This window comes from Vagococcus sp. WN89Y (assembly GCF_052220145.1).
Classification (GTDB): domain Bacteria; phylum Pseudomonadota; class Gammaproteobacteria; order Enterobacterales; family Enterobacteriaceae; genus Kosakonia.
In genome coordinates this window covers 288,358-346,028 of record NZ_JBQPOM010000028.1, presented here as the reverse complement: position 1 = coordinate 346,028, position 57,671 = coordinate 288,358, and the positions used below count along the sequence as shown (strand labels likewise).

Genomic DNA, 57,671 nt, shown 5'->3' with positions numbered 1-57,671 from the left:
TTTCAACAATGAAAAACGTAAGCCTGGCCGATTTGAAGGCGTTTTTATGCGTAGCACAGCACCGCAGTTTTCAGCGCGCGGCCACTGAGCTTGGCCTTTCGCGCTCCTCGCTTAGCCACGCTATGCGATCGCTGGAAGCACGGCTCGGCGTGCGTCTGCTGCATCGCACCACACGCAGCGTGTCGTTAACCACCGAAGGTACGCAATTGCAGCAACGGCTGCTCCCGCTGTTGCACGATCTGGATGAGGTACTGGATACGACGCGCCTGGGGGCGCATCAACTGCGCGGCAGCCTGCGTATCAACAGTAATGAAGGCGGCGCCCGCTGGCTGCTCAGGCATGTTGTTCCGCAATTTCTGCACGATAATCCGCATGTACAACTGGACTTGCTCACTGAAGGCCGTCTGGTCGATATTATCGCCCAGGGTTTTGATGCCGGAGTGAGGCTGGCGGAAGCTGTGCCGCGCGATATGATTGCAGTACCGTTTGGCGGCACCATTCGCTTTATCGCGATAGCCTCGTCGGATTATCTCCGGTGCGAAGGCGAGCCATCGGTACCGGCTGATTTACTTGCGCATCGCTGTATCTGCCAGCGATTGCCCGGTGGCTCGCGTTATCGCTGGGAGTTTATGGCGAACGGGAAATCACTGAATGTGGATGTGCCGGGGAATCTTTGTCTTGATAATAGCGCGTTAATGGTTGAGGCTGCGGTGATGGGGTTAGGTATTGCTTTTGTGCCTGAACCCTTTGCCCGTGGCGCGATTGATGCCGGGCAGGTTGAAATCATACTGGAGCGCTGGACGCGGCCAATTGACGGGCTGTGTCTTTATTATTCAGGGCATCGCCAGGTACCGGCAACGTTAAAAGCGTTTATTGCTGTTATTCAGGAGGCTAAGCGGCGAATTGAACCGACATATGCTTCGCCCTCCCCGTAATCATCACCTTGATAAGGACTGAGATATGAATACTCGCCCGCCTTTGCCACCGTTCAGCCGTGCTACCGCTATTGAGAAAGTGCGCCTGGCAGAAGATGGCTGGAACAGCCGCGACGCTGAAAAAGTGGCGCTGGCCTATACCCTTGATACTCGCTGGCGTAATCGTACAGAGTTCGCAAATAACCGTGATGAAGCGAAAGCTTTTTTACAGCGAAAATGGAAAAAAGAGCTCGATTACCGGCTTATCAAAGAGCTGTGGGCGTTTGAGGGTAACTGTATTGCGGTGCGCTATGCGTATGAATGGCACGATGACTCCGGGAACTGGTTTCGCTCGTATGGCAACGAAAACTGGGAGTTTGCGGAGGACGGCCTGATGCAACGTCGCTTCGCCTGCATCAATGATATGCCTATTAAGGAGTCCGAGCGCCTTTTCCACTGGCCGCTGGGACGACGCCCGGATGATCACCCAGGCCTGAGCGAACTGGGTCTGTAACAGACTGTCGCAAAACGTCGGAAAGGAAGCGCCCTTTCCGACGTTAACGGGCTTATGAATTCATTACCCTTTGTCCATTCACCCAGACTTCAGAAATATTACTTCTCCTGGTGTTATAAATGATTTTTTGCAGGACATCGTGGCTTGTATCTTCGCCCTCGTTAATAAAAATATCGGAATCCGCACAGTTGGTTTTAATCACCAGCGCATCAAACAGAAATCCCTCTTTCAGTTGCCCCACGGGCAAAGAGAGTACTTCCCCACCACCGCCGGTTGCCAGCCAGAACGCTTCTTTAAAGGTAATGGCTGAGCCAGGGCGGCCGCGTTGCGCTGCCAGAAGTTCCGGGTCCACGCCATCATTGAGCGCCTTACTTGCGGTAATAGCATGGCGGCAGGCATCAAAAACTGAAGGGCTGTGTCCGGCAGAGATATCCGTTCCGAGGCCCACATGAAGCTGTTTATCCAGAGCCATACGTAGCGGAAATACACAATTCGCGAAATAGAAATTTGAGAGTGGGCAATGGGCGATACCCGCACCGGCCTGTTTGATGGAGCCCATATCCTCTTCATTGATAAGATTGCTGTGCGCAAGAATTGTTTTTGGGGTTAACAGGCCAAAATATTTCAGGGCCTGGGTATCGGTCATACCGTAGCGATCAAGCACATAATGATGCTCCCAGTCCCCTTCGGAGCAGTGAGTCTGAACGTGGCAGCCAATTTCGCGGGCAAGTTTGCCTAACTCTACCAGCAGTTCAGTCGTGCAGGCCGGGATAAACCGCGGAGTGATAACTGGCAATACCCTGCCTTTTTCATTGCCGGGCAGCTTTTGTAACGCATCGATAAATTTTCTGCATGCATCAACGGCCTCTTTTACCGAGGTTTCACAATAATAATCAGGGCACTGATCCTGGTTATCCATCGACACTTTGCCAACAAGCGCCCGCTGCCCTTGTTGCAGGCAAATTTTCGCCAGTTCCAGGCTGGCATCATGATGAATGGATGAGTAATAAACCGCTGTGGTTGTGCCGTGCGCCAGCAGCGTTTTGACCAGGTGGGAATAGACCTTGCGGGCATAGCTGGCCGATGCGTATTTTGCTTCAAGCGGAAAGGTATAGTCCTGCAACCATTTATCCAGCGGACGATCCAGTGCTTTGCCAAGATTTGGCCATTGCGGGGCGTGAATATGCAGATCGATAAACCCCGGTAATAAATATTCGCTCCGCGGATGTTCGAGCAAAACACCTGCAGCTTTTAAATATGCAACGATTTCAGAATAGTCACGCTGCGTATGCTCGATAATTTTGACGATATAACCTGCGTCATCTAAAAAAATAATCGCTTGTTCTTTGAAAACAATATCGCGTGCCGAGCTGGCAGTAAAAAAACTGGCCCTGATGGCTTGTTTAAAGGGTTTCAGACTTGTCAGTTTGTTCATTAAATATCCCTATATTTCAATGAAATGAAAGCATAGCGTTGCCAGCGCTGTTGGCCCGCCAGCCTTGCTGTCGATAACCACAACGTGTGATCATAACATGCGATTTTCGCACCAATATTAAATGAAACAGAAACGAATAATGCCTCATTGCAGGTGTTCACTTTATTTTATACGCAGTAATGCGCTGCTTTCATTCTTAATACTTATCATAAAGTGAACACCTTGATTAAATATGAAGTTTACTGGCTTGCAGAAAATATTGCTTTCCCGATACGGGCAATTGCTTCATTACTTTGCGGCATGCTTGCGGATGTTTGCGTGATATAAACCGATACGATTAGCGGCTTACGCTTTTCCGGCCAGACGATGCTGACAATGGACCGCGAGCCATACGCCCCCGCTCCGGTTTTATCGGCAATTGACCAGCCCGCAGGCAGCACGGAACGCAGCAGTGCGTCCGCCACTTTGTCATCACGCATCCACTGAATTAATTGTTCACGCGATGCAGGTTTGAGGACATTGCCCAGCGCCAGTTTTTGCACTGTGTGGCTGATGGCAACCGGTGTAGTGGTATCCCGTTTATCGCCCGGTATAGCGCTGTTCAGTTCAGGTTCAAGGCGATCGAGGTGTGTGACACTGTCACCTGTTTCTGCAAGAAAGTTATTGATTGCTTGCGGACCACCGAGCTGCGTAATCAGCAGATTGGCGGCGGTGTTGTCGCTGTAACCGAGTGCTGCCGCACAGACTTGTTGCCAGTTTATGGTCGCGGGGGCGACAAATTTCTCAGTGATCGGGGAATAATCCACAAGCTGATTTTGGGTAAACTGGGTGGTGTCAGAGAGCGCAACGTGACCTTCATCCACTTGCCTGAGCAGCGCACCGCAAAGCAGCGCCTTGTGCGTACTGTTATGCGGGAAACGTTCATCACCGCGATAACTGACGGTTTGCCCATCAGCGGTATCAATCACGGCAATACCGATCCGCGCATTCAGTAATTGTTCTTCCTGTTTTGCCACGCCAGCCAGTCGGGCAGCGTCGATAGTCGCTGACTGGGCGTTTAATGTGCATAAAACCAGCGCTGCACCGAGTGTCTTGCTGAATGAAAACATGAAGATGTTCCTGTAAATGATAAGATTGAGCTAAGCACATCACGCAGAATGAATAATGTATAACACGGCGTTAATTTATAAAAATTTTGGAGAACCGCTATCGGTATTGCAGCGGGTAACCACGCAGCCCGGCGCGCTGACAGAGGGTTACCTCCGGGTTGAAATGTTGCTTGCTCCGGTCAATGCATCCGATCTTATCCCGATTACCGGCGCATACCGCCACCGCATCGCGCTGCCTGCTGTTGCGGGTTATGAAGGTATGGGACGCGTGATTGAGGCAACACCCTCTTTTTCTCATCTTATTGGCCAGCGTGTACTACCACTGCGAAGTAGCGGAACCTGGCAACGCATCGTTGATTGCCTCGCCTCGCTTGCCATTCCCGTGCCGGATGATATTGATGACGCACTGGCCGCCAGAGCCTGGATCAACCCACATGCCGCACAGCTGATGCTTAAACATTATCCCTGCGCCGGGAAAGAGGTGATTGTTACCGCAGCCGGAACGGCTTGCGCAATGCATCTCGGACAGTGGGCATGGCTACAGGGAGCAAAAAACGTTACCGGAGTTTACCGATCGGCTATTCACGCACAGCGGTTGGTTGCGCTGGGTATCACACCCGTCAGCGAAAAGGATACCGATACCTTGCGAGCATGCGCGAACCGTGGCTGCATTGTTTATGATGCGGTCGGCGGTGTGCTGGCGGATACCCTGCTGGATGCTATGCCGGACAACGCACAGTTTGTCAGCTATGGGTTGCTGAGCGGGCAACCTTTTGCTATTTCCAGGAAAACACCGACAATCCACTGGTTTCATATCCGCAACTACCTGGCCGGGTTATCTGATACAGACTGGCAACAAACCTTCTCTGAGCTCTGTCCAACGCTACGGAAAAGTTACGTCAGTGATACAACGTACTTTCCCCTGCACGCGTGGCGAAAAGCGCTGGACTTCTATTACAGCGCAGGAAGAACGTCGAAACCGATGCTGACGTTCAGTCAGTGCTGGCGAGTCTGACAACGCCGGGCGAAGCGCCGCTTGCCCGGCTCGTGAGTATTACAACGCAATGCGGATGACATCATCCGGTTGTGTGGCTTCTTTTTCCCGGCTGGAAGCCTGTTTCACGCTGATATACAGGGTGTTGCCATCCGGTGAGAGCGCAAGGCTATTCGGATGAACAGGTGTTTCGAAGGTTTTCACCACTTTATAGTTTTTGCCATCAATCACACTGACTTTCCCGGCCTGACGATGCGTAACATAGGCTTCATTGCGTGCGGGGTTGAATAACACCGCCAGCGATTCCGGAGCCGGGATATTCTGCAGCACCTTGCCGCTGCGAATATCCACGACCAATACTTCCGGCTGTTTGCTATCGGTAATGAATGCCCGGTTACCTGCGGCGTCCAGACTGATATTCAGGTAAAAATGCTCTTTGCCATCATCCTGTAGTTTCTTACGCGTGATAATGGCATGATTGCGGGTATCAATTGTCAGCAGTTCGCCCTCAGCATTGGTTACATACAGACGCTTAGCTGCAGCATCCACCGTCAGACCGGTGCTAAATTTACCGGTGTTAACAATGGTGGTTTTCAGTTGCAATGTGGAGCCATCAACAACCCAAATTACGCTCTCTTTACCGACCCCGGTGATATACACGGTATTGGTGCTTTCATCGACTACCAGTTCGCGCGGCTGCAGCGGATGCACTGTTTCAGAACGTTTTCTCGCATCCAGCACCACGCGCCCTTTAATATTGCCGGTTGCCGCATCGACTGCCGTCACGGCACCATCGGTAGTATTGCCAAACCACAGCGTTTGCGTGCGGGCGTTAATGGTCGCGCCAAACGGTTTAAGATCGCTATGTATGGCCTGAGTGATTTCAAGCGTAACGGGATCCAGGCGATATACCACGCCGCCTTTGTCCATTTTGCGGCTCTGTGAAGTGGCCAGCCAAAGCGCATTTTCCTGCTGGCTGAAGGCCATTTCATAGGCACCTTTACCCACCGCTTTGCGCAGCATCTCTTCGGCGGCATGTGTGCTGAATGAGCCTGCCAGCAGCAATGACCCGAGTAATAAAGAACCACGCAGGCGCGGTGTGAAAATATGACGTAAAGACATGACGACTCCCTTTGATGAACAATAATGTTACGTTGTCACAAGCATCCAGTGCGCGAAAAATACGCTTCGCTTATTGTTGTAGGTGAGAATAGTAATCATTAAACACTGGAAAGTAGAGAAAAAAATGCACCTGATAACCTGGAACTGGAATCCGGCTCGCAAGGGAGCCATTTTTAGGGGGATCAGGAGGTGTATATGAGCGTTTTTTATTCATTTTTTCGCGGGTTATCTGCTAAATCAGAGGCAGGCATTTCATGCAGGAGAGATAAAATATGCTATCAGTCAATCAAAGCACATCGTCATGTTCAGGGAGCTCCAGGATAAGCGCTTGCCCTGCACCCAGTGCACCGCCAGATCCAGACGCGTACTATGCCATCTGGTCAACATGGGAAAAACAAGCACCGCAGGGCCGTGCTGAGCAGCGCGAGATGGCGGTTGCGGCGCTGTGCGACTGTCTTGCGCGAAAATCCCTTACCTTAGATTTATCCCGGCTGAATCTTAGCTCGCTTCCCGAAGTGTTGCCTGACCATATTGAAGTGTTGAATGCCTACGAGAACGAACTTGCGGTTTTGCCTGCAAACCTGCCTGCCACTCTCTCATCGCTGAGTATTTCTGATAATAATCTGATCGAGTTACCCGGGACGCTGCCGGAAAACCTCACCTGGCTGAGCGTCAGCTGCAATTTGCTGGCTTCCCTGCCGGAAAGAATGCCTGAAGGTTTAATGAACATGAATCTTTATAATAACTTTTTACAGGCATTACCTGATAACCTGCCCTCAACCCTGACCCGGCTGGATCTCAACGATAATCAGCTTATTTGTCTGCCTGATAACTTGCCGGCATCACTGCGCGATCTGCGTGTGGCCGACAATATGCTTATGTACCTGCCGGAGCAGCTACCGTGTGCATTACAGTATCTGGATGTGCGGGATAATTTACTCGCCACCTTCCCTCCGTCCATTATGGATTTGCCGCCGCAAGCCCATGTGAATGCTGAAGGAAACCCCCTTTCTGAACGCACGTTACGCGAGCTATTTAGCATCGCCAACGATCGTCATTATCGTGGGCCGCAAATCCTTTTCTCCTTAGCCGTCGATCGCCAGCGGCCAGCAGCGCGTTCACTTTGTGAGGCGGTTGCTGACTGGCTCCCGCCTGAGCAGTGGTCTGCATTTGAAAATGAAACCAACGCGCAGGCGTTTTGCCTGTTTTTAGATAGACTTGCACAAACCAAAAACACGCAGGAAAACCCAGCGTTTCGCGAGTACGTGGCAACCTGGCTGCGTAAACTGGTAACAGACGAGATCTTGCGGGAAGAGACGTTTGCTCTGGCTCAGGAATCGACATCAAGCTGCGAAGATCGCGTCACGCTGGCGTTCAACGCAATGCAGCAAGTTGCGCTGGTACGTGAGGTAGAAAACGGCGCATGGGACAGCAAACTGACGGCGCTGATCACCACCGGGCGGGAAATGTTCCGTCTGGAACAAATTGAGCATATTGCGCGCGAAAAGGTAAAAAGCCTGCGCTTCGTTGATGAAATCGAAGTCTACCTTGCCTATCAAACTGCGCTACGCAGGGAGTTACAGCTTAGTTCAGTCGCTGAGCTGATGCGCTTTTGTGACCACTCAGGCGTCACGCAGCAGGATATCAATTACGCCCTGGCTGAAGTCAGAAATAAAGAGAACGGGGAATTTGCTGGCTGGTTACCCGGTTGGGCGCCCTGGAAAAGCGCGCTGCAACGCCTCTACCCAGAGCTGATTGCACGGCTACAAAACCGGCACGAGGCCGCATTTTGTCAGCTTTTTCCACGCCGTCTGGAAGAAGAACTCACCGCCGCTGGCGTTAGCACAATTCCGGATGCTGAAGCGTTTGTGGGCAAAACTATCTGGGATCAGATGATTCACGACCAGAATATTGCCATCACCCGTGAAGTCATGCTCCACCGCTATCTTTCTGAAGAATGGACGCCGGTAAGCGCGCTGGATGCCGTACGGGAGCTGGCGGCAATCGCGGTTATCAGCCCGCCGCTGGCGGCCAGCATCATGCAGGCGGAAACCGCAAAAGGTGAAAGTATAAGCAGTCAACTTGCCGTGCTTACCGAAACGGGTGGGATGGTGCCACTTGTTGATGCCTGGGTTGCGTTGCTTTATCTGTTGTACGAGCACCATCAGCTCAGCGGCGAACAGGTCACTTCCCAGCTATTGCCGCAAGGAAAAGGTTCTGGCGACAAGTCACTTGTTTATGCCATCGCTGGCGCAGCCTGGTCCTCAGGTGCGGCAACGCGGCTTTGCGCCCTGCTGGCAGAGATAGCGCTTAACGAAAAAAAACTGCGCGCGCGTATTGTTAAGGGGCTGTCTGCTGAGCAGGCCGGCGGATTTCGCTGGCTGCAACTGGCGCGCCCGGCGGATTTCTACAAACTGGCAAAGCGCGCCGAAAAGTTCTGGCCGAACGAGCCTGCAAAAGCTTTGCTCAGGCAGAGCGGGCTAATCCCGCCGCACCGCGAGCTTTATCGTTTGGCATCACCCAAACTTGAGGTCTGTATTGAGCATGAGGACGGTTTTGCTTCGTTACAGCGAAAAATTAACAGTGAAGTCACCATCGCTACAATGGCAGCCTGGGAGGCAAAGGAGAAAGAAAAGGCCGCGATAAATCGGGCAAAAAGAGCTGCTTTTGCCAGTGTGAAAGAACGCTAATTCTTATAAAAATACCTGTCCCGGCAGAAAGAGACCCTCTTTACGTAATATAGTCGGTACAGCAGTAGATAACAGAACGTGCAACGTGCTTTTAATGTTTTCATATGTTTTACATTGACCTAACATTAAAGGCTGTGTCTATTAAATTCGGTCTTAACATGAATATTTTTTGTGCAACGCGGCAAAGTTTACCGTTGTTGCTGCTTCCTGCTGTTTTTTCGCCCACGGCTTTCGCGGCGGCTAATGAAACCCTGATTGTCAGCGCTGCACCACAAACTGTATCTGAACTTGATACACCTGCAGCAATCAGCGTGGTTCAGGGAGAGGATATCCGCCATGCGGCACCACGGGTAAATTTATCAGAATCCCTTGGCAGCGTGCCGGGGTTACAGGTGCAAAACAGGCAGAATTACGCGCAGGATTTGCAACTCTCCATTCGTGGGTTTGGCGCGCGTTCAACCTATGGCGTGCGCGGACTTCGCCTGTACGTGGATGGTATTCCGGCCACTATGCCGGATGGCCAGGGGCAGACGTCAAATATCGATCTCAACAGTGTAGAAAGTATCGACGTACTGCGTGGCCCCTTCTCCGCCCTGTATGGCAATGCTTCCGGCGGCGTGGTGAATGTCACAACACAAACCGGGCGCGAGCCGACGACGATAGAAGCCAGCAGCTATTATGGCAGCGATGCCAGCTGGCGTTATGGTCTGAACGCCAGCGGTGCCATTGGTGATGGAACCCAGGCTGGCGATGTGGATTACACCGTCTCGAGTACGCGTTTTGTTACTCACGGCTATCGTGACCGTAGCGGCGCGCGTAAAAACCTGGCAAATGCCAGACTCGGTGTGCGTATCGATGATGTGAGCAAGTTAAGTTTGCTGTTTAACAGCGTCGATATTAAGGCCGACGATCCCGGTGGCCTGACCTATGGCGAATGGAAGGAAAACCCGCGCCAGTCCCCGAGAGCGCAGGCATTTCATACCCGCAAGACCATCAAACAAACCCAGGCGGGTATGCGCTATGAACGCCAGCTCAGCGAACAGGATGATGTTAGCATGATGATGTATGCCGGTGAGCGCGAAACTACCCAGTTTCAGTCCATTCCTCGTGCACCTCAGCTCAATGCAACACATGCCGGTGGCGTGATTGAACTGACGCGTCACTATCAGGGTATCGTTACCCGCTGGACGCATCGCGGCGAGCTGGGCGTGCCGGTCACCTTTACCGGTGGCCTGAACTACGAAAATATGAGTGAGCAGCGCAAAGGCTTTGAAAACTTTGTGATGAGCGGCACGACGCCGGAGTATGGTCAGAAAGGTGACCTGCGTCGTAACGAGCGTAACCTGATGTGGAACGTCGATCCCTACCTGCAAACGCGCTGGCAGCTGACAGACAAGCTGTCGCTGGATGCAGGTGTGCGCTACAGCTCAGTATGGTTCGATTCAAACGATCGCTATATCACGGCGCAAAATGGTGATGACAGCGGTGATGCCAGTTATCACAAGTGGCTCCCGGCAGGTGCGCTGAGATACGCCGCAACGGATGCGTGGAATCTTTATATTGCAGCAGGCCGCGGTTTTGAAACACCGACCATCAACGAGCTGTCTTATCGCCCGGGCGAGCAAAATGGGTTGAACTTTGCCCTGAAGCCCTCCACCAATGATACGGTTGAGATTGGCAGCAAAACGCGTTTGGGTAATGGTTTGTTGTCCGCGGCGCTGTTTCGCACCGATACGGATAACGAAATTGTGACCGATACCAGTAGCGGCGGGCGCACCTCGTATAAAAACGCCGGGAAGACCCGTCGCCAGGGGGCGGAGCTCTCTTTTGATCAGCAGTTTGCCGGTAACTGGCGGGCAAAAATGGCCTGGACCTGGCTGGACGCCACCTATCGCAGCGAAGTCTGTAATAGCGGCAAATGTAACGGTAACCGTATGCCGGGCATTGCGCGCAATATGGGGTTCGCTTCCCTCGGTTGGGTGCCGGACGAGGGCTGGTATGCCGGGGCGGATGTGCATTACATGAGCGATATTATGGCTAACGACACCAACAGTGCCAAAGCACCCTCTTATACGGTAGCCGGTATTAATACGGGTTATAAATTCACCCACGGACGCTGGATGATGGATATTTTTGGCCGGGTCGATAATTTATTTGACCGCGAATATGTCGGTTCGGTGATTGTGAACGAATCCAATGGCCGCTATTACGAACCGGCTCCTGGTCGTAACTATGGCGTAGGGTTATCTGTCGCCTGGCAGTTCGAGTAACAAAAAGCCCGGTCATCGCTGACCGGGCTTTTACTCAGAACGTTGTCCAGCCTTCATCGGCCGTTTCACTTCGTGTTTCCTGTGGCGCTTTCGGTGGGGATTTCATCCCTGGCTTGAGCGTTTTCACGCGCGGTGCTTCACCGTTTTGATCCAGACGGAATGTTGCCACCAGCTCTTCGAGCAGGCGCGCCTGTTCTTCCAGCGATCCTGCCGCTGCCGAGGACTCGCTCACCAGCGACGCATTCTGTTGCGTGGTGCTGTCCAGCTCACCCACCGCACGGGCGATTTGCTCAATTCCCCGGCTCTGCTCTTCAGACGCCGAAGAAATTTCACCCATGATATCGTTAACACGCGTGACGGATTGCACCACTTGCCCCATGGTTTCACCCGCTTTTGCCACCAGTTCGCTACCGATATTGATGCGTGAAACAGATTCGCTTATCAGTTGCTCGATATCTTTCGCCGCCTGAGAACTCCGCTGGGAGAGGCTACGAACCTCACTGGCCACCACGGCAAAACCACGTCCCTGTTCCCCTGCGCGGGCCGCTTCCACGGCGGCGTTAAGCGCCAGGATATTCGTCTGGAAAGCGATGCTGTTAATTACGGCGGTGATATCAGCAATTTTATTCGAGCTACTGTGAATATCACCCATGGTATTGACCACTTCGCGCATTACGCTGCCCCCCTCACTGGCGGTCTGCGAGGCCTGGGCCGCGAGACTGCTGGCATTACGGGCGTTGTCGGCGTTGTTTTTCACCGTTGCGGTCAGTTGTTCCATGCTGGCGGCAGTTTCCACGACGGCTGCAGCCTGCTGTTCGGTGCGCGAGGAGAGATCCGTATTGCCTTCGGCGATTTCTGTTGCCGCATGGGAGACCTGGGTCACGCTGTTACGCACCTCATAAATCATATCGCGCAGGGTATCATTCATGCGTCCCATCGCACCGGTCAACTGACCCAACTCATCGGTACTTTCAGCACGGATCTGCGAACTGAGATCGCCGCTGGCAATGCGCTCGGCCAGCGCCAGGTTACGATCGATTGGCCGGGTTATCTGACGAATGACCCACCAGGAGACAATCACGCCAAGCAGGATGGCAATTGCGCCAATAATCGCTGCAATGGTACTGGAGCTGTAAGCCAGTTCATCGTTGTGCGCTTTAACAATCTGGATTATCTCTTTAAGTGAAGCACTGCTTTTATCACCGCCCACTTTAACGCTATCTTCGGCACGCTTAAGCCCTTCCCAGGCAGTTGAGTAGTTCTGACTCAGTTTCTGATATTTCACCGTATCGTCCCATAAGGATTGTAGCGGTGAGCTCAACTCGCCCGGTAACTGCCCGGCCAGTGCCTGAACGCTTTTCTGTGTTTCATTGAAGCGGGCGTTTAACTTATCCAGCGCGTCCTGTGTGGGGCTAAAACGCACAACCAGCGCAGCATCACGCACGCCGCTGATGGCAAAAAGTTGTTCATAAACCTGGCTCATTACGCCTGGGTCAGCCACAGGTGTGCGGACCAGTGCTGAATAGTGTGCCGACTGATCGACGGCAGAGAGCGTATCGAGCTCCTCGCGCACGCTACGAAGCGCGGCAGTGGCTTTTTGCATCTCGCCAATACTGCTTTGAAATTCATTAAGGTGGGTGGCAACGTCGCTGATTATCTGTTTTTCTTTCGTTGACCAGGACATATTATCGGCGCTGGCCGTTAACTCAGAAGCATGTCGCACATAATTAGACATCACCTGGCCTGACTTATCATCACCATAGAAATATTTCAGGCGATTTATCTTTGCCTGAAATACTTCAATATTGATGTTGTACATCAGATTTGTTTTTTCATAGACGTCGCGGATTTCTTTAAATCGCAACATACTAAGGATGGTGGCAATAGCAACCAGAAATAATACCAACCCGAACCCTACCGACAGCTTTTTACTAATTTTTATATTACTTAACCGCTGACTAAATGACATTCCGGACTCCTTGCTAAACACCAATGTTAGCGCCTAACTGCGCACTAAAAAGGTTATCGGCACAACGAGCAGGGATTTCAGCGTTCCGGTGATTTTGCAGTGAAAAACGTGATGCAGATGCTCCCCATTCGCAAATTTTTGCCGGAGAGCATCAGTAAGAAGCGTTAATTGATTCGTGGTGTGAATTAAAATTTAACGTTGGAATTGTTTGTGAATGATGTTTGCGCCCTCATCAATCGCTCGCCACAAAGCTCTTTCGCTGGCGAAGCCATCTCCCTCTTCCAGAGCGGCTAATAAATCTGAATAATTATGCCCGCGCATTAAATCGTCGGACATTGGGTACAGATAGTTAAAGCATGGCCCAATCTGTATCCACAGTTGCTCAATTAGCGCGCTGAGCGTTGGCATATCGGCTTGCTGATAAACGCTGAAACGAAACGCCCGATTAGCCTGTAGTGTCAATTCGGTATTACCTGTTTTCAAAGCTTCGGTGAAAGCATCAGCGAGGCTTCGCAGCTCGCGCATTTTATCTTTGGTCATGTTCTGGCTGGCTGCGCGGGCTGCCATGCCTTCCAGATTCTTGCGGATTTGATTGACTTCGTTATAGCGCGCCAGCGTTACCTCAGGTACCAGAAACGCCTGTGCAGGTGTGGCATGCAGCGCGCCTGCGGAAACCAGTCGCAACAGCGCTTCGCGCACGGGCGTAATACTTGTACCAAGCTGATCGGCAATCTCTTTCGTTATTAAGCGTGCGCCGGGCTTTAGCGCACCAATGATAAGCGCACTTTTCAGACTGGCCTCGACCTGCATGGTAAGACTGGTTCGCTGCGCTTTTTCCAAATCAAGCATGTCTATTTCCTGTAAGTATTTTTCTTTATATTCAGCCTGGTAGTGTGCTTTTTTACCATTATTAGAAGAAGATATATGATGCAACATGCCTGGTATTGGTTTACTGCGTAAAAAAAGGAAAAAAACAGGTTATTTATTATGCACGGCTACCAGGAACTGCCTTCATAAGGTATGTCAGTTCCTTATCCATGTATAATTAAAGACGTTTTTTTAAAAATTGCACGATATATGATGGCGGTTTTTCACCGCCATCTATTAATTAATCGTTTGAACCGAGTTGAACGACAACTTTGCCGAAATTTTTACCTTCCAGCAGGCCAATAAACGCCCGGGGTGCATTTTCTAGTCCCTCAACTAATTGCTCACGGTAATGGATTTTTCCCTCTTTTACCCACATCCCCATTTCCTGGTGGAATTCATGAATGCGGTGACCATAATCCTGGTTAATAATAAATCCCTGTAACCGAATTCTTTTTTTCAGTACCGTTGCCATTAACAAAGGAACCCGATCCGGGCCATCAGGTAAATTAGTGGCGTTATAGCCACTGACCAGGCCGCATACCGGCACGCGCGCCGATGTATTCAGTAGCGGCAGGACGGCATCAAAGACCTTGCCACCCACGTTTTCATAATAAATATCAATGCCTTGTGGGCAGGCTGCGGCAAGCTGGTCAGCAAAATCATCCGCATGATGATCCAGGCAGACGTCAAAACCAAGCACATCCTCCGCGTGGCGACATTTTTCACTGCCGCCCGCGACGCCAACAACGCGGCATCCTTTAATTTTACCAATCTGACCCACGGTAGAGCCGACCGGGCCGGTGGCTGCGGCAACGACCAGCGTCTCTCCTTCTTTCGGCTGACCAATATCCAAAAGCCCCATATAAGCCGTAAAGCCTGGCATACCGAGGACACCGAGGAACCATGAAGGGTGTTGCGGGTTATCGCCCAGTTTCACCAGCTTATCGCCAGCGGCGATATCGTAATCCTGCCAGCCGCTGTCGCTCAGCACCCAGTCACCTTCGCTAAAATCAGGATGCGAAGAGGTCACGACACGGCCCACTGTGCCGCCGCACATCACTTCATCAATTTTTACCGGAGGTGCATAAGAGGGTTCATCGCTCATCCGCCCGCGCATATACGGGTCCAGAGATAAGAAAACGTTACGCACCAACACCTGGCCTTCGCCTGGCGTTGCGATATCATCCTCTTCGAGGCGGAAATTTTCCGCCACCGGAACCCCGTGCGGGCGGGAAGCCAGTACCCAGCGACGATTACGATGTGAATCTTGGTTCATCATGCTCTCCTGTGCTTTAGTAAACTTACTTTTTATATTAGTCGTTTATGGGAGAGCCGTGTTTCATTATGAACTGGAATGGTTAAGGCGCACAACCAGATAGCGACAGGGCGCAGTGGATTCATTAATAAAGCGGCAATCGTTCGGCGGCCCCAGTTCCAGGCAGTCACCGGCTTTCATCTCATGGCGGGTTTCACCTTCGATAAACGTCAGCTCCCCTTCCTGAAGCCAGATAAGCTGGCGCGCCAGCGCGTAAGAGGCGGCAGGCATCGGGATATCGCTACCGGCGGGAAGTTCGACTTGCACCAGATCAATGGGCAGGTCGCTGCGCGGTGAGATGTGGCGACGCAGGTAATGGCTTTGCGGATCGCGCCACACCGGCTGATCACCAGCGCGCAGCAGTCGGCCTTGGGGCATTTCGGCGCGGGCAATAAGCGTCGACATACTGATGCCCAGCGCGCCGGAAAGCCGCGCCAGCAACGTCGCTGTCGGGCTGCTTTCGCCACGCTCAATTTTATGGATCATCGCCCGCGAGACACCGGCGCGTTCGGCAAGTTCGCTAAGCGACCAGCCGCGCGATTCCCGTTCAATACGAATACGCGCACTGATCCGTTGATTTATATTGTCTGAGATAGTATTCATAACGTAATACTATAGTGAACAACCTCTGAGGTTCAACCATGCACATTCGTTATGCCGGGAAAGAAGATTGCGCGGCAATTGCCGTTATTTATAACCACGCTGTGGTGAACACGGCGGCAATCTGGAACGATCAAACCGTGGATGTTGATAACCGTATCGCGTGGTTTGAAGCACGCGCGCTGCTGGGTTATCCGGTGCTGGTCAGCGAGGAGAACGGCGTGGTGACAGGTTACGCTTCGTTTGGTGACTGGCGTGCATTTGATGGTTTTCGCCACACGGTTGAACATTCTGTCTATGTACACCCGGAACATCAGGGCAAAGGGCTGGGTCAGGCATTATTGGTGCGCCTGATAGAAGAAGCCAGGCGTATCGGTAAGCATGTGATGGTTGCGGGGATCGAGTCGCAAAATCATGCGTCGATTCATCTGCACGGCAAACTCGGGTTTGTTATCACCGCGCAGATGCCGCAGGTCGGCACCAAATTTGGCCGCTGGCTGGATCTCACCTTTATGCAGCTTCAGCTGGATAACCGCAGCGAGCCGGACGCAATCTCATGAATCAGTCGCTCACCCTCGCCTTCCTTATTGCCGCCGGGATTGGCCTGGTGGTGCAAAACACATTGATGGTGCGTATCACGCAGTCAGCCTCAACGATTTTGATCGCCATGCTGTTGAATTCACTGGTTGGTATTGTGTTGTTCGTGTCGATTTTGCTTATCAAATACGGTGTGGCAGGTTTTCAGGAACTCTATAGTAGCGTGAAATGGTGGACGCTGATCCCCGGTCTGCTGGGATCGTTTTTTGTTTTCGCCAGTATCAGCGGTTATCAGTATGTCGGTGCGGCGACAACCATTGCGGTGCTGGTCGCCAGCCAGTTGATAGGCGGGCTGGTGATGGATGTGGTGAGAAGCCAGGGTATTGCGCTAAAAGCACTAGTCGGCCCGGTATGTGGTGCCGTGTTGCTGGTGATTGGCGCCTGGCTGGTGGCCAGACGCCAGTTCTGACTACAAAATGGTACCGCCTTTGGTGAGCTCGTCGCGCCGGGCTTCCATCTCTTCTTTATGCTGCTTGTCATGATGAGCAATAGCATAACGCAGGCGCTGCTGCTGGGTATAACGCTCCTCCCGGCTCAGCGCGGTGTCATCGCTTAACTCAATCAGCAACTCATTCATTCCGGCAATCACATTCTCTGCAATAGCCGCATCCACGCGAGCAATAACAGCTTCCAGGTGGGACATAACCTCTCCTTAGTTAAGTTTTGCTTTCGAAAAATCGCTCCCCATCAGGCTGACGCTATAACCGCTGACATTGCTGCGGGTCGCGTAAAAGGTTTTACCGTTTGCCAGCGCAATCCAGGGAGCCTGCTGATAAAAAATCTCTTGTGCCTGCCCGTAAAGTTTGGCGCGCGCCGCAGGATCGGCGACCAGTTTGGCTTGCTGCACCAGCGCATCATACTCTTTATCGCACCAGCGTGCGGCATTGGAACCGGTTTTTATGCTGTTGCAGCCAAGCAGCACATCGGCAAAGTTGTCCGGATCGCCGTTATCTGACATCCAGCCAAACAGCGCCGCGTCGTGCTCGCCTTTGCGCATCCCGGAGAGGTATTCACCCCACTCATACGATACGATTTTGGCATTGACTCCAACTTTAGCCCAGTCGCTCTGGATCATCTCGGCAATGCGGCGAGAGTTCGGGTTATAAGGCCGCTGCACTGGCATTGACCACAGCGTAACATTGACCGCTTTTTCCAGCCCGGCCTGTTTAAGCAGCGCTTTCGCTTTTTCAGGATCGTAGCTGTAATCTTGCAGATCTTTATTAAAGCCGAGCATATTCGGCGGCAGCGGAGATTTCGCCACCTCCGCTGAACCCAGGAACACGGCATTCACGATAGCTTTTTTGTCGGTCGCGTAGTTCAGCGCCTGGCGCACCAGCACATTATCAAACGGCTTTTTCTCAGTATTAAACGCCAGATAACCGACGTTCAGCGCATCAACTGTGTGCAGGGTTAGATCTTTATTCTTTTTAATTTGCTCAAATTGCACCGGTGCGGGCGCAGGAATAATCTGGCACTCGTTGGTTTGCAATTTCGCCAGGCGAGTCTGCACATCCGGGGTAATTGAGAAAATCAGATGCTTAGTCGGTACCGACCCTTCCCAGTAATTTGGGTTGGCAAGATAACGGATCTGGGCATCGGTTTTATATTGCTGCAACGCATAAGGCCCGGTGCCAATTGGCCAGGTATCAACATATTCCGGCGTGCCTTTTTTAAGCATTGCATCAGCATATTCAGCAGAAAGGATAGAAGCAAAGTCCATACCCCAGTCGGCGAGAAACGCCGCGTTAGGTTCGCTCAGTACAAACTGAACGTGATAATCGTCAAGTTTCTTCACTTCTTTGATTAATTTATCAAGACCGACGTCATTAAAATATTCGTAGGTGCCTTGCGAGACATTATGATACGGATGGTTCGCGTCTTTTTGCCGTAATACGGAAAAAATAACGTCGTCAGCATTAAAATCGCGCGTCGGTTTAAAATATTTATTACTGTTAAACTTTACGCCCTGGCGTAATGTGAACGTCCAGGTTTTGCCATCATCGGAGACTTTCCATTCGGTGGCGAGAGACGGAACCGGCGTATTTTTTACCGGGTCGAACGTCACCAGGCGGTTATATAAAACTTGCGAGCTGGCGACAAAAGTCGGGCCGGAGCTGGCAATTTGCGGGTTAAAGGACTCAGGCGACGCTTCGGAGCAGTAAATCAGGGTGTCACTGGATGCCGACCATGCGGCGCCTGCCGGTAAGAGTGTGCTCAACACGAGGGCGAGCAGCTTTTTCCCTGTCGTCATTATTTAAACCTTCTCTTTTTATATGGAATGATAATCTCAGCACAGCTTCAGAAAAGTGGCAAATAACCAATTTGACAGAGGTTATATTAAAGCAGTTGTTTTTGCTGAAATATCCACCATTCTTAATAAAGTAATTTCTGTTAAGTCTTTTTTACGGCGTCAAGTTGAATCGACGCTGCCAATGCTTCGAGAATTCAAAGGTTTTGCGCTTTCTTCTGCCTTTTACTGGTGGCAAGTTTGCGTATAGTAGACGCGTGAAGAAGTCTATGGGATGAAAACGTGGCAAAAACTCTCTTGCGCAGCGGCGATCTGGATGATTTCCAGGCCGTTGGCGGCGGCGGTCAGGCCGTCTTCGATTCGGCGTTGCAAATTCGTGAAGCACTGCGTCTGCGTAAGCAGCAGGCGCTGGTGGACTGCCTGGCAATACCCCAGGTTAATGACGAGGGCGATCGCGTCGACTGGTACTCACCGGTAGACGGGCGTGCCGTGTCGTGGAAAGCCGCCGATGATGAGGCGCGTTTTCGTGCCCTGCGCTACCTTGAAAGCACGATGGACAGTGCCTTTGCGCTAAGCCGTAAGTGCATACAATCTCCCAAAACGGCGCAGCAGCTGTTCGGTTCGCTGCTGGAAAAAGCCCTGCAATTCCCCGGTGAAAACCACGTATTTCTGGTGGATGGCAAGCCGGTTATCACCTTCTGGGGTTTTGTTAACCTTAATGAGAGCGCTCGAGAAAACGTGCTCGACTGCCTGCGTTATGAAGAGGTGGCCGAGCCTGTTGTTGAGCTGTTGCCGGAACCTGAACCCGAACCGGAACCTGAGCCAGAAAACGAGCCGGTTGCGCCTGCGGCCTTTACCCATGCGGATGAACCGCTGCTTGCCCCGCGCCCGGAGGTAAAACCGGCAGCTTCGGCACCGGCTGTAGTAGCGGCCTACACGGCGGAAGCGGAGCCTGCTGTTGCAGCGCCTGTGGCGAAAAAGCGCCATCGCGTGGGCCTGTGGGCAATTCCTGTAGCGGTGGCGGTGGCTGCGGCTATTGGCGTCCCGCTGATGCTTCATCAGTCGTCAACCGATCCTGAATCTGCACAGCCCGCTCCTGTTGCCGTTGCGCCCGCACCTGCCCCTGCTTCTCAGCCTGTTGCCGTTGCCCCGCCGCCAGCCAACGCAGCGCCAGCACAGGCTACAACGCTGCCGCTGCATCCGGCTGAAGTCGCCGCCACCGGCACGGCAAAAGCGGCGGATGAAGAGTCGGAACCGGTCGTGATCGCAGCAATAGCAAAAGATGCCCTGGTGATGGATGCCACCCAGGTGAAACTGGGATCGACGCGTTTTCTCAATGGCGAGTGGCGCCTGGCGATGGATATCAAAGACCCGGTAAGCGGTAAAGCGCCCACTGTGCGTTATCAAATTAATAACAACAAAGGGACGGCGCGTATTGTGCATGGCAAAAATGTCACCTGCCGCGCGGATCTCTTTTCCGGGTTACATCAGACCGGGGAGTTGCTTATCAAGAGTCGTGGCAACGCCCGCTGTAGTGACGGAACCCGCTATCCGATGCCGGAAATCACATGTAAAGCAGGCAGTAATAATGTCGCAGACTGTAGCGCGCGTTTTGATGCCAAAACCACCGTTGCAGTAACGTTCAGAAAAACAGGTGACTGATCCTATGCTGGTTAATCTTTGCGACTACAAACAGAGCGTGACGCTGATTGCCAACAGCGGCGTGCAGTTTCTCGATTTTGGCCTGACGCCGCTTGATACAGCAAACAGCGGCCGTTTTGTGCGTAAAACCGCCAACGGCCCGCTGTTGCGTCTTGATTTTGACCTGGTAAACGGGCGCTATACCCTGCCAAACCGCGAAGGCGGGCAGCCGGAAGTGGTGAAACCGGAAAGCACACATACGTTGCAGACATCGCTGGCCATTCTTGATGGCGTCTGGCTGCCGGTACCTTTTTTACGCTTTAACCCGCCGCGCACCTTTGTTGAAGGCCCGGATAACTGGGCGCGTGTCCAGATCCGCAAACTGAACGAGCCGGACAGCGGCGGGAATACCCACCGCGTCACGCTGGCACTCGACAGCCAGATCAACGATCTCTCCCCCGCCACGCTTGCGCCGCAGCAAAACGATATCCTTAACGGCACGCGTTTTGCCCTGGCCTGGCGTGATGCGGAAGTGGCGGATTTCCTCGATCAAACCTGGGTGGATGGCTGGCTGCGCGAAGCGTTTATGCAGTTTATTACGCAAAACGAAGTCCGCAGCGAGCGGGATATCACCCTGGCACTGCGCGCGTTTGAGTATCAGGCGCACTGGCTGAACCTGATGACACTGCTGGGTAGTCAGCTACAGATACCGGAAGTGAAGATTGTCACGCATACGCTCAGCACACCGGCGATCCCGGTGGATTTGATCCTGGATGTGGGGAACACCCACACCTGCGGCGTAATTATTGAAGATCATGGCGATGCGAACGATGGCCTGCGCCAGACCGCTGAGCTACAGGTGCGCTCGCTGAGCGAGCCACAGTTTCTCAATGAGCCGCTGTTTACCAGTCGTCTTGAGTTTTCCGAAGCGCGTTTTGGCAAGCAGCATTTCTCCGTGGAAAGTGGCCGCGAAGATGCTTTCGTCTGGCCATCAATTGTCCGTGTGGGCGATGAAGCCCGCAAACTGGCGATGCAGCGCCTGGGTACCGAGGGTAACAGCGGCATCTCCAGCCCGCGCCGCTACCTGTGGGATGAGACCCCGGTGTTGCAGGACTGGCGTTTTAGCCAGATGAACAGTAAAACGCAGCGCGAACCGCTGGCGACGGCGTTTCCGTTGATGAATCTGATGAATGACGAAGGTCAGCCGCTTTACAGCCTGCCGCTGGATGAGCGCCTGCCCGTCTTCTCGCCGCAATACAGCCGCAGTACGCTGATGACGCATATGCTGTGTGAATTACTGGCGCAAGCGCTGGGCCAGATCAACAGCGTCGCGACACGCCTGCGTCTGGGCTTTCCTGCCTCTCCCCGACAGCTGCGAACGATCATTCTGACGCTGCCGTCGGCGATGCCGAAGCAGGAGCGTGAGATTTTTCGCCGCCGCATGTTCGAAGCCATTGCGCTGGTGTGGAAAGCAATGGGCTGGCATCCGCAGGATGAAGATTTTGCCAACCGCAAGCAGCAGGACAAGAGCGTGGTGCCGGTTCCGTACATTCAGATGGAGTGGGACGAAGCCAGTTGCGGCCAGCTGGTGTGGCTGTATAACGAAGCCATCTCCCGCTTCGCCGGGCAGACGGAAACCTTTTTTGCCTCCCTCGCCCGCCCGGATCGCCCGGATGCCCCCGGCACGGTACATGGTCGCTCGTTACGCGTTGCGTCAGTTGATATCGGCGGCGGCACAACCGATATGGCTATCACCCATTATCAGCTTGATGACGGCACCGGCAGTAATGTGAAAATTACCCCGCAACTGCTGTTTCGTGAAGGCTTCAAAGTCGCGGGCGACGACATTTTGCTGGATGTGATCCAGCGCTGCGTGCTGCCTGCGCTGCAAACGCATATGCAAAAAGCCGGGATCACCGATGCGGCCTCTATTATGGCGACGCTGTTCGGAGACTCCGGGCGCATCGATACCCAGGCCGTGCTGCGCCAGCAAACGACCCTGCAGCTCTTTATGCCTGTCGGGCATGCTATTCTCGCGGCCTGGGAGGAGAGCGATATCAACGATCCGCTGGCCGGGCTGTATGCGACTTTTGGCGAGTTGCTCAGGCAGCCACCGACCCGCAATGTTATCAATTATCTTAAGCAGGCCATCGATCACGCCCTGCCTTCGGGAGCGGCGGAGTTTGATGTGCTGTCGGTTCCCTTACAGATAAACTTCCGTGAATTGCAGGAAGCCATGCTGGCCGGGCAGTTTACCCTCACCGCCCCGCTCCATGCGCTGTGCGAAGCCATCAGCCATTACTGCTGTGATGTACTGTTGATTACCGGTCGCCCTGGCTGCCTGCCCGGTGTGCAGGCTTTAATTCGCCACTTACAGCCAGTGCCGGTGAACCGCATGGTGTGGCTGGATAAATATCGCGTGCATGAATGGTATCCCTTCAGTCAGCAGGGCAAAATCGGCAACCCGAAATCCACCGCTGCCGTCGGCGCGATGCTGTGCAGCCTGGCACTGGATTTGCGCCTGCCACGTTTTAACTTTAAAGCGGCAGATATTGGCGCGTACTCGACGGTGCGTTATCTGGGCGTGCTGGATAATGTGGTCAATACGCTGCGGGATGAAAACATCTGGTATGCGGATATCGACCTGGACAAACCCGGCGCAAAACTGGATGCGCGGCTGCATTTCCCGCTGCGTGGAAACATCACGCTCGGTTTTCGGCAACTGGCGAACGCCCGCTGGCCGGCAACGCCGCTCTATACGCTCAGTATTAACTCCCAGGAGCTGGCGAAAACCATCGCCGGAGATGGGGTGCTGAATGTTCGCCTGCAATTAAGCGGCGGCAGCAAACAGCAAGGGCCGGAATCTTTTATCCTGAGCGAAGCCTGGTTGCAGGATGGCACACCGGTGCCTGCTGATGCGTTAACTTTTAAACTGAATACGCTGGCCGATCGCCGTCATAGCGGCAGCCATTACTGGATCGACAGCGGGAGTGTGTATCTGAAATGAGTGCGAGCCTAAAGACCTCTCAGGCGCTGGCAGCGTGGATCAACGAAAACCGCAAGCTCTCGCCGTTGCTGGATGATGATGCTGATGCGCTGCTGGCGCGCCTGTCCACCTATGGCGCTCAGGAATCTGCGCTGGATGAGGCGCAGGCCTCGCCCTGCACCGTCGGCTTATACGGCCATGCGCAGGCGGCGAAAGCGCATTTGCTGGCGGCGCTGTGCGGCAGCGGCAACGGGCGGCTGAATGTGCGCCCTGGCGAAAAGACGCTGGATTATTTTACTCATATCAACCCAGGTCATGCGCTCACCAGCATGGCGCTGCGTTTTAGCCAGCAAGAACAGGCGTTGGATGACAGTTTTCCGTTGCGTCTGCACATTATCAGTGAAGCAGAGCTGGTGCAGATCTTTATCGCCCATGCCTGGCATCAGCCGGGGCTGCGCGCGGTCGATAAAACCGTTATCGAAAGCCGTGTTGCGCGCTGGCGCGAGTTGCGCCAACCGAACGTGGTGCCTGGTATTTCCGCAGAAGATATTGGTGCCATTGCCCGCTTCTGGCGTTCAGTGGTGCCCTCATCGCATCAGCAAATGGACGATGCGCTGTGGTATCAGTTTGCCGGTCTTTTGCCGCAGCTGGATTTGAGCGCGCGCGCCAGCGCCTGGTCGCTGCTATGGGGTGAGAATCAGGAGCTGACGCAGCAGTGGCTTTCGCTTGCCCATACCCTGCATCAGACCGGAAATGCGACACAACTTGCCGCACCGCTGAGTGTCCTGGTGGACAATTTTGCGCTGCCGACAGAGGGTTTTTTAACCCCTGCCGAGCAGGAAAGCACGGATATTCACGGGGAAGTAGTGGTTCATCCCTGGGCGGGCGGGTTGCTGCATAATGCGGTCAGCCTGCCGCTGGCAACGCTTGCGTTGATCACCCGCGAGCTGGTGTTGCCTGTTGAGCATTGCGAGTTGGCATCGGTGGATATCCTGGATATCCCTGCTCCAGCGCCGCGTGCAGGTCAACCGCTATGGCTCAGTAAGTGCCGCTGGCTGCTGGAGAGTTATCGCCAGCGGATGCAGCCGGACGTACTGATGATCTGTAATGCGACGCCGGATCGTTCAACCACCGGCGTGACGGCACGCGCGCTGCTCAACTGGGTGAAAGAGACGCAGTCCGGCCAGGAAACGGCGCTGCCCGGCCTGGTGTGGGCCATTACGCCGCAGGACGAGCGTTTTACCCACGGGCAAAACCTCGACGAAGCTATTCAGCAACTGATCAGTAAACCCGGGCAGCACTGGGGCACATTACAGGCGCTGGATGCCAGTAGCCTGCAGCGCCTGCTGGAGTGGCTGGCGCAGGCAACCGCGCCAGCGCTGCGCCAGGCCCGTTTTGCTGCGTTGCGCGAACGTCAGCACCACGCGCTGCGCGACCTGCTGCAAGCGTGGATAGCCGCGCCGTCAGGTGAAACCGCCGCGCCGCGTGCCGCAGCAGAATCGCTTGTGCGCGTGTTGCAAGGGCATGCGTCGCGCCACGGTGAGTTGTTGGAGGGGTTGTTGCCGGAGATGCAGCAGTTCGATGCGCTCTGGAAGGTTCAGCAGCCGCGCGAAGAAAAAGTCAGCGGCTTATTTAATGACGCCATCGATCTGTTTGCCGAAACCACTGAAAGCGCCGAGCCGCAACTGGAAACAAAAGAGATTGGTCATCAGGCACATGCGCTGTGGATTAACCATGTGCGCCAGTGGAGCCGTAACGACGAAAACGCCGCACGATTAGGGATTTCGCCTGCCGCGCTGCGCCAGGTGGCTGAGATTGTTATTCTTAGCAGCTATCGACTTAACTTATCACAGCAGCTGCAACAGATTATGCAGCGTGATACTGCCAGCGCCGCTCAGTTACATGCTGCCATCGGTAACTTTATCGCCTGGCTGGGGTACGCGTCGGTGCCTGAGGCTGAAAGACCCGCCAGCCGGGTGCAAAAAGGCAGCGCCATTTTCGCGATGGAGTCTGTGGGGGTCAATGAAGCGCGGCTGACGAAGCTGAGCGAACAGCCCGTTCATGCCGCGACACGCTACGTTTATGACTGGCTGGTGGCGCTCTACAACCGGGCGCTGGAAAACATCGGCTACCACCACCCGCAAGATGTCTCCCCTGCCGCGCGAAAAAAACTTAACGCGCTGTTACCTTAACCTGCTAACCCGGCCACCTGTGCGCCGGGTTTTTAGTGCAATGCTCACAAAAGTGTGAAGATCAGCGCAACCGGAAAGCTAATCGGCCATGTTGCGCCAACCAGAATCGCACTGAGGAGCCGTATTTTCCAGCTTTCCTGGGTCAGAAACCAGGTTATCACCGCGCATACGCAGGACATGGCAAGGTAAAAAATAAGCAGTTTTGTGTACAGCTCCACCTTTGACTCCCTTCGTCAGGCTAAACATCTGCACACTATGTTGCATTTTCTGCAGGACTTTTTTGTTTCTGCCGTCACGCTTTGTGACGGAAAAAACTTAAAACAGAGAAAAGAGTAACGCGACAGGAAAGCTCATTGGCCAGGTGGACCCCACCAGAAAGGCGCTCAGGAAACGAATGCGTTTGCGATCGTGGGAGAGAAACCAGGTTATCAGAGCACAAATCAGCGCCATGATAATGTAAAAAGCCAACATTTTTTGGTAAAGCGACATAACCGAAATTAACTCAATAGTAACAAAACGTGCAAAATATGCTATTTTTGTTGATATTTATCAAGTTAAATCGCCTGCCATTACGGGTGATCAGTCCTGTTTTTGATCCGTAAACGAACAAGCCAGCCCCAAGGCTGGCTCGCTGGCGGTCAAATATGCTTCACACTCGCTCTGGAAGTCAGCATCGTGTTTACGTATCGTAACGGGCTGTCCTGCTTCAGATGTTTGTCGATTTGCGCAATATGCATCCGGTACGCACCTTTTAGCGCGGCAGGAATGCAGCGATAGCCGACGTTAACATAAGCGTTAACGATCTCTTTCTGGATTTTCGCATCAAGGTTATTTAAATCTCTATTCGTATAAACAAGCCGGAAGTCTACCGGGACGACCTCGCCTTTCGTTGTTTTAACGAAGTTAGATGGCCTGGCATCGGCCATAAAAAATCCTTTCTCAGCCATTTTTACGACGGCTTTCTGGATATCGTGTGTGGTTAATGCGCCTTTGTTTTCGATATAAGGCATTTGAATCAGATTGCGTTTATATAACGCTTCTGCTTCGCGGCCATGGGCGTGGTTATATTTGTTGCACATGGCGACTTCATGTTGTGCAGAAATCTCATTGATGTTTTTCTGTTTCTTGATAACAAAGTCTTCATGCTTGTATATAAAGGCATTGCTACCTTTATGAATCACCAGCCAGTTGGCTTCTTCAGCGGTCAGATTTTTAATTTTTTCCTGCGCCTGGACTTTATGATCCAGCATAACCTGAGCCTTATTAATCCAGCCATCTATTTTATTGTCCATCGCTGGATTAGACATCTCAGGTTTTATTACTTGAAGGTCTTTGATTAACCGTGAAATATTGTTGTGATCAAACCCTTTGAACGTATTTTTCTTGCCAAATATAAATTGCAGGGCATTGGTCCTTATATCATATTGGCTGTTTACTATTTTTTCGAGTTTATGTAATGACTTATACGACAAACTATAGTTATAAGCTTTTTTACCCAGGGCACTTTGCAAAGTGTCAGCCTGCACATCAATTCTTTGTTTAACAGCGCAAATCAAAATAAATTCCTTAACAATGCAGTATTTAACATGAATGACCAGAAAAAATATTCACTCCTGACCGGGTTAATTGCCCTTCACTCGCCATCAGGCGTAATGTCAAAGAATGACTGACATAAACAGACTGTCACCTGCATCATAAAAATGACGGGCATCACGCCTGAATTGATGTTAATCAGTGAATGGGTAATACTGCTAAAAATATATTCATGGTATTTATCCTGTCAATATTCACGTTGCTCAGATGCGAGTTAATTTATAAAAATATCACTGTTTTTGTCGTCATTTTAACGGTTAATAAAAAAAATGATTACTGTTTAAACGATTTTGCTCCCAATACCGTCAATTATTTCCCGCCAGGATTCCCGTTCTTTCTGCCCTTCGTCTCGCTGCCCGCCAATCTTAACGATAAGCTCATTAGCACCGGAGAAAACCTCCAGAGCGGTCTCATGCCCATATGCTGTGGGGGTATGTAAAACCCAACATTCACTGATTTTGCTCTCTTGTATCAGTAGTTTATTTGCCGGGTTGTGTACCTGCAGCCAACCGTTTGCGCATCCGATTTTATCAAGCAGGCCAGTATATATTTGCGCGCACCCATGATTTGGAACAGAAACGGTTAATTCCTCGTAGCGCTCTCTGGCTGCGGTAAGCACCTCCTGTAAGGCTTTTTTACCGACAGGCCAGGCAAGATCTGCTTTCACACAGCGGAATATCTCCTGCCTGGACATATGGTACTTCTCTGTCAGAGCGACTATATCTTCCGGGCAGGTCATGGCGCGCCATTCAGCATCAATATGATCATTAAATTCGTAATCAATATTAATTATTGATCTGTAGTGCGGATAGCGGATATTAAAAGTGGGCGGAATTTGCTGTGTAGAGGCATACCTTTTTAGCAGGACGGAAAGCCCTGATTCACTGGAGTTTTCGGTAATAAATATTTTATGAATGGCCTGCCCATAAAAATCAAATATCTGGAACGAGCGTTGTATTTTCTTGTCTTTATACTGCTTAATATAATAAATATGGTTCCAGTGTTTAAAAAAGATACGCAGATCCAGTTTGCGCGGGTTCAACACCAGCCCGGCCTCCGCGCTGATATTCACTTTATTATAACCATACAAATGTTGATTGCGGAACACGCCTTCCTGAATGCTGATGGCATTTTTGTTTGTCGTCATGCATTTGACATGACCTAGAAGCTCAAGATCCGTCACGAAAAACTTCACGTCAGGAATGGCAAGAATAGTGGCATCGTGAGCTAAACGAATATTTGTTAATTCCCCTTCACTCATGCCATATGATGCAGCAACATCAACAGGATAGTTTGTTTTTAGTTTTTGCATCACTTTTTCAATTATCATGAATTAATATCCTTATTAATTTCAAAAGCCAGATATAAATATTACCTATGACCGTTAGCTTCCTGATTATGAATCCACATTTTCTATATGAGTTCAAGATTTTTTTAGTTTTTTTATTGCAGGTTCGTTTAACTCATTATGAATTTTCAGCGAGTTAAATAAGGTCCATTTTTTTGGACGAAAGCAGCCGTAATTCTCAATTAATAATTCTATAATAGAAATTATATCCATCAGAAACGCCACTTAGTTTTATATAAAAATTTACCTTAAGGTATTCTTGCGGTTATTCCTTTTTTATGTGCGCGGATTGGCAAATTTGGTGAGGCGTGTACACTCTGTTAGGGTTTATCAGTAGGGCATATAACTTCGTAGACAAGGTAAGGTTATGCAGAAATACGACGATCTGTGGCAGGCCATTGAGGTTCGCGTGCGGGAAAACAATGACATAACGCATGTTGATATGACCACTGACAGTGCGCGTGGGCTGGCAGCACGGCAACGGATTGCACAGATATTTATCCTTGAGTCGCTACTGGCGCGCCATCGTGAAAAGTACGCCAGCAGTTTTGTCCCGCTGGCGGGTGAAGAAGCGCTTTACCATATGATCTTTAAGCGTACCGGCTGGAAACCGTTTGAAGTGAAACAACTTTCCTTCCTGGATGCGATGTTCGTCCTGGCTGAACTGTTCCGCGATGAAAACTTACCGGCAGAAGTTCGCGCCGTTTTGCGTTCGGAAGGCGTGACGGATCAAATCTTTATCACTTATGATTTTTCAGAGAAAGACTGGGCACCGCGAGAAAATGAAGCGTTCCTGAAGCGTTAAGCAACACTACCTGCCATGAGTAGGTGGTGTTTCAGGCATTGTGAGAAAAATAAAACACGGTGCCTTCACAGAAGTAAATTTCAACAGGGACAAAACGGTGTAACGCCTCGCCTTCCTCGCTTCGACAATGCATTGATGCTTTGCACTCTTCCTGCTTGCGCAATCCAGCTGTATCTGTTTGCTCCGTTGTGCCCATGGTTATCCCGCCTGTGTTAAAACCAGTAATTATTAATATTAATTGTTTCATTGATATTAATAATGTGGCAAGACACCTTTTCTGTGGATTAATGTTTGATCATCACATGACGCACCACGGTGTAATCTTCCAGGCCATAAAGTGACATATCTTTGCCGTAACCCGAGTTTTTCTGCCCACCGTGCGGCATTTCGCTGACCAGCATAAAATGGGTATTTACCCATGTGCACCCATATTGCAGACGGGCGCTTAACCGATGTGCGGTGCCGACATCGCGTGTCCAGACGGAGGAAGCCAGCCCGTACCGGGAGTCATTCGCCCAGCCGAGCACCTGATCTTCATCGTCGAAAACGGTCACGCTGACCACCGGGCCAAACACTTCGCGCTGGACAATGGCATCCTCTTGTTTTGCTCCCGCCAGTAGCGTGGGCTCAAAATAGAAACCGGCACCGCCATGCGCTTTGCCGCCGGTGATCACGCTAATATGGTCGAGTGCTTTCGCTTCATCAACGGCTTTCGTTACGCGTGCGAGATGTGCCGCAGAACTTAATGGCCCCAGTTCGGTCGTTTCATCTTCCGGCGCGCCCATTTTCAGGCTTGAAATTGCCGTGCCCAGTTTCTCCACCAGTGCATCATAAATACCGCGTTGCGCGTAGATACGGCATGCAGCGGTGCAATCCTGCCCCGCGTTATAAAAACCAAAGGTACGCACCCCTTCTACCACCGCATCCAGATCGGCATCATCAAACACAATCACCGGCGCTTTACCGCCCAGTTCCATATGCGTGCGTTTAATTGACGAGGCAGTATGCCGCAGAATATGTTCACCTGTGGCAATCGAGCCGGTCAGCGAGACCATATTCACCTTGTCGTGCCCGGTCAGCGTGTCCCCGACGGTTTTCCCCCGCCCAAACAGCACATTTAAAACGCCTGCCGGGAAGATATCTTTTGCCAGCGCGGCAAGTTTTAACGCACTCAGCGGTGTGATTTCTGAGGGTTTAAGCACAACACAGTTCCCTGCCGCCAGCGCGGGGGCGAGCTTCCACGCGGCCATCATCAACGGATAATTCCAGGGCGCGATGGATGCCACGACACCGATAGGATCGCGGCGAATCATTGAGGTATGTCCTTCAAGGTACTCTCCCGCCGCCAGCCCGTTCAGGCAGCGCGACGCACCGGCAAAAAAGCGAAACACATCCACCACCGCCGGAATTTCATCACTCACCACGCAGTGCAGCGGTTTTCCGCAGTTAAAGGACTCCAGCCGGGCGAAGGTGTCCGCGTTGTCTTCAATGACCTGTGCCAGCTTCAGTAAACATTCGGCACGCGTCTTCGGTGTGGTTTGCCCCCACTGTACAAAGGCGCTGGCGGCTGCCTGCACCGCTGCCTCCACCTGCGCGGGCGACGCCTCGGCGATTTCCAGCAACACCTCGCCGGTGGCCGGGTTAAAGACAGCCTGTTTTTCGCCTGCGCCGTCGACCAGTTCTCCATTGATAAATAGTTGATGTTGCATAATTTTGCCCTTCCAGCACAGTGGATTATTTACCGCTTCCGTCGGTGTCTCGTGTTAACCACCAGGCACCCAGAATCGGTATCGTTGTCACCAGCATTACCAGCAAGGCGACAACATTGGTTACCGGCACGTCGCGCGGACGGCCGAGCTGATTGAGCAGCCACAGCGGTAATGTTCGCTCATGGCCTGCGGTAAATGTGGTGACGATGATTTCATCAAACGACAGCGCAAAAGCCAGCATCCCTCCCGCCAGCAGCGCGGAACCGAGGTTTGGCAGCATCACATAGCGGAAGGTTTGCCAGCCATCCGCGCCCAAATCCATTGAAGCCTCAATCAGGCTCCAGGAGGTGCGTCGAAACCGGGCTATGACGTTGTTAAACACAATAACGACGCAGAAAGTGGCATGTCCGACAACAATAGTGAGTAAGCCTGGCTCCAGACCGATGGTCTTAAATGCGCTCAACAAAGCCAGACCGGTAATGATGCCTGGCAGCGCAATGGGTAATAACAGCAGCAGCGAAACCGCCTGTTTACCAAAAAATTGACTGCGCCAGAGTGCCATTGCCGCCAGTGAACCAAGGATCAAGGCAATAAGCGTTGCCAGCGCAGCGACTTTTAGTGACAGTGTCACGGATTCGAGAATGTCCGTACGCGCCGCTGCGACACTAAACCAGTGCAAGGTAAACCCCTGAGGAGGAAAGCTGAAGGCCGCATCTTCTGTATTGAACGCATAGATAGCGATAATAACGAGCGGGAAATGCAGAAATATCACCCCGCTCCAGGCCGCCAGTTTGAGCAAGAAAGGCGCGTGTTCAGAGTGCATCGAAAGCTCCCAGGCGTTTCACTAACGCCAGATAAAGGGCAATCAATACAATGGGCACCAGCGTAAATGCAGCCGCCATGGGCATGTTACCGATGGCCCCCTGCTGTGAATAGACCATGTTACCGATGAAAAAACCCGGCGGCCCTACCAGTTGCGGGACGATAAAATCGCCCAGCGTCAGGGAAAAAGTAAAAATGGAACCTGCGGCCACGCCGGGAATGGCCAGCGGCAGCACAACATAGCGAAAAGTCTGGCGCGGGTGGGCACCAAGGTCTGCTGAGGCCTGCAAAAGTGTTGAGGGTAGCCGTTCCAGCGCCGCCTGTACCGGCAGGATCATAAATGGCAACCAGATGTAGACGAACACCAGAAAACGCCCTAACCCTGACGTAGAGAGCGTATTTCCCCCGATTGCGGGAAGAGTCAGCAAGGCACGAAGCAGAGGTTCCAGCCCGAGATGGCTTAAAAACCACTGCGCCACACCATCTTTTGCCAGCAGCAGCGTCCAGGCATAGGCTTTAACGATATAGCTCGCCCACATCGGTAGCATCACGGCGATATAAAAAAACGCTTTCCATTTTCCGCGGGTATAACGGGCCATATACCAGGCCAGCGGGAAAGCAAAAATGGCACTCGCGAGGGTCACCGCGATGGCCATCAGCAGCGTACGTAAAATAATGTCGTAATTGGCCGGGTTGAACAGCGCCCGCAGATTGGCAAGGGTGAGCGTTGGCGTCACCGACATGGTGAAGTCATCGAAGGTGTAAAAGACCTGCCAGAGCAGGCTCAATAACGAGCCAAGATAGACAATGCCGAACCACATCAGCGGGGCGGTCAGCAGGAGCAGCAGCCCGAGCAGCGGCTTACGCCAGACGAGCGCGCTAAAACTGCGCCGGTGGCGCGCGCTACGGGCAATGCTCATTTCCATCTCAACGTGCCCCATCAAGCGGCACCATTGCCCCACGCGACCAGGAGGCCTGTACGTGCTGACCCGGCACCAGCGTGGGCGATAACAGCGCATCCGATAGATTTGCCTGGCTGACCAGAAGCGTTGTGCCGTTGGTCAGCGCCAGCTCGAAGCGAGTAGCGGCCCCCTGGTACTGCACGGCCTGCACGATACCATGCACTTCGACTTCTCCCGGAGCATTAAGGCGAATATGCTCCGGGCGCAGGGAGAAGATCCCTTGCATTTCGCACAGCGCACTGGCTTGCGCAGCATCGAAAACATTTGCCGTGCCAACAAATCCCGCAACAAACGGTGTGCGTGGGCGCAAATAGAGCTCCCGTGGCGCGTCCACTTGTTCAATCCTGCCGTTGTTGAACACCGCCACCCTGTCCGACATCGACAGTGCCTCTCCCTGGTCATGGGTGACAAAAATAAAGGTGATGCCGAGTTCCTGCTGGAGCTTTTTCAACTCGAGCTGCATCTGTTCGCGCAGTTTAAGATCAAGCGCGCCGAGCGGCTCATCGAGCAACAGCACGCGCGGTTCATTCACCAGGGCGCGGGCAATCGCAACACGCTGGCGTTGCCCGCCCGAAAGCTGCGAAGGCATGCGGGCAGAGGCAAAACCCAGTTCGACTTTCTCCAGTGCTTCGCGCGCGCGGGCATGGCGCTTTTTTTTATCGATACCTTTTACCATCAGTCCGTAGGCGACGTTATCAAGCACCGTAAGATGCGGGAACAGGGCATAATCCTGAAAAACAGTATTCACATCGCGCGACCAGGGCGGTAAGGCGCTGGCATCTTCGCCAAAAATACGCAGCGTCCCGCCGCTGAGTTGTTCGAACCCGGCTATCAGGCGCAGGCAGGTCGTTTTACCGGAGCCGGATGGCCCGAGCATGGAGAAAAATTCGCCATCGCGAACAGCAAAGCTGACCTCATCGACGGCTCTGATGTCGCCATATACGCGGGAGACATCCGTAAATTCCACAGCATAGGTCATGCGTCGCCTCCACAGGTTAACGGCCGCCCATGATGGCAATATAATCCTGCGTCCAGCGGCTGTACGGGACATATTTCCCGCCCCCGGCTACGGGGGTTTTCCAGAACGCGATTTTGTCAAAGAAGCGATAACCGTTCGTCTCGCAGCCTTTTTTACCCAGCAGCGGGCTGGCTTTGCACCCCTCGGGGACGACAGGCAGCGAGCCGAACCAGGCAGCAACATCACCCTGCACTTTTGGCGTCAATGACCAGTTCATCCAGCGATAGGCGCAGTTGGGATGTTTGGCCTGAGCATGCAGCATGGTGGTATCTGCCCAGCCGGTCACTCCCTCTTTCGGGAAAACAGTCGCGACAGGCTGGTTCTCACTTTTCAGTACATTGGCCTGGTAAGGCCAGGCGCTGGCGGCAACCACGCCTTCGTTTTTGAAATCGCTCATCTGCACGGTGGTGTCGTGCCAGTAACGGTGGATCAATAGATGTTGACTGCGCAGTACTTTCAGTACGGCCTGGTACTGTGCCTCGGTAAGCTGGTAAGGATCGTTGATACCCAGCTGCGGCTGGGTGGTTTTCAGAAACAGCGCGGCATCGGCAATATAGATAGGGCCGTCATAGGCCTGCACACGGCCCTGATTGGTTTTTCCGTCCGGCAGGTTTTGCTGCACAAAGATAACCGCCCAGCTGTCCGGCGGGGTTGGGAAGGTATCCGTGTTGTACATCAGTAAGTTGGGGCCCCACTGATATGGCGTGCCGTAGGTTTTGCCGTCGACGTTGAACCAGTCACCTTTCACTAACCTGGGATCGAGCGTTTTCCAGTTGGGGATTAGCGCCGTGTTAATCGGCTGCACTCGTTTTCCCATAATCAGGCGCAGCGAAGCATCGCCGGACGCCGTCACCAGGTCGTAACCGCCTTTCGTCATCAGGCTGACCATTTCATCCGACGTGGCGGCAGTTTTTACATTTACGCGACAACCGCTCTCTTGTTCAAACTGCGTCACCCAGTCATACGCTTTATCGGTCTGGCCGCGCTCGATATACCCCGGCCAGGCAATAATATCCAGCCGCCCTTCTCCTTTGCCGATTTCGCTCGGTTCGGCGGCCTGCGCGGTCATCACGGTAAGACCCAGCGCGCACAGGCTGCTGCGGGCAAATTTCTTGCTCATCGAATTACTCCTGTCGCAATGAAAAAAGTGCAGCTGCCTTGCTAATAGTTTCCTTAATAAAAATAGACGCCGACCCGCCCGGGAGAATGGCTGCGCCGGGAAATTTCACCAGGATGTGACTGACCGCGCATTACATTAAAGAATAAACGCAACGCAAATCCTCTTTCGGAGTATAGACAAGGAGTTAGTAAAGAGCGGCGCAACGAAGGCGTTATCAATATTTCATATGAATAACGTGGTTAATAGCGAGGAAAATAGTGACGTCCGGGCGTTAAAAATTTGCCCGATTTATTTCATCATGTCGCGGATTAATTCGCCAAGCAGCATAACCGCCCGCTCCTCTTTCTCTCCCCAGGCCCACGCACAGTTAAAGCGAAAGAAACTGCGCCAGTTATCGGATGTCGAGAACATTTTGCCCGGTGCGATGCTGATGTGGTGCGCCAGCGCGCGCTGGCTTAGTTCGCCAGCATCCAGCGGCGCAGGCAGCTCCAGCCATAAAAAATAACCGCTTTCATTGCGATGAATTTTCACCTCCGACGGCAGATGGCGCAATAACGCCTGCCAGGCAAGGTGCTTACGTTCAGCCAGCGCGCGGCGTAAGCGGCGCAAATGGGCGTCATAATGGTGTGTGGCGAGGTAATCGACCAGCGCCAGCTGCAGCGGTGAACTGGTCGATAAGGTACTCATAAGTTGCAGTTGTTGAATGCGCCGCGCATGACGCCCGGCGGCTACCCAGCCGACGCGAAACCCGGCGACCAGGCATTTCGAAAATGACGAGCAGTGCAGCGTCATATCCTGCTTATCCCATGCTTTAGCGGGCTGCGGTTGTTCGCGCCCGTAATAGAGTTCGCTGTATACATCGTCCTCTATCAGCATCACGTTATGCTCTGTCAGCAGTGCAACCAGCCGCGCTTTTTTCTCTGCGCTCAGGGTAAAACCCAGCGGATTCTGGCTGTTGGTCATCAACCAGCAGGCTTTGACCGGATTGTCACGCAGCGCTTGTTCCAGCGCCTCCAGCGAGATGCCCTCTTTCGCATCAGTCGGCACCGACAATGCTTTGAGTTTCAAACGCTCCAGTGCCTGTAGCGCGCCATAAAAGCAGGGGCTTTCAATTATCACCCAGTCACCCGGTTCGGTCACGGCCTGTAAACTCAGGTTTAACGCTTCCAGCGCCCCGGCGGTAATGACTATCTCATCCGGGGAAATATTGATGCCCTGGCGTGCATAGCGCCTGGCAATAGCATGGCGCAGCTGGCTGTTTCCCGGCGGCAGATTCTCAATAACGCTCATCGCGCCAGCACTTTTGCTCACTTTAGTCAGTGAGCGATTAAGCTGCGGCATGGGAAATAATTTGGGGTCGGGAAACGCGGAGCCGAAAGGCAGCACGGAGGCATCGCAGCTGGCCTGCAGAACATCAAAAATGTAGGTGTTGATGTCCACCGCTTCATCGCGCGTGACTTCCGGTGCCTTCGCGTGCGCTTTTTCCACCGGTGGCGTGACAAAGTAGCCGGATTGCGGGCGGGCAAAGATGCGCCCCTGGCTTTCAAGGAGCTGGTAAGCATGCCCGACCGTCATAAAGCTCATGCCGCTGTTGACCACCTGCTCACGCAGTGACGGGAGTTTCTCTCCTGGCCGCCAGACGCCAAGATCGATCTGTTCGCTGATTTGTTGCGCCAGGCGCTGGTATTTTTTCATCGCTCGTTATGTGCTGAACAATCACCGCTATCATGACATGCGCCAGGTCAATAATCTATATCAGAATGAAAAACCAGTCGTATCTATTGGCGCTGTTATAAAAACGACGCCAAAGGCGTTTTTTGAAAGTGGATATATTGGCAATGCTTATAATATAAATTCAAATAATGTTGTTTTGAATCAATCTGTAAACCGGAGTTTGTCATGCCCCGCTTTAGAATGACTCACGCTAAAAACCCCTTAACTGTTTGCATACAAAAAGGCTTCAGAAATATAAGACGTAATTTGTCACGCATGATGAATTCTTTAAAAAGTGTCAAACCCACGCCAACGCCGTTAAAACAGATGTCGATGGGAAAAAATTCAGCGCCAATGTCTGTTGTTGCCAAAAATATTGTGACCATCGCGGTTAAAGACAACGCAGCGGTAATCTACCCCGATCATATCTCCCATCATCAAAATAAATCCACCTCCTTACCTTCTGTAAATGCAAATACGCAACCCGCAATGGCGAGAGATATTTCCCCATCGTCCAATCTGAATCAACATAGCGCTGAAATAAAAGATGAGACAGCAACGACTTTGGTGCCAGCTGAACGAGAAAAAATAAAAGGAATGCTGGGGTCAATACAAGAGTATAAAAAACTCACCGAAAAAGCTTACTTTAAGGGCGACAAAATGCCCCCCGATGAAATGATGGATGCAATATGGGAAGCTGAAGAAAAAGTATTTCCTCAGGTGCTGGACGCGTTCAACGCCCGGCATAAGCTGAGCATAAAATACACGCTAAAAAGCAAGGAAATAACGGACATGGCCGTTAACCGTGACTGGAATGGCCGCCAGCAGTTTATTTTCGATAGCGGAAACCATTCTGTTTTTGCTGATTTGTACAAAGACTCTAACGGTAATATTTCTGTCATTACCATTGATACATTAACCAGCACAAATGATTTTTGCACTGAAAGCCTGCTGGCACGCGCATTTAATGAGCGAGAAATTCACGAAGGAAAGTTTTCGCTACTGTCTTTTAAAACTGAGGCGCAGAAAAACTACCAGGGTTGTAAGTATTTCAATATGCACTTTGCCAAAACAGCGGCAAAAGATGCCCTGATTGTAGAGTTGCATAAAGGAAATATCAACATAACCAAAGAACAAGCGGCGAAAAATCATAAGAACGATGCGCCAGGCGAGTATATAAAGAGAAAACCTCATCCGCATACGTTTATTAGTGTTGCTGAGACGGCTGAGTATTTAAATGCCCGCTATTACAAACACAGTCACTCCTCATCACGGCTTTTTGCTTTACCCCTGCAAAGGCGTAAAGAAAACATTTTTAAAGGGGCGAATGTGATTGAGAGATCGAGCAAATTCCGCGTACAAAAAAGACAAATAATAGAAGAGACTGAGGCAGAAACCCAACACGCGAGCGTAAAAGAGCGCGTGTTAAACTTCAGTAACTCTCTTGATCATTTCCGCCGCAAACGCATTATCGAAGCCGAAGCGTTTCTGCAAGCTCGTCTGGCCTGACACCCTTCGCTGGCGGCCGCTCCGCCAGCTTTTTGCCCTCCTTACTGACACATCCCACCGCTTCGCCTGGACGATATCAGTTTCACTTTATAAGCTTGATGAGCAAACTGTTATGTTTAATTTCACAGGGATTGTCTCTGCAAGTTTGCAGTGTTGCTGTTTAACATAACTGCTAAATATCGATGACGAGGATGTACATGTTTGGTTTAGATGCGTTCTACCTTGCGAGGATCCAGTTCGCTTTCACGGTCTCTTTTCACATCATTTTCCCGGCAATAACCATCGGACTCGCCAGTTATCTGGCTGTTCTGGAGGGGCTTTGGTTAAAAACGCGTAACCCGGACTGGCGAACGCTGTATCACTTCTGGTCGAAAATCTTCGCGGTGAACTTTGGTATGGGCGTGGTTTCCGGCCTGGTGATGGCGTATCAGTTTGGTACAAACTGGAGCGGATTTTCCCAGTTCGCCGGTAGCATTACCGGCCCGCTGCTCACTTATGAAGTACTGACCGCCTTCTTCCTTGAAGCGGGCTTTCTTGGGGTGATGCTGTTTGGCTGGAATAAGGTCGGGCCTGGCCTGCATTTTTTCGCTACCTGCATGGTGGCGCTGGGCACGCTGATGTCGACCTTCTGGATCCTCGCGTCAAACAGCTGGATGCATACCCCGCAAGGTTTTGCTATCGAAAACGGCCAGGTCGTCCCTGTCGACTGGCTGGCGGTTATCTTTAACCCATCGTTCCCGTACCGCCTGGTGCATATGTCGATTGCGGCGTTTCTCAGTAGCGCCCTGTTCGTCGGCGCGTCTGCCGCCTGGCATCTGCTGCGCGGCAACGACACGCCTGCTATCCGCAAGATGTTTTCGATGGCGATGTGGATGGCACTGGTGGTAGCGCCTCTCCAGGCGATGGTTGGTGATATGCACGGGCTGAATACCCTTGAGCATCAGCCAGCAAAAATTGCTGCTATTGAAGGCCATTGGGAAAATCCGCCCGGTGAAGCGACGCCGCTGCTGCTGTTCGGTCTGCCGGATATGGAAGAAGAGCGCACGCGTTATGCGGTGGAAATTCCGGCGCTGGGCAGCCTTATCCTGACACACAGTTTTGATAAACAAGTCCCGGCGCTAAAAGAGTTTCCACCCGATGAGCGCCCCTATTCACCCATTGTTTTCTGGTCATTTCGTATCATGGTCGGCCTTGGTGTGTTGATGATTGGCCTTGGCGTCGCGGCACTGTGGCTGCGTTTTCGCCATCGGCTTTACCAGTCACGCCCTTTCCTGCATTTTGCGTTCTGGATGGGGCCTGCGGGATTGATTGCTATCCTTGCCGGTTGGGTCACCACAGAGGTTGGACGGCAGCCCTGGGTTGTTTATGGCCTGTTGCGTACCGCAGATGCCGTCTCTGCTCATGGCGACTTGCAAATGAGCCTCAGTTTGCTGGCGTTTTTTGTCGTCTATTGCTCGGTATTTGGCGTGGGTTACAGCTATATGGTGCGCTTAATTACCAAAGGCCCGCAGGCGCATGATGAACACGCGACGCAGGGGACTCCGGCCCGCCCGCTTTCTGCGGCGGGAGAACGTCTTGAGGCTGAAGAGGACAAATAATGGGTATCGATCTTTCTTTGATATGGTTTGTAATTATCGTCTTCGCCACGCTGATGTATATCGTGATGGACGGATTCGATCTCGGTATCGGTATTCTGTTTCCGGTAACGCGCGATGCCCAGGACCGCGACGTGATGGTTAACAGTGTCGCGCCGGTGTGGGACGGTAACGAAACCTGGCTGGTGCTGGGCGGCGCCGGGCTTTTCGGCGCGTTCCCGCTGGCCTATGCGGTGATTATCGACGCGCTAACCATTCCGCTGACGCTGATGTTGATTGGCCTGATTTTCCGTGGTGTTGCCTTTGAGTTTCGCTTCAAAGCGACGCCTGGCCATCGCCCTTTCTGGGATAAGGCATTTTTAAGCGGTTCGCTGCTGGCGACCTTTTGCCAGGGCATTGTTGTTGGCGCGTTTATTAATGGTTTTGAGGTGACCGGGCGCAGCTATAGCGGCGGTGCGCTGGACTGGCTGACGCCATTTAACCTGTTTTGCGGTTTCGGTCTGGTCATTGCGTATGGGCTGCTGGGCGCGAGCTGGCTGGTGATGAAAAGCGCGGAACCTTTGCAGGATAAAATGCGGGCGACGGCGAAACAATTATTGCTGGCACTGTTAATCGTTATCTGTGTTATCAGCCTGTGGACACCGTTAACGCATCCTTCTATTGCCTCGCGCTGGTTTAGCCTGCCGAACTTGTTCTTCTTCCTGCCGGTGCCGCTGCTGGTGTTCGCTTTCAGTTTCTGGCTGTGGCGCAGCCTGAATAACCCGCAGCATCATGCCCTGCCATTTCTGCTGACGCTTGGGCTGATTTTCCTCGGCTTTAGTGGGCTTGGTATCAGTATCTGGCCGCATATTATTCCGCCAGATATCACGCTGTGGCAGGCGGCTGCCCCGCCGCAAAGCCAGGGCTTTATGCTGGTCGGCGCGCTGCTGATTATCCCGATAATCCTGGTGTATACCTTCTGGAGCTATTATGTGTTTCGTGGCAAAGTGCAACATGGTGAGGGATACCACTGATGAAACAGCCTTTATACAAACGATTGTTATGGCTGGTGTTTATCTGGTGCGCCAGCGTTCTGGCTCTGGGTGCGGTAAGTATGGTGTTTCGCTTTCTGATGGCGGCTGCCGGGTTTAAATCGCACTAAGTCGCGGCAGCCAGGACGGAGGATGCCCAACGTGCATCCTCTTGTCTTTTTTACCTGTTTTTAGGTAAGGTTTTGAGCAAATCATCCGGGCTGATGGACGCCACTACGCTTCCCGGCAGCGGCATCTTCAGGATGTGGTTTTTGATTTTGCCCACAACATGCATCTCGCAAGGGCGGCAGTCAAAACGCAGCGTCAGCACTTCGTCGCCATGAATAAGTTGCATCGGCGTGGCGCGCCAGCTTTTGATATTCCCTTTCGCCTGTTTCGGGCACAAATTGAAGGCAAAGCGCAGGCAGTGTTTGGTGATCATCACCGGCACATCGCCCTTCTCTTCATGCGCTTCAAACGCCGCGTCAATCAGCTGCACACCGTAGCGGTGATAAAATTCACGTGCCTTATGGTTATAGACGTTTGCCAGAAACGAAAGATGCGTTTCCGGGTAGACCGGCGCAGGTGTGGATACCGGTTTACGGCTGCCGCGCTGGTAGCTTGCCAGGCGCGCGGCCTCCAGCATCTCTACCGCTTCGCGGCGGAACTGGTTTAGCACACTATTTGGCACAAATAATGCGCCCGGCAGGTTAACCTCTACACGGCGGGCGTAATAACAGGTTTGCCCCAGTTTGCTCAGGCCATCTTTCAGTTTTTCCAGCGCGTGGGCGTTATTCGCTTCATCAAACAACCCGTCGAGCGTATGGGTGATAGTGACGCCATCTTCGCTGCTGAGCGTTAAAATCAGCTGCTCCTGCCAGCCGCCCAGCTCGATATCGATACCAATACGCCGCTCGCTGGAGGTTTTGAGCAGCGCCTGTTGCCAGTTATGGTCAAGGTTACGGTTCAGCGGATGATGCGGGCGCACGTTTTTCAGCGCCGGGGGCATTTCGTTCGGGAAAACGCGGTAGCGATTATCACCGGTTTTCTCGGCAACATTGACGCGAAAGCCGACCACTTCGCGCTTCACCAGCACATTCAGGCCGTCGCCGTTTGCCAGAGGTTCGGTGGTTTGCACGTCCAGGTGATCTTTGGCGACATTCAACACTTCGCCCACCGGTAAGCCGACAAATTTTGGCGAGTCGAAAGCACCGATATCGATCTTGCGGGCGTTGACAAAATAATCGGTGCTGCCGCGATGGAAGGTTTTATCTGTCGATGGCACGAAGAAATGCTCGGTACGCCCTGCCGAGGCGCGAGCCAGGTCGCCTCGCTCTTCAATGATCGCATCCAGCATCTGGCGATAGTGAGCGGTGATATTTTTCACATAGCTCATATCTTTATAACGCCCCTCGATTTTAAAGGAGCGAACACCTGCATCGATAAGCGCAGCCAGGTTGGCGGTCTGATCGTTATCTTTCATCGACAGCAGGTGTTTTTCATAGGCCACTACGCGGCCCTGATCGTCTTTTAAGGTATAGGGCAAGCGGCACGCCTGGGAGCAATCCCCCCGGTTGGCGCTGCGCCCGGTTTGCGCGTGGGAAATATTGCACTGACCGGAATATGCCACGCACAGCGCGCCGTGGATAAAAAACTCAATCGTGGCGTCGGTCGCGTCATGAATCGCGCGGATCTGCTCAAGGTTCAGCTCGCGCGCCAGCACTATCTGGCTAAAACCGACATCCGCGAGAAACTTCGCTTTTTCCACGCTGCGGATATCGCACTGGGTACTGGCATGCAGCTCAATGGGCGGAATATCCAGCTCCAGAATACCCATATCCTGCACAATCAGCGCATCAACACCGGCCTGATAAAGCTCGCCAATCAGGCGCTGCGCAGGTTCCAGTTCATCATCGTGCAGGATTGTATTGAGGGTGATAAAGATTTTAGCGCCATAACGATGGGCAAAAGGCACCAGTTCGGCGATATCCCGCAGGCTGTTGCCTGCGTTGTGGCGCGCGCCAAAACCCGGCCCGCCAATATAGACAGCATCCGCGCCATGAAGAATAGCCTCACGGGCGATAGCCGTGTCGCGGGCCGGACTTAAAAGCTCAAGTTGATGGGAGTGCAGGCGCATACAATCGTCATTATCCATTATGTACAAAATGGCGGCTATTGTAGTCACATCAGGGCCGTTACACCACCGGTGAGCGGGGGAATTTGCGCCTGCTGGCAATACAAAGCTGAAATTACTATTTCCGCTACTTTTCCTCTGGCGATAGAGTCGTTATCAGGACATGTCTTTTTTACGTTGTCGTCGTTATTTTGCCGCAAGCTCGCTTGCGGTTTTTTCTTGTGGGTAATGAATAAGCGAGTGGAAATGTACGGTCTGCGAGGCGCTGTTGCGATAAGAGTGCGCCTCATCACCGGCAAAACGCACTCCGCTTCCGGCGGTCAATGTCCGCCACTGCCCGTTAATGCACATATCCAGCGCGCCGCTAATCACAATCACATGCTCAATGACGCCCTTTTCATGCGGCGTGGACTCGCTCAGCGCACCTGGTGCCAGGGTTATCGAAAAAAGGTCAAAATGGAGTTTCTCATCCCAGGGAAAAAGCGGCGTGATAACCATCGCTTGCTGGTCAGGATCATAGGGCAGCGGCGTGTCACCTTCGGGTGGCGCAATAAAGGTTGAAAAAGGAACATTCAGCCCGGTGGCGATTTTCCACAGCGTAGCCACGGTCGGACTGGATTCGTTACGCTCTATCTGCCCCAGCATTGCTTTGGATACGCCTGTTTCGTCCGCCAGCCGGGAAAGGCTCCAGCCCCGCCCTTGCCGCAAGCTTTTCAGCGTCGTCGCCAGATAAAGTGTGAGCTCCATGATATCTCCTGATTGACCATCTGCCATTGACTTGTGCGTTATAGCGCACAGTGCTAAATTGTCTGGATGTTATAACGCACAAGGAGTGCAAATGCGTCTTACAACGCTTTCTGTTCCCGTTGCGATACCCTTTACCAGCGTGCTGGCGGGTTTTGTCGCCGTACTGGTTGGTTATGCCAGCTCGGCGGCCATTATCTGGCAAGCCGCTTTGGCTGCCGGAGCCAGCGCCACGCAAATTGCAAGCTGGATGACCGCTCTTGGCATCGGCATGGGCATCAGCACGCTTGCACTCACCTTGTGGTATCGCATGCCGGTTCTCACGGCCTGGTCAACACCCGGCGCCGCCCTGCTCGCCAGCAACTTGCAGGGCGTTTCATTAAACGAAGCGGTCGGCATTTTTATTTTCGCCAATGCGCTTATTGTGCTGTGCGGTATTACTGGTCTGTTCGCCCGCTTGATGAAAGTTATTCCGCACACGCTTGCCGCCGCGATGCTGGCGGGTATTTTGCTGCGTTTTGGGTTACAGATATTCAGTAATATGGAAAGCCATTTCACTTTGTGCGGCAGTATGCTACTGGCCTGGCTTATCTGTAAAGCCCTTGCTCCACGCTATGCTATCGTCGCAACATTAGTTGTCGGCGCGCTGGTTGCGCTATTTTTTGGCGACGTGACAACAGAAAATGTGGCATTTTCGCTGGTTGCTCCCGGTTATACCGCACCAGAGTTCCATTGGGCATCGCTCATTAGTATTGGTCTTCCTTTTTTTCTGGTGACGATGGCCTCGCAAAATGCGCCCGGTCTGGCGACCATGCAGGCTGCTGGCTATCACCCGCCGGTCTCGGCACTGATCATTTTTACCGGCGCGCTGGCGCTGCTGCTGTCGCCTTTCGGCGTGTATTCTGTCTGCATCGCCGCCATCACGGCGGCCATTTGCCAAAGCCCGGAGGCGCATCCGGATGCAGACAAACGCTGGCTTGCGGCAGCGGCGGCGGGTGTTTTCTATTTGCTGGCTGGTTTTTTTGGCGGGTCGATCAGCTCATTACTGGCGTCGTTACCTCAGGCCTGGCTTCAGACGCTGGCCGGGCTGGCATTATTAAGTACGATTAGCGGCAGTCTGCATCAGGCGCTGACCAAAGAGAGCGAGCGTGATGCGGCCATTGTAACGTTTCTGGTGACCGCAAGCGGCGTCACGCTTATGGGGATTGGCTCAGCATTCTGGGGGCTGGTCATTGGCGGCGCATGTTATGTCGTATTGTCGCAGGCGCGCCGTACATAAAATGATTCCAGCTTGCCCGCCAGGCTTTGCAGCTAAGCGGGCAACTTTTCATTAAGGCATGGCGCGCGTGCGGCAAAATAAGCAGTGTATTTTGCTGTAGGGCGGGATCTGCTCTATCAGTTTCGCCAGCGTAATCGTGTGTTCTTTGTTGATAATTAATACGTCGAATAACGGCTTGCCATTATTACTGCCCGCAGAAATATCACTATTGAGAAAGCGCGAGTGATAGCGAAATTTCGCATAAGTGTCTTCAAAAGGCCCGCTGGCGTGCTGTAATTCATAATCTCGCGTTTCCGCTCCCGTATTGATAATATCTTGCGGCGTAAGATCCTCCCTGCGTGTCTGGAACTTGAGGATTTCCGCATTACTGGCCTCAAAATCACGGTTCGCGGCAGCATAAAAATAGACATCAGCAGGTACGGCCGCTATTTTTCTGAATCTTGAGCGTAGCCGACCATGGGCTAAAACAATAAGCTCTTTCTGGTCAGCAGAGAGGTACTTATTATAAGTGGTAATCGAAAAGTCTTTATAATTTGTCGTTTCACTGGGAAGCAATAATCTGTTCTCTGCTGTATGACGCCATATCTCTGCGGCAAATTTTGAGCCGTGCCCTCCCAACCCCATGGTTTTTATCTGGTAGAACCGCTTGCCCAGTTTTACCGGAGCAGGTTCAAGAAAGCCAAAAGCGTTGCGGATATATTTTCTGCCGAACAGTTCGCCCGTTTTCCTGTCTACCCGCACCCAAATTTCTCTGCCTCTTTCCGTAGCGGTGAGCGTGACATCCAGATCTTTTCCGTGCAGCTGGCTATAAACGCTTTTGACGTTGAGATTTGTCGCAGAGCGTAATGAAGGCTGGGCGCGTTTATGTAATATGCTGGTGAGTCGTTCAATGCCCAAATGTCCGGAAGGAATTTGCGTCATAATTATTGCCAGCGCATTAATGCCTTGCTCTCCCGCCAGTGCCAGTAAATTAAATCCCGGATCGACGGCACTGATAAAACTATTTCCCAGACCACGCATCACCTGAGGGGAAATCTGTTGGGCGATAGATGGGAATTGTTTAATAATCGTACTGCCGGTGCTTTTCAGTATTTGTTTAATCCCGGCCTGTTGTAAGCCGTAACGCAGCGCAAGCGTTGTGGCTCTGCTGAGCGTAATACCAAACCGTGTGCTTGTTGCTAACGCCGCACCGGCAAAGGGCAAGAAAGAAACAATATCCATTGCGCAGGCAGGCATCGCCTCGTCGATATTGCCTTTGATACTTTCAGAAATACAGGTATAGAACGGGATCAGGCTGAGCAGAAAATCGTGGGCTTTTTCCTGAGTGGTTTTTTCATACCCAACGTGAGCGAGTGATTTAAGCAGTTTGGTGTAACGCAACTGGGCCAGTTGCAGAATCGTTTTTTGCGTCGATTCGTTGGGCTGTTTTAGCAGGATGGGCGTTGTATATTTCAGCTTATAATCCGGGTCGGTGGCCGGAATACTATCGTCTGGTAACAAGTCCAGTAGCTGTTGTCGGTTGTAATCGACTCTGTTGAACCGCCAGCTACTCTCTTTGTGCTCTTCCAGCGCATAAATTCGCACCTCATCCCCGGCGCTGCATTTCAGTAATTCAATATTATCCGGGATGCGAAAAATCATGGCGTTCGACTGGCTCATCGCCACTCTCGCCGACGGTGGCAGTGGAACACCATAAAGTGACGCCATCGAATTAAATTCACCGTTTACGCGTTCGACTTTAGCGGTCAAAATAAATTGCTGATCGGAAAAATGTAATGACTCAAACGCATCACTTAATAACAGGTGTTCAACCCGGCGATTAGCCTCCGTCAGTTTTTCGTTTTGCTTGTCAAATACGTCATCAATATTCGGCAAAACAATTCGCCCATTCCTCCCGGTCGCTGGCATTGGTGCATGATAATTCAGCCAGCGAATAAGCCATTTCTCATTAACCTGATGCTTAATCAGTAATTCTTTGGCCAGTTCGCGTCGCGTTTTCCATCCTTTTGCCAGTTGGTGTAAGTGGTACAGAGGATTATTGTCAATTATCCACGCTTGCGTATGCGAAAAATAGTCCGGCAAAATTTGCTGGTTGTCTTCCTTTTTGTGCTCACTGAACTGATTGTGCAATAATGCAGGCAACCGAAAGTATTCGGCATAATCGTCAGGTACGCTGGCGTTACGCAGCAGCATATCAAGTAGCAAACCAATATCCTGAATTTCATTAAGCGTCAGCCCGTCCAGTGAGACACCGCTTTCATTTAATAACAGTGCACCTGCATGTAAATAGCCCCACTCCGGTTGTAAAAGGCTCATGTTATTTAACGTATTTTCATCGGCGGCACTTAATGAAAACGTAATGGTAGGCAGAATCTTATTCAATATGTGAGTTTGAAAATAGTGCAGCGTCTGGGGGTTAAGGTTTTTTACAGTTTTTAAGTGTTTTTCTATTACGCCATGATTCAAATCTTTTTGCAGAATAAGCCATGGGGTAAATGGCATGCCAAGAAGTTCCCGAAGCATATAATCCGCAATGGCCGACTGTTTCCACGACGGAGGAATAGCATGCTTTTTATTCGTATAATATCCGCCGCCGGTTCTTATTAAGCGGTTGGCGACAACGTCCCTCTTTTTTTCTGCCGCGCCGGTTTGCAGGTAATTAACTAACTGGTTTAAGCGCTGTTCGGCGGTGTGAATGCCGCCTGTATGACTATTACGCAGAAGATGGATAATGCGTTTTTGCTGCTCATTAAAAATAATTTGCTCTGCATCCTGGATATCCAAAACCGTCACGGGTTTATTGATGGCGCGGGGAATTACGCCGGCCTGCGGCGCGGCGCGACGATATCGCACCGGCTGTGGCAGGAGCGGTGCCGGGCGCGTTACGGAGAATAATTGCGGCACCAGTGAATGACTCTTCTCGTGCGTGGTGTGGTTAAACTCAGGGACTTGCGGGGTGGGACGTGCGTAACTCAGGCAGGCAATCACCTGCAGCAACGCAGGGGCAAGCGCCTGGCGCTGCGCATTACTGCTGTGCAGACCAGGCATGTCGGCGAGTTTTTTGATATAGCGGTCGTAATCGTGTTGAGTTTGGGTCGTGCTGTCTTGCCGGTTGGCTTGGGTGCCGATTGCGCGGCGGTATTGCGCATGCAAAGCGGGGATCTCGGGCATCCTGCATCCTTTCCTGTGAATTTATTCATCCTGAAAATAGCCGGAGTGTCCCCGGCTACGTTTTTTAAGCTGTTTTGCGCGCCAGCATGGTGGCAAAACGTAGCTTGATACGATTTCCAAAGGCATCCGTACGGTGCAGCTCACCTGGGTTTTCGTTATATTTAATCAGCTCCCAACCCTGGTAGTAATTGCGCAGTTCCCCTTCTTTAAACACAAACGGGAAACCGACCGTGCAGGGATAATCTTCTGTATCCATAGCGGCAACAATCAGGTTATAACCGCCTGGTTTGGTGCAACGCTGCATATTCGCCAGCAAACCCGGAATGGTTTGTGCCTCAAGGAACATCAGCACCACGGTGGAAAGAATAAAGTCATACTCCCCGTCAAAGTGCAGATGATTAAGATCCACTTCAGCAATATGCAAATTATCCAGCCCCTCTTCGGCGCGGATTTTCTCAAGATTACTCAGGCTGTTAGGGTTTTTATCCCATGCGGTGACATCAAAGCCCCTGCTTGCCAGATACAAGCTGTTGCGACCGTTGCCGCAGCCAAGATCCAGCGTTTTGCCAGGCCGGACAACGCTCATCGCGCTGAGCACCTCAGAGTGCGTTGGGGTCATGCCATACTTTTCACTAAAGTAGTTTTCTTCACGGATGGTCATTGTTGTTAATCTCTGCGAGTGTCTAAAGATGCATTTTTTCTACATTTTATTGATTCCGGGCCGTGATAGCCAGTGGCGAAAAATTTGCTACGTTTAATGCAGGCCGTAAGGGGAAAAGAGCATGGATAAATACCGACTCAGTGAAACGACGCGTGTGTTTCATTATCAGTTAGAGGGTGAGAAAAAAAGCGTCTCGCTGCGCCAGATTATTGCCCTGCGCGACTTTAACGATGTGCCATCCGGCACGCCTGGCGGCTGGGTCGATGACGAGGCTGTGCTTTCACAACAGGGAGTGTGCTGGATATACGATGAAAACAGCATGGTGTTTCTCGGCAGTCGCGTTAGCGGCGATGCGCGCATTACCCAGCCGTGTGTTATCTGCCATGAAGTCACGGTGCGCGATAATGCCTGGGTCGATGGCTGTGAGCTAAGCCATGGCGCGCAATTAAGTGACAACGTCACGGTTCAGGCCTCTATGGTGCGTGGTGTATGCCATATACGTGGTGAGGCGCGTGTACTTAGCGAAAGCGTTGTCATTGCCGCGCGCGGCCTGACGCCAGACGCAGAGCAAATCCTGCAAATTTACGATCGCGCCACGGTGAGCCACTCGCGGGTCGTCCACCAGGCGCAAATCTATGGTGATGCCAGCGTTAATTACGCGTTTATTGAGCATCGGGCTGAAGTGTTTGACTTTGCCCTGCTGGAAGGTAATGCGCAAAATGATGTCTGGGTATGCGATTGCGCAAAAGTGTACGGGCACGCCCGACTGATTGCCGGTACGCAGGAGGATGCGATTCCGACGCTGCGTTACAGCGCGCAAGTTGCGGAACATGCGGTCATTGAAGGGAACTGTGTCCTGAAGCATCACGTTCTGGTTGGCGGTCATGCTTTGCTGCGCGGCGGCCCGCTTCAGCTTGATGAAAAAGTCGTGGTACAAGGAAATGCGCGCATTACGGGAGATGTATTAATAGCACATCAGGTCGAGATAACGGGCGATGCGGTGATCGAAGCGCTGGAAGGCGACGCTATTTTGCTGCGCGGGCCAAAAGTGATTAACGACGCGCAACATATCACGCGCACGCCGTTGGTGGGTTCAGTCTGACGTGACGATGCGCGCCCAAATGTTCTGATCATCATAGTGACCGTTCAGAAATTCCGCCTCTTTCAGGCAGCCTTCAAGCGTAAACCCGTTGCGCTGCGCCACCTGGTTACTGGCGCTATTCTGCACCCGGCACTTGATGACAAAGCGGCGAATTTCTCCTTGCCGGGCGTAGAAATCAATCATCGCCTGTATGGATAACGATAAAATCCCCTGCCCAACCGCCTCCTGATCCAGCCAGTAGCCGATATAGGCGGTTTTGTTTAACGGCTCGATAGCATTAAAGGCCAACACCCCGACCAGCGTTTCATCGTGGGTTATCATAAACATTTTCGCGTAACCACGCTGGTGCAGCATGATGTTGCCCTGCACCGTTTTACGCGTGTCTTCTGGCGAGCGCACATATTGCGGCCAGTCGAGAAACTGTTGCAGCCAGTCGCAGTTTTTAACAATCAACTGATGCAAATCGTGAACAAAACGCTCGTCGGCAGCGTGCAGTGTGATGCGATCGTTCACGGGTATCAGACGGTCGGTTTGCATACTTTCTCCGGTCGCGCATTCTCCCCTTGCGGGGAGAACACAGGCTTAGCGCATGATGCGATCGTCAATATAGTTACGCTTGTCGGCGGCGGGCGGGAAGTACTGATAAAGCCACGTTTCGCTGATGGCATCGCCCTGGCAGCGCAGGAACATGCGCATTTCTACCGGATCGGTGGCGTCGCTGGTTGGGTACCAGTCAAAAAGAATACGGTAGCCATCAAACGGTTCGACGTAGAGGATTTCCACCTGTTTTGCTTCACCGCTCGATAGCGTAATGACCGGCTCGATGCCTTTTGGCGCTGCAGCTTTCAGGTCGCCGCCGACGAAATCGATGGCGAAACGGCGCGCCCATTTTTGCGGGTAATGTTCACCCGGTGCCCATCCCTCCGGGAAGCCGCCCATGCCGGTACGGGTTGCGTACACGCGCGCCAGCGGCGAGCGCACCGGCGGCATCGCACTCCAGTAGAGACGATACTCGAAAGCAAACTCATCGCCTGCTTTGACCGGTTTTTCCGGCTGCCAGAAGCAGACGATGTTATCCAGCGTTTCGCCGGTCGTTGGGATCTCCATCAGGCAGACGGAGCCTTTGCCCCATTTGTTGCGCGGCTCGACCCACAGGCTTGGGCGTTTGTTATACCAGCCCATCACGTCCTGATAATGTGAAAAATCCCGGTCTAATTGCAACAAACCGAAGCCTTTCGGGTTGTTATCAAGGAACGCGTTAAATTGCAGCTTTTGCGGGTTATTCAGCGGTCGGCAAATCCACTCGCCGTTGCCGCGCCACATTGCCAGGCGATCGGAGTCATGGATCTGCGGATGAATAGTATCGCAAACGCGGCGCTCATTATTGCCGCAGCTAAACATACTGGTCATCGGCGCAATGCCCAGTTGTTTGATCTCTTTACGCGCGTAGAGACGGTTTTCTACATCCATCACCACCTGGCTCTCTTCGCAGTGGATAACAAACTTAAAGGCACCGGTGATGCTCTGGCTGTCGAGCAGCGCATAGACGGTAAACGAGGTGTCTGACGGTTTAGCGGTCTCAAACCAGAACGCGGTAAAGTCCGGAAACTCTTCCGGCGAATCCGTAAAGGTGTCAATGGCCACGCCACGGGCAGACAGCCCGTACTGGAACGTATTGTCTACCGCGCGAAAATAGCTGGCGCCCAGGAAGGAGACGACATCGCGGCGCGCCAGTTCCGGGGCTTTGAAAGCGCGAAACCCGGCAAAACCCAGATCGCTCTGGCCTTCGAGCTGCTTCGTATCAACGCCCGCGTCGTGGTAATTAAATAACGCCGGGCGGAAGTGAATTTCACGGGCCTGATGGTTTTGCGGATCGAGCGAGAACATGCGAACGCGGCGGCGAAAGCCCATGCCGACGTGGAAGAACTGGACATCAAGCTGGCGATTGTCGACGTTATTCCATAAGGAGTGATTCGCGTCATACTGAATGCTGTTGTACGCCTGAGGTGTCAGGTTCGCCAGGGTTTCAGGCAGCGCTTTTGGCGCCCCGCCCCAGGGTTTTTCCGCCAGGTCATGCGCCATTGATTGCAGCACGGAGAAGTCAAAACGCCGGCTCTGGCCATCAGCGATGTCAGAATCAGCAGCAAACGCCGCGCGGGAAAAGAGCGAAGCAACACCGGTTGTGCCATAAGTGGCGGCGAGAGCCATGGATGCCTGAATAAATCGTCTGCGGTTCATGCCTGATAACGCGTCCTTCTGGTCGGTTAGTGACACTTCGCGATGTCGCAAAACAGCGGCAAAAGTGTTTATTTGTGAAGGCACACTTTAGACAAAAAAACATTCAAAATCCATTTGTTGGGTGGCGAAATTCTACGCAAAAGCGTAATTATTTCATGTCGATCGGAGCAGCCTGAAAGCTGTGTATACATCATGTACGTAAATAGAACACGAAAACGCCGCCCGGCGGGCGGCGGTGGAGCCTGGTTTTTTTGATATTTACGCCTGTTGCCTTGTGTTACATCTTGCGAGGCATTTTGCTCAAATAAAGGAGGTAACCATGCCCGCCGCCGCTGCCGCAACTCGTCACGCCCGCGTTTATAATCCTTATCAAACCCTGCCGTTAGCCAGTAAGCGCAGCAGTATTGTATGTTTACTGAACTGGATAAAAAATAGCGCCGGGTGCCTTTGCCGCCGTCCACCTGCCCTTGCCGCCAGTAATACGCTCAAAGCCAACCTGAACTTTTATCTCACGCAATTTTTTATGCATGGCAAAGAGATCCTTGCCCTGAATAATAACCAGCAGTCGGTGCTGGATAATTTCCAGGCCTGGATCCGCCAGCATCAGGGCGAGTTTACCCGTGAAGATCAGCAAATCATCAAGGATTACAGTCAGGAGCTAAGAGCGATTATCTTCCCGACGGCCAGCGAAACGCAAAAAGCGCTACTGGAAGCAGATATTGTGGCAATAGAAAATATCGCCAACAATATCTTTTCAGATGTTCGCCTGGTGGTGGGTAAGCCATCAGCGGTTGAAAGCGAGGTTTGACCGCGCACCCGTACCGGCTTTCAACACTGCCCGCCGGATGTGCTGGCGGGCGGGATCTGGCTTTACAGCAAACCGCAACGTCGCTTACTGCGTTCCTCCGCCTCCTGATAGAGGATTAACTCATCAAGCACCGGGCAACCCAGCGCCGCTTCAAACTGCGCCTGGCTGGCGTTGCCGTGGCTGCGGGCTTGCGTCTGGTTGCCAAGATTCGACTGGAATATTCCGGCCGCGCTGACCGGCAGGAAATCTTCATAAGTGATAGGCTGCGCCACCACCCAGCCACGTTCGATGAAGGGCTGCGGATCGTCACCGGGGTGAATTGCCTGGCGGTGGGCTTCGCCGGAGGGCGTCAGGCGATAGCGAAACCACGCCAGCCCTTGTTTGCGCAACATCATTTCGCTGTCCGGAAACGCTTTGAAGACCTCCTGCAAATGCAGCTGATGCGTCAGGTTATCCGTACCGGTTCCCGCCTCGGCAAGCAGCTTATCGTAAAGCTTGCGGCCCTTTTTCGTTAACGCCACGCCGCGCTGCTCTATCTCGCCAAAGCGCGCCGTGTGGGTCCCCTGCTCCCCTGCGTTAAACAGCACTGGCTCATTGAGTGCTTTAAAACTGGTCTGGCGCAGTAAGATAGGCACATCGCGGCGCGGCGGCCCTTCAACAAGAATTTTTGGCTCGATACCATACTCAGGCATCAATGCCTGCGCGCGATCGATATCCAGCGTACGCGGTGTCAGGTGGTTGATATGGCAGCCCGGGAAACAGACCACATCAGCAATCAAACGGTGCTCATTGTGCAATGCCTGATAGGTTTCCTGATCCACCGTGGCGTGACGGTGCCAGCGAAATGTCTCCAGCGCTTCGTGCACAAAGGCCGTGGCCTGTTGTGGGGTAAAACCGCCGTTGAGCTCGTGTAACTCAATAAGCTGGCGGCAGGCGGGCGTAAAAATGTCGCGCTTTGCCAGAATGTCCGCGGCTTTGTTGCGCAACGTTTCATCCTCGATCAGCTCAAGGCGCAACAGCGAAGTAAATACCCGGAAAGGATTGCGGGTCAGCGCTGCATCATCTATCGGGCGAAAGGCGGTGGAGTGCACCGGCACCCCCGCCTGCGACAGATCGTAATAGCTGACCGGAAACATCCCCATAATCGCAAACATCCGTCGCAGCATGGACAGCTCTTGTGCCGTGCCTACGCGAATGGCGCCGTGGCGCTCCACATTCAGTCGGCCTAACTCGTCGGCGTTAGCCAGTTGTTCATGCAGGCGCTGGTTATGTTCCAGCACTGCCAGGTTCACGTCGGCGACCAGTTCCAGCAGTGTGCCGTATTGCGGAACTTCCTGTTGGTACATCGCCGACATGGCCTGAGAAAATTGTTCGCGAATTTCATCAACCATGATGGTGTGCGTCATAACCCTTTCCCTCCAGTATGCCTCTCTGGAGTGTAGGAAGGGTCATTCATCCGTGTGATGGGAAATTTACAAAGTGTGATCCTGACTGAAAACATGCGGCGGGCAGAAACATAACGAAAAATTATACAAAACCGCCAGATACCTGCTGCTGAGATCACATTGCTGGCAAATATTGTTTGTAAGTCAAAAGAATGAAATGTTAATAATGTTTTGCTATGAAGTTATCAAAATTAAACAACTTAACTTGTCACCAGCTTCGCTCTGCTTTAAACATCGCCTTATGGAAAAAAATGGTCTGTTTTCACAGCGCATTCGTCTGCGCCACTTGCATACATTCGTGGCTGTCGCTCAACAAGGAACTCTTGGGCGTGCGGCTGAAACCCTTAATTTAAGCCAGCCAGCGTTATCGAAAACACTGAATGAGCTGGAGCAACTCACCGGTAAGCGATTATTCGATCGCGGGCGTCTTGGCGCGAAACTTACCCTGGTGGGGGAACAATTTCTCTCTCATGCGGTGCGGGTGCTGGATGCGCTGAACGTCGCTGGCCAGTCGCTAAATTATAAAACCGAACAACAAAACGATCTGATTCGTATTGGCGCTCTGCCCACTGCCGCGCTGGGTATTTTGCCCACGGTTTTAGGTCAGCTGCATAAGCAACAGCCGGATCTCAGAATTCAGGTGGCGACGACCAACAACCCCATGCTGCTGGCCGGGTTAAAATCCGGTGAGCTGGATTTAGGTATCGGGCGGATGTCAGATCCTGAACTGATGAGCGGCCTGAATTATGAGTTACTGTTCCTTGAGTCGCTGAAACTGGTGGTTCGCCCGCGCCATCCTTTATTGCAAACCACCGTCACCCTGAGCCGCGTGCTGGAATGGCCGGTGGTGGTATCGCCTGAAGGAACGGTTCCCCGCCAGCACGCCGAAGACCTACTGGCAAGCCAGCATTGTACGTTACCGTCTGGCTGTGTGGAGACCCTCTCCGCCTCGTTGTCGCGCCAGCTCACCGTGGACTATGACTATGTCTGGTTTGTGCCGTCCGGCGCGGTGAAAGATGATTTACGCCTCGGCGCGTTGATTGCCTTGCCTGTTCAGCCGCTGGGGATTGGCGATCCTATTGGTATTCTGACGCGTGTTGATACACCGCTCTCTCCGGCTGCGTACCGGCTGATTAGCGCTATTCGTAAGACCATGCCGGGCTGATCCCGGCATCTCCGTTTGTTCCGTTGCGCAAACGGTAAATAAAATGTTAATTGTGTGACAAAAATGGGTTGTTAATTAAGGGTTGTTGTTATACGCGATACACTTTAACCGTGATGTCACTGCACGGAAAAACCGATGAAATTCAAAACCGCTATCAAACCCTATCAGGCTGCTGCCGGTGGTCTGGGGTCGCTCGAAGCCACAACCCGCTTTGTTTTCGACAGTAAAAACGCCCTCAAGAATTTGCGCAATTTATGGCGGATGAACAAAGCGCGTGGCTTTGACTGCCCCGGTTGCGCCTGGGGTGATGATAATAAAAGCACCTTCAGTTTTTGTGAAAATGGTGCCAAAGCGGTAACCTGGGAAGCGACGCGGAGAAAAGTCGATGCTTCGTTTTTTGCGCAACATAGCGTCAGCGCACTGCAACGCCAGAGCGATTACTTCCTTGAATACCAGGGGCGCTTAACCGAACCTCTGCGTTATAACCCACAAACCGATTGCTATGAACCCGTCTCCTGGGACGATGCGTTTGCGCTTATCGCTGAACATATTCAGGCAATGGATAATCCCAACCAGCTGGAGCTTTATACCTCTGGTCGCGCCAGCAATGAGGCTTCCTACCTGTATCAACTCTTCGGGCGCATGGTGGGCACGAATAACTTCCCGGATTGTTCAAATATGTGCCATGAGGCCAGCGGCGCAGGGCTTAAGCGCAGCATCGGCGTCGGCAAAGGCACGGTGCATCTGGCGGATTTCGACAAGGCTGACGCCATTTTTATCTTCGGGCAAAACCCCGGAACTAACCATCCGCGCATGCTGCACAGCCTGCGGCACGCGGCAGATCGCGGTGCGCGTATCGTCACATTTAACACCCTGCGCGAACGCGGCCTTGAGCGTTTTGCCGACCCGCAAAAACCGCTGGAAGTCGTCACCTCAATGGCTGGCACAATTAGCTCTTTTTATTATCAGCCCCAACTCGGTGGCGATATGGCCGCCGTCCGGGGTATGGCAAAAGCGCTGCTGGAAACACACCGTCTAAGCCTTGCTTCAGGTGAGGCCGGGATTTTCGCGCATGCTTTTATTGCTGAACATACGCACGGTATCGACGCGTGGTTTGCGCAAATTGATGCAACCGACTGGCAAACTATCGAACGACAGTCGGGTTTAACCGAACAGGCTCTGCGCGAAGCGGCGGCGGTTTGGCAACATGCGAAACGTGTGATCTGCTGCTGGGCGATGGGTATCACACAACATAAGCACTCGCTGGATACCGTACGGGAAATCACTAATCTGCAACTGTTAGGCGGGCATCTCGGCAAGCCCGGCGCAGGACTTTGCCCGGTACGCGGGCACAGTAATGTGCAGGGTAATCGCACAATGGGTATTGATGAAAAGCCACCCGCAGCCTTACTGGACAGCCTCGCCCACCATTTTCGCTTTGCACCGCCTCGTGCGCCTGGTCACCATACGGTTGATGCTATCCAGGCTATGCTTCGCGGCGAAGTCAATGTGTTGCTGGCGCTTGGCGGTAATCTTGCCGCCGCCGCACCAGATACGCCATGTACCTGTGAAGCCTTACGCCGCTGCGGTCTGACGGTGTATGTCAGTACAAAACTTAACCGCAGCCATCTGATGCCGGGCAAACAGTCGCTTATTTTGCCAACGCTTGGGCGCACGGAAGAGGATATGCAGGCGAGTGGTCGCCAGTTTGTAACCGTTGAAGACTCCTTCAGCATGGTGCATGCGTCGGAAGGTATCGGTAAGCCGCTGGCGGCGACTCAGCGCTCGGAAGTCGCTATCGTTGCCGGAATAGCCCATGCCACGCTGGGAGCCGATAAGCTCGACTGGCTGGCATTAGCGGCGGATTACAGCTTGATCCGCGATCATATCGCCGCGACGCTTCCGGGTTTTGCTAACTTTAATGCGCTGTGCGAGGAGCCAGGCGGTTTCTGGCTCGGTAATGCTGCGGCTGAACTGCGCTTTGCTACCTCGTCAGGCAAGGCGCAGTTCAGCGCGGCGCCACTTCCTGAGTCTGTCTGCCCGGAAACGCAGGCCCCGTTTGTGTTACAAACCCTGCGTTCACACGACCAGTACAACACCACCATTTATGGTCTCGACGATCGCTATCGCGGGGTTTATGGCCAGCGTGATGTGCTGTTTATGCATCCACAGGATATTGATGCGCTGGGTCTGAGTGACGGTAGCCGGGTGGATATCGAAACCCTGGCAACGGATGGCGTCATTCGCCGGGTGG

The 57,671-nt window shown here is 52.6% G+C and carries 46 protein-coding genes and 2 pseudogenes (1 of these 48 running past the window's edge); 21 read left to right on the top strand and 27 right to left on the bottom strand.

The genetic code is table 11. The features are described from left to right. Nucleotides 1–8: 8 nt before the first annotated feature. Both ACTU3N_RS10220 and ACTU3N_RS10215 read left to right on the top strand, forming a co-directional pair. The gene (locus ACTU3N_RS10220; protein WP_443086015.1) at nt 9–935 is read left to right on the top strand and encodes a LysR family transcriptional regulator; all 927 of its coding nucleotides are present in this window, start codon (nt 9–11) and stop codon (nt 933–935) included. A gap of 25 nt (nt 936–960) precedes the next feature. Further along, complete coding sequence (locus ACTU3N_RS10215; protein ID WP_443086014.1) at nt 961–1,428, top strand: nuclear transport factor 2 family protein; 468 nt, start codon at nt 961–963, stop codon at nt 1,426–1,428. A gap of 52 nt (nt 1,429–1,480) precedes the next feature. Here ACTU3N_RS10215 and guaD read toward each other — a convergent pair whose 3' ends face one another. Both guaD and bla read right to left on the bottom strand, forming a co-directional pair. Continuing rightward, complete coding sequence (guaD, locus tag ACTU3N_RS10210; RefSeq protein ID WP_443086013.1) at nt 1,481–2,863, bottom strand: guanine deaminase; 1,383 nt, start codon at nt 2,861–2,863, stop codon at nt 1,481–1,483. A 239-nt stretch (nt 2,864–3,102) separates the two neighbouring features. After that, nucleotides 3,103–3,972: a class A beta-lactamase gene (gene bla, locus ACTU3N_RS10205; RefSeq protein ID WP_443086012.1), complete on the bottom strand. Its 870-nt coding sequence runs from the start codon at nt 3,970–3,972 to the stop codon at nt 3,103–3,105. A gap of 55 nt (nt 3,973–4,027) precedes the next feature. Between bla and ACTU3N_RS10200 the strand changes: the two genes are divergently transcribed. Then, complete coding sequence (locus ACTU3N_RS10200) at nt 4,028–4,987, top strand: zinc-dependent alcohol dehydrogenase family protein (RefSeq protein ID WP_443086011.1); 960 nt, start codon at nt 4,028–4,030, stop codon at nt 4,985–4,987. Between the two features lie 39 nt (nt 4,988–5,026). Here ACTU3N_RS10200 and yncE read toward each other — a convergent pair whose 3' ends face one another. After that, nucleotides 5,027–6,088 (bottom strand): 7-bladed beta-propeller protein YncE, encoded by a 1,062-nt coding sequence (gene yncE, locus ACTU3N_RS10195; protein WP_443086010.1) that lies wholly within the window; start codon nt 6,086–6,088, stop codon nt 5,027–5,029. Nucleotides 6,089–6,360: 272 nt separating this feature from the next. Between yncE and ACTU3N_RS10190 the strand changes: the two are divergent. From ACTU3N_RS10190 to pqqU, 3 genes and pseudogenes are all read left to right on the top strand, one after another. Then, a pseudogene (locus ACTU3N_RS10190) lies at nt 6,361–6,516 on the top strand (leucine-rich repeat domain-containing protein); the annotation flags it as partial. Beyond that, nucleotides 6,517–8,778, top strand: coding sequence for an NEL-type E3 ubiquitin ligase domain-containing protein (locus ACTU3N_RS10185; RefSeq protein ID WP_443086180.1), 2,262 nt, complete (start codon nt 6,517–6,519; stop codon nt 8,776–8,778). Between the two features lie 158 nt (nt 8,779–8,936). After that, complete coding sequence (pqqU, locus tag ACTU3N_RS10180; RefSeq protein WP_443086009.1) at nt 8,937–11,048, top strand: TonB-dependent receptor PqqU; 2,112 nt, start codon at nt 8,937–8,939, stop codon at nt 11,046–11,048. Nucleotides 11,049–11,082: 34 nt separating this feature from the next. Here pqqU and ACTU3N_RS10175 read toward each other — a convergent pair whose 3' ends face one another. From ACTU3N_RS10175 to ACTU3N_RS10160, 4 genes are all read right to left on the bottom strand, one after another. Then, nucleotides 11,083–13,017, bottom strand: coding sequence for a methyl-accepting chemotaxis protein (locus ACTU3N_RS10175; RefSeq protein ID WP_443086008.1), 1,935 nt, complete (start codon nt 13,015–13,017; stop codon nt 11,083–11,085). 192 nt (nt 13,018–13,209) lie between these two features. Further along, nucleotides 13,210–13,866: a GntR family transcriptional regulator gene (locus tag ACTU3N_RS10170; protein WP_443086007.1), complete on the bottom strand. Its 657-nt coding sequence runs from the start codon at nt 13,864–13,866 to the stop codon at nt 13,210–13,212. A gap of 259 nt (nt 13,867–14,125) precedes the next feature. After that, entirely contained in the window at nt 14,126–15,166 is a 1,041-nt protein-coding gene (locus tag ACTU3N_RS10165) for an NADP-dependent oxidoreductase (RefSeq protein ID WP_443086006.1), read from the bottom strand. Nucleotides 15,167–15,229: 63 nt separating this feature from the next. After that, nucleotides 15,230–15,805, bottom strand: coding sequence for a helix-turn-helix domain-containing protein (locus ACTU3N_RS10160; RefSeq protein ID WP_443086005.1), 576 nt, complete (start codon nt 15,803–15,805; stop codon nt 15,230–15,232). 38 nt (nt 15,806–15,843) lie between these two features. Between ACTU3N_RS10160 and ACTU3N_RS10155 the strand changes: the two genes are divergently transcribed. Then, entirely contained in the window at nt 15,844–16,362 is a 519-nt protein-coding gene (locus ACTU3N_RS10155; protein ID WP_443086004.1) for a GNAT family N-acetyltransferase, read from the top strand. Beyond that, nucleotides 16,359–16,808 carry a DMT family transporter gene (locus ACTU3N_RS10150; RefSeq protein ID WP_443086003.1) on the top strand — a complete coding sequence of 150 codons (450 nt, stop codon included), beginning with the start codon at nt 16,359–16,361 and terminating at the stop codon, nt 16,806–16,808. Before ACTU3N_RS10155 ends, ACTU3N_RS10150 begins: the two co-directional genes overlap by 4 nt. On the opposite strand, the gene ACTU3N_RS10145 is transcribed toward ACTU3N_RS10150, so the two are convergent. Next, the gene (locus tag ACTU3N_RS10145) at nt 16,809–17,042 is read right to left on the bottom strand and encodes a DUF2526 family protein (protein ID WP_443086002.1); all 234 of its coding nucleotides are present in this window, start codon (nt 17,040–17,042) and stop codon (nt 16,809–16,811) included. Nucleotides 17,043–17,051: 9 nt separating this feature from the next. Then, nucleotides 17,052–18,650: an ABC transporter substrate-binding protein gene (locus tag ACTU3N_RS10140; RefSeq protein ID WP_443086001.1), complete on the bottom strand. Its 1,599-nt coding sequence runs from the start codon at nt 18,648–18,650 to the stop codon at nt 17,052–17,054. Nucleotides 18,651–18,929: 279 nt separating this feature from the next. Here ACTU3N_RS10140 and ACTU3N_RS10135 point away from each other — a divergent pair, with 279 nt between their 5' ends. From ACTU3N_RS10135 to ACTU3N_RS10125, 3 genes are read left to right on the top strand one after another with little or no spacing between them, the layout of a single operon-like run. After that, nucleotides 18,930–20,309 (top strand): SrfA family protein, encoded by a 1,380-nt coding sequence (locus ACTU3N_RS10135; RefSeq protein ID WP_443086000.1) that lies wholly within the window; start codon nt 18,930–18,932, stop codon nt 20,307–20,309. A gap of 4 nt (nt 20,310–20,313) precedes the next feature. Continuing rightward, a complete protein-coding gene (locus ACTU3N_RS10130; RefSeq protein WP_443085999.1) occupies nt 20,314–23,295 on the top strand; it encodes a virulence factor SrfB in 2,982 nt (993 codons plus the stop codon). After that, nucleotides 23,292–25,466, top strand: a complete 2,175-nt coding sequence (locus tag ACTU3N_RS10125; protein ID WP_443085998.1) for a virulence factor SrfC family protein — start codon at nt 23,292–23,294, stop codon at nt 25,464–25,466. Before ACTU3N_RS10130 ends, ACTU3N_RS10125 begins: the two co-directional genes overlap by 4 nt. 44 nt (nt 25,467–25,510) lie before the next feature. Here the strand turns inward: ACTU3N_RS10125 and ACTU3N_RS10120 are convergent, their stop codons facing one another. The 4 genes from ACTU3N_RS10120 to ACTU3N_RS10105 form a co-directional block, all read right to left on the bottom strand. After that, nucleotides 25,511–25,684: a GhoT/OrtT family toxin gene (locus ACTU3N_RS10120; RefSeq protein ID WP_443085997.1), complete on the bottom strand. Its 174-nt coding sequence runs from the start codon at nt 25,682–25,684 to the stop codon at nt 25,511–25,513. 97 nt (nt 25,685–25,781) lie between these two features. After that, the gene (locus ACTU3N_RS10115; RefSeq protein ID WP_443085996.1) at nt 25,782–25,955 is read right to left on the bottom strand and encodes a GhoT/OrtT family toxin; all 174 of its coding nucleotides are present in this window, start codon (nt 25,953–25,955) and stop codon (nt 25,782–25,784) included. Nucleotides 25,956–26,104: 149 nt separating this feature from the next. Next, nucleotides 26,105–27,022: a hypothetical protein gene (locus ACTU3N_RS10110; protein WP_443085995.1), complete on the bottom strand. Its 918-nt coding sequence runs from the start codon at nt 27,020–27,022 to the stop codon at nt 26,105–26,107. Nucleotides 27,023–27,339: 317 nt separating this feature from the next. Further along, a complete protein-coding gene (locus tag ACTU3N_RS10105; protein ID WP_443085994.1) occupies nt 27,340–28,389 on the bottom strand; it encodes a ChuX/HutX family heme-like substrate-binding protein in 1,050 nt (349 codons plus the stop codon). Nucleotides 28,390–28,774: 385 nt separating this feature from the next. On the opposite strand from ACTU3N_RS10105, the gene ACTU3N_RS10100 reads away from it, so the two are divergent. Next, nucleotides 28,775–29,212: an ECs1072 family phage-associated protein gene (locus ACTU3N_RS10100; protein WP_443085993.1), complete on the top strand. Its 438-nt coding sequence runs from the start codon at nt 28,775–28,777 to the stop codon at nt 29,210–29,212. 31 nt (nt 29,213–29,243) lie between these two features. Here the strand turns inward: ACTU3N_RS10100 and ACTU3N_RS10095 are convergent, their stop codons facing one another. The 7 genes from ACTU3N_RS10095 to ACTU3N_RS10065 all read right to left on the bottom strand — a co-directional run bounded on the left by ACTU3N_RS10095 (nt 29,244) and on the right by ACTU3N_RS10065 (nt 36,538). Further along, nucleotides 29,244–29,408, bottom strand: a complete 165-nt coding sequence (locus tag ACTU3N_RS10095) for a hypothetical protein (protein ID WP_443085992.1) — start codon at nt 29,406–29,408, stop codon at nt 29,244–29,246. An 88-nt stretch (nt 29,409–29,496) separates the two neighbouring features. Continuing rightward, nucleotides 29,497–30,921, bottom strand: a complete 1,425-nt coding sequence (gene patD / locus ACTU3N_RS10090; RefSeq protein WP_443085991.1) for an aminobutyraldehyde dehydrogenase — start codon at nt 30,919–30,921, stop codon at nt 29,497–29,499. 25 nt (nt 30,922–30,946) lie between these two features. After that, complete coding sequence (locus ACTU3N_RS10085) at nt 30,947–31,744, bottom strand: ABC transporter permease (protein WP_443085990.1); 798 nt, start codon at nt 31,742–31,744, stop codon at nt 30,947–30,949. Next, nucleotides 31,734–32,684 (bottom strand): ABC transporter permease, encoded by a 951-nt coding sequence (locus ACTU3N_RS10080; protein ID WP_443085989.1) that lies wholly within the window; start codon nt 32,682–32,684, stop codon nt 31,734–31,736. The genes ACTU3N_RS10085 and ACTU3N_RS10080 overlap by 11 nt, the downstream gene beginning before the upstream one ends. Then, complete coding sequence (locus ACTU3N_RS10075) at nt 32,671–33,684, bottom strand: ABC transporter ATP-binding protein (RefSeq protein ID WP_443085988.1); 1,014 nt, start codon at nt 33,682–33,684, stop codon at nt 32,671–32,673. Before ACTU3N_RS10075 ends, ACTU3N_RS10080 begins: the two co-directional genes overlap by 14 nt. 16 nt (nt 33,685–33,700) lie before the next feature. Then, nucleotides 33,701–34,843, bottom strand: a complete 1,143-nt coding sequence (gene ydcS / locus ACTU3N_RS10070) for a putative ABC transporter substrate-binding protein YdcS (RefSeq protein ID WP_443085987.1) — start codon at nt 34,841–34,843, stop codon at nt 33,701–33,703. 288 nt (nt 34,844–35,131) lie between these two features. After that, complete coding sequence (locus ACTU3N_RS10065) at nt 35,132–36,538, bottom strand: aminotransferase-like domain-containing protein (protein ID WP_443085986.1); 1,407 nt, start codon at nt 36,536–36,538, stop codon at nt 35,132–35,134. Nucleotides 36,539–36,742: 204 nt separating this feature from the next. Between ACTU3N_RS10065 and ACTU3N_RS10060 the strand changes: the two genes are divergently transcribed. From ACTU3N_RS10060 to ACTU3N_RS10045, 4 genes are all read left to right on the top strand, one after another. Beyond that, nucleotides 36,743–38,065 carry a YopJ family acetyltransferase gene (locus ACTU3N_RS10060; protein ID WP_443085985.1) on the top strand — a complete coding sequence of 441 codons (1,323 nt, stop codon included), beginning with the start codon at nt 36,743–36,745 and terminating at the stop codon, nt 38,063–38,065. A gap of 197 nt (nt 38,066–38,262) precedes the next feature. Further along, on the top strand, nt 38,263–39,663 hold the full coding sequence (locus tag ACTU3N_RS10055; protein ID WP_443085984.1) for a cytochrome ubiquinol oxidase subunit I: 1,401 nt from the start codon (nt 38,263–38,265) through the stop codon (nt 39,661–39,663). After that, a complete protein-coding gene (gene cydB / locus ACTU3N_RS10050; protein ID WP_443085983.1) occupies nt 39,663–40,673 on the top strand; it encodes a cytochrome d ubiquinol oxidase subunit II in 1,011 nt (336 codons plus the stop codon). The genes ACTU3N_RS10055 and cydB overlap by 1 nt, the downstream gene beginning before the upstream one ends. Further along, nucleotides 40,673–40,801 carry a DUF2474 domain-containing protein gene (locus tag ACTU3N_RS10045; protein ID WP_443085982.1) on the top strand — a complete coding sequence of 43 codons (129 nt, stop codon included), beginning with the start codon at nt 40,673–40,675 and terminating at the stop codon, nt 40,799–40,801. Before cydB ends, ACTU3N_RS10045 begins: the two co-directional genes overlap by 1 nt. Before the next feature lie 50 nt (nt 40,802–40,851). Here ACTU3N_RS10045 and ACTU3N_RS10040 read toward each other — a convergent pair whose 3' ends face one another. Then, complete coding sequence (locus ACTU3N_RS10040; protein ID WP_443085981.1) at nt 40,852–42,807, bottom strand: peptidase U32 family protein; 1,956 nt, start codon at nt 42,805–42,807, stop codon at nt 40,852–40,854. A 183-nt stretch (nt 42,808–42,990) separates the two neighbouring features. Further along, nucleotides 42,991–43,551 carry a helix-turn-helix domain-containing protein gene (locus tag ACTU3N_RS10035; protein ID WP_443085980.1) on the bottom strand — a complete coding sequence of 187 codons (561 nt, stop codon included), beginning with the start codon at nt 43,549–43,551 and terminating at the stop codon, nt 42,991–42,993. Between the two features lie 91 nt (nt 43,552–43,642). Between ACTU3N_RS10035 and ACTU3N_RS10030 the strand changes: the two genes are divergently transcribed. Further along, nucleotides 43,643–44,827, top strand: a complete 1,185-nt coding sequence (locus ACTU3N_RS10030; RefSeq protein WP_443085979.1) for a benzoate/H(+) symporter BenE family transporter — start codon at nt 43,643–43,645, stop codon at nt 44,825–44,827. A gap of 51 nt (nt 44,828–44,878) precedes the next feature. On the opposite strand, the gene ACTU3N_RS10025 is transcribed toward ACTU3N_RS10030, so the two are convergent. Together ACTU3N_RS10025 and tehB are read right to left on the bottom strand one after the other, a co-directional pair. Then, nucleotides 44,879–47,998 carry a putative adhesin gene (locus ACTU3N_RS10025; RefSeq protein ID WP_443085978.1) on the bottom strand — a complete coding sequence of 1,040 codons (3,120 nt, stop codon included), beginning with the start codon at nt 47,996–47,998 and terminating at the stop codon, nt 44,879–44,881. Nucleotides 47,999–48,062: 64 nt separating this feature from the next. Continuing rightward, a pseudogene (tehB, locus tag ACTU3N_RS10020) lies at nt 48,063–48,650 on the bottom strand (tellurite resistance methyltransferase TehB); the annotation flags it as partial. A 130-nt stretch (nt 48,651–48,780) separates the two neighbouring features. Between tehB and ydcK the strand changes: the two are divergent. Continuing rightward, nucleotides 48,781–49,761 carry a YdcK family protein gene (gene ydcK / locus ACTU3N_RS10015; protein WP_443085977.1) on the top strand — a complete coding sequence of 327 codons (981 nt, stop codon included), beginning with the start codon at nt 48,781–48,783 and terminating at the stop codon, nt 49,759–49,761. On the opposite strand, the gene rimL is transcribed toward ydcK, so the two are convergent. Beyond that, the gene (gene rimL, locus ACTU3N_RS10010; protein WP_443085976.1) at nt 49,753–50,298 is read right to left on the bottom strand and encodes a 50S ribosomal protein L7/L12-serine acetyltransferase; all 546 of its coding nucleotides are present in this window, start codon (nt 50,296–50,298) and stop codon (nt 49,753–49,755) included. The two genes, ydcK and rimL, sit on opposite strands and share 9 nt — an antisense overlap. A gap of 45 nt (nt 50,299–50,343) precedes the next feature. Further along, the gene (locus ACTU3N_RS10005; protein WP_443085975.1) at nt 50,344–51,999 is read right to left on the bottom strand and encodes a glucan biosynthesis protein; all 1,656 of its coding nucleotides are present in this window, start codon (nt 51,997–51,999) and stop codon (nt 50,344–50,346) included. A 319-nt stretch (nt 52,000–52,318) separates the two neighbouring features. On the opposite strand from ACTU3N_RS10005, the gene ACTU3N_RS10000 reads away from it, so the two are divergent. Beyond that, complete coding sequence (locus tag ACTU3N_RS10000; RefSeq protein ID WP_443085974.1) at nt 52,319–52,807, top strand: hypothetical protein; 489 nt, start codon at nt 52,319–52,321, stop codon at nt 52,805–52,807. Nucleotides 52,808–52,869: 62 nt separating this feature from the next. Here the strand turns inward: ACTU3N_RS10000 and hglS are convergent, their stop codons facing one another. After that, nucleotides 52,870–54,213 carry a 2-oxoadipate dioxygenase/decarboxylase HglS gene (gene hglS / locus ACTU3N_RS09995; RefSeq protein WP_443085973.1) on the bottom strand — a complete coding sequence of 448 codons (1,344 nt, stop codon included), beginning with the start codon at nt 54,211–54,213 and terminating at the stop codon, nt 52,870–52,872. Nucleotides 54,214–54,493: 280 nt separating this feature from the next. On the opposite strand from hglS, the gene ACTU3N_RS09990 reads away from it, so the two are divergent. Beyond that, nucleotides 54,494–55,417 carry a LysR substrate-binding domain-containing protein gene (locus tag ACTU3N_RS09990; protein WP_443085972.1) on the top strand — a complete coding sequence of 308 codons (924 nt, stop codon included), beginning with the start codon at nt 54,494–54,496 and terminating at the stop codon, nt 55,415–55,417. Nucleotides 55,418–55,552: 135 nt separating this feature from the next. Next, nucleotides 55,553–57,671 carry the 5' portion of an FdhF/YdeP family oxidoreductase gene (locus ACTU3N_RS09985; protein WP_443085971.1) on the top strand. Its footprint extends 179 nt past the window's final position, so 2,119 of the gene's 2,298 nt are visible here — the first part of the coding sequence; its start codon is at nt 55,553–55,555; the stop codon falls past the right edge of the window.

Bases quoted from the DNA above. Each gene is read 5' to 3' on its own strand.
- ACTU3N_RS10220 (WP_443086015.1), top strand. From the start codon at position 9: ATGAAAAACGTAAGCCTGGCCGATTTGAAGGCGTTTTTATGCGTAGCA.
- ACTU3N_RS10215 (WP_443086014.1), top strand. From the start codon at position 961: ATGAATACTCGCCCGCCTTTGCCACCGTTCAGCCGTGCTACCGCTATT.
- guaD (WP_443086013.1), bottom strand. From the start codon at position 2,863: ATGAACAAACTGACAAGTCTGAAACCCTTTAAACAAGCCATCAGGGCC.
- bla (WP_443086012.1), bottom strand. From the start codon at position 3,972: ATGTTTTCATTCAGCAAGACACTCGGTGCAGCGCTGGTTTTATGCACA.
- ACTU3N_RS10200 (WP_443086011.1), top strand. From the start codon at position 4,028: ATGTATAACACGGCGTTAATTTATAAAAATTTTGGAGAACCGCTATCG.
- yncE (WP_443086010.1), bottom strand. From the start codon at position 6,088: ATGTCTTTACGTCATATTTTCACACCGCGCCTGCGTGGTTCTTTATTA.
- ACTU3N_RS10185 (WP_443086180.1), top strand. From the start codon at position 6,517: ATGGCGGTTGCGGCGCTGTGCGACTGTCTTGCGCGAAAATCCCTTACC.
- pqqU (WP_443086009.1), top strand. From the start codon at position 8,937: ATGAATATTTTTTGTGCAACGCGGCAAAGTTTACCGTTGTTGCTGCTT.
- ACTU3N_RS10175 (WP_443086008.1), bottom strand. From the start codon at position 13,017: ATGTCATTTAGTCAGCGGTTAAGTAATATAAAAATTAGTAAAAAGCTG.
- ACTU3N_RS10170 (WP_443086007.1), bottom strand. From the start codon at position 13,866: ATGCTTGATTTGGAAAAAGCGCAGCGAACCAGTCTTACCATGCAGGTC.
- ACTU3N_RS10165 (WP_443086006.1), bottom strand. From the start codon at position 15,166: ATGATGAACCAAGATTCACATCGTAATCGTCGCTGGGTACTGGCTTCC.
- ACTU3N_RS10160 (WP_443086005.1), bottom strand. From the start codon at position 15,805: ATGAATACTATCTCAGACAATATAAATCAACGGATCAGTGCGCGTATT.
- ACTU3N_RS10155 (WP_443086004.1), top strand. From the start codon at position 15,844: ATGCACATTCGTTATGCCGGGAAAGAAGATTGCGCGGCAATTGCCGTT.
- ACTU3N_RS10150 (WP_443086003.1), top strand. From the start codon at position 16,359: ATGAATCAGTCGCTCACCCTCGCCTTCCTTATTGCCGCCGGGATTGGC.
- ACTU3N_RS10145 (WP_443086002.1), bottom strand. From the start codon at position 17,042: ATGTCCCACCTGGAAGCTGTTATTGCTCGCGTGGATGCGGCTATTGCA.
- ACTU3N_RS10140 (WP_443086001.1), bottom strand. From the start codon at position 18,650: ATGACGACAGGGAAAAAGCTGCTCGCCCTCGTGTTGAGCACACTCTTA.
- ACTU3N_RS10130 (WP_443085999.1), top strand. From the start codon at position 20,314: ATGCTGGTTAATCTTTGCGACTACAAACAGAGCGTGACGCTGATTGCC.
- ACTU3N_RS10125 (WP_443085998.1), top strand. From the start codon at position 23,292: ATGAGTGCGAGCCTAAAGACCTCTCAGGCGCTGGCAGCGTGGATCAAC.
- ACTU3N_RS10115 (WP_443085996.1), bottom strand. From the start codon at position 25,955: ATGTCGCTTTACCAAAAAATGTTGGCTTTTTACATTATCATGGCGCTG.
- ACTU3N_RS10105 (WP_443085994.1), bottom strand. From the start codon at position 28,389: ATGATAATTGAAAAAGTGATGCAAAAACTAAAAACAAACTATCCTGTT.
- ACTU3N_RS10100 (WP_443085993.1), top strand. From the start codon at position 28,775: ATGCAGAAATACGACGATCTGTGGCAGGCCATTGAGGTTCGCGTGCGG.
- ACTU3N_RS10095 (WP_443085992.1), bottom strand. From the start codon at position 29,408: ATGGGCACAACGGAGCAAACAGATACAGCTGGATTGCGCAAGCAGGAA.
- patD (WP_443085991.1), bottom strand. From the start codon at position 30,921: ATGCAACATCAACTATTTATCAATGGAGAACTGGTCGACGGCGCAGGC.
- ACTU3N_RS10085 (WP_443085990.1), bottom strand. From the start codon at position 31,744: ATGCACTCTGAACACGCGCCTTTCTTGCTCAAACTGGCGGCCTGGAGC.
- ACTU3N_RS10080 (WP_443085989.1), bottom strand. From the start codon at position 32,684: ATGGGGCACGTTGAGATGGAAATGAGCATTGCCCGTAGCGCGCGCCAC.
- ACTU3N_RS10075 (WP_443085988.1), bottom strand. From the start codon at position 33,684: ATGACCTATGCTGTGGAATTTACGGATGTCTCCCGCGTATATGGCGAC.
- ydcS (WP_443085987.1), bottom strand. From the start codon at position 34,843: ATGAGCAAGAAATTTGCCCGCAGCAGCCTGTGCGCGCTGGGTCTTACC.
- ACTU3N_RS10065 (WP_443085986.1), bottom strand. From the start codon at position 36,538: ATGAAAAAATACCAGCGCCTGGCGCAACAAATCAGCGAACAGATCGAT.
- ACTU3N_RS10060 (WP_443085985.1), top strand. From the start codon at position 36,743: ATGCCCCGCTTTAGAATGACTCACGCTAAAAACCCCTTAACTGTTTGC.
- ACTU3N_RS10055 (WP_443085984.1), top strand. From the start codon at position 38,263: ATGTTTGGTTTAGATGCGTTCTACCTTGCGAGGATCCAGTTCGCTTTC.
- cydB (WP_443085983.1), top strand. From the start codon at position 39,663: ATGGGTATCGATCTTTCTTTGATATGGTTTGTAATTATCGTCTTCGCC.
- ACTU3N_RS10045 (WP_443085982.1), top strand. From the start codon at position 40,673: ATGAAACAGCCTTTATACAAACGATTGTTATGGCTGGTGTTTATCTGG.
- ACTU3N_RS10040 (WP_443085981.1), bottom strand. From the start codon at position 42,807: ATGCGCCTGCACTCCCATCAACTTGAGCTTTTAAGTCCGGCCCGCGAC.
- ACTU3N_RS10035 (WP_443085980.1), bottom strand. From the start codon at position 43,551: ATGGAGCTCACACTTTATCTGGCGACGACGCTGAAAAGCTTGCGGCAA.
- ACTU3N_RS10030 (WP_443085979.1), top strand. From the start codon at position 43,643: ATGCGTCTTACAACGCTTTCTGTTCCCGTTGCGATACCCTTTACCAGC.
- ACTU3N_RS10025 (WP_443085978.1), bottom strand. From the start codon at position 47,998: ATGCCCGAGATCCCCGCTTTGCATGCGCAATACCGCCGCGCAATCGGC.
- ydcK (WP_443085977.1), top strand. From the start codon at position 48,781: ATGGATAAATACCGACTCAGTGAAACGACGCGTGTGTTTCATTATCAG.
- rimL (WP_443085976.1), bottom strand. From the start codon at position 50,298: ATGCAAACCGACCGTCTGATACCCGTGAACGATCGCATCACACTGCAC.
- ACTU3N_RS10005 (WP_443085975.1), bottom strand. From the start codon at position 51,999: ATGAACCGCAGACGATTTATTCAGGCATCCATGGCTCTCGCCGCCACT.
- ACTU3N_RS10000 (WP_443085974.1), top strand. From the start codon at position 52,319: ATGCCCGCCGCCGCTGCCGCAACTCGTCACGCCCGCGTTTATAATCCT.
- hglS (WP_443085973.1), bottom strand. From the start codon at position 54,213: ATGACGCACACCATCATGGTTGATGAAATTCGCGAACAATTTTCTCAG.
- ACTU3N_RS09990 (WP_443085972.1), top strand. From the start codon at position 54,494: ATGGAAAAAAATGGTCTGTTTTCACAGCGCATTCGTCTGCGCCACTTG.